The sequence below is a fragment of the Candidatus Kuenenia sp. genome, from assembly GCF_027493735.1.
In the GTDB taxonomy this organism is placed as follows: Bacteria; Planctomycetota; Brocadiia; order Brocadiales; family Brocadiaceae; genus Kuenenia; species Kuenenia stuttgartiensis_A.
The window spans coordinates 1-45,521 of the sequence record NZ_JAOSKF010000012.1 but is presented as its reverse complement, the minus strand read 5'-3'; the positions used below and the strand labels follow the sequence as shown (position 1 = coordinate 45,521).

At 42.1% G+C, this 45,521-nt stretch carries 44 protein-coding genes and 2 pseudogenes; 2 read left to right on the top strand and 44 right to left on the bottom strand.

Going from position 1 to position 45,521, the window contains the following annotated elements:
• Positions 1 to 256: 256 nt before the first annotated feature.
• Together M5U24_RS06820 and M5U24_RS06815 are read left to right on the top strand one after the other, a co-directional pair.
• Positions 257 to 1,210 carry a hypothetical protein gene (locus tag M5U24_RS06820; protein WP_099324222.1) on the top strand — a complete coding sequence of 318 codons (954 nt, stop codon included), beginning with the start codon at positions 257 to 259 and terminating at the stop codon, positions 1,208 to 1,210.
• Complete coding sequence (locus tag M5U24_RS06815) at positions 1,138 to 1,659, top strand: hypothetical protein (RefSeq protein ID WP_298201943.1); 522 nt, start codon at positions 1,138 to 1,140, stop codon at positions 1,657 to 1,659. The genes M5U24_RS06820 and M5U24_RS06815 overlap by 73 nt, the downstream gene beginning before the upstream one ends.
• A 224-nt stretch (positions 1,660 to 1,883) precedes the next feature.
• Here the strand turns inward: M5U24_RS06815 and M5U24_RS06810 are convergent, their stop codons facing one another.
• The 44 genes and pseudogenes from M5U24_RS06810 to M5U24_RS06595 all read right to left on the bottom strand — a co-directional run bounded on the left by M5U24_RS06810 (position 1,884) and on the right by M5U24_RS06595 (position 45,430).
• The gene (locus M5U24_RS06810; RefSeq protein WP_099324224.1) at positions 1,884 to 2,129 is read right to left on the bottom strand and encodes a YgiT-type zinc finger protein; all 246 of its coding nucleotides are present in this window, start codon (positions 2,127 to 2,129) and stop codon (positions 1,884 to 1,886) included.
• Positions 2,122 to 2,319 carry a DUF6516 family protein gene (locus M5U24_RS06805; RefSeq protein ID WP_298201941.1) on the bottom strand — a complete coding sequence of 66 codons (198 nt, stop codon included), beginning with the start codon at positions 2,317 to 2,319 and terminating at the stop codon, positions 2,122 to 2,124. The genes M5U24_RS06810 and M5U24_RS06805 overlap by 8 nt, the downstream gene beginning before the upstream one ends.
• Before the next feature lie 118 nt (positions 2,320 to 2,437).
• Positions 2,438 to 2,734 carry a hypothetical protein gene (locus M5U24_RS06800; RefSeq protein ID WP_099324225.1) on the bottom strand — a complete coding sequence of 99 codons (297 nt, stop codon included), beginning with the start codon at positions 2,732 to 2,734 and terminating at the stop codon, positions 2,438 to 2,440.
• Between the two features lie 1,286 nt (positions 2,735 to 4,020).
• A complete protein-coding gene (locus M5U24_RS06795) occupies positions 4,021 to 4,383 on the bottom strand; it encodes a hypothetical protein (protein WP_157820382.1) in 363 nt (120 codons plus the stop codon).
• Positions 4,384 to 4,515: 132 nt separating this feature from the next.
• Positions 4,516 to 5,106, bottom strand: coding sequence for a sugar transferase (locus M5U24_RS06790; protein ID WP_099324227.1), 591 nt, complete (start codon positions 5,104 to 5,106; stop codon positions 4,516 to 4,518).
• A 997-nt stretch (positions 5,107 to 6,103) separates the two neighbouring features.
• Positions 6,104 to 7,159 (bottom strand): annotated as a pseudogene (locus tag M5U24_RS06785) (DegT/DnrJ/EryC1/StrS family aminotransferase); the annotation flags it as partial.
• A 431-nt stretch (positions 7,160 to 7,590) separates the two neighbouring features.
• A complete protein-coding gene (locus M5U24_RS06780; RefSeq protein ID WP_099324230.1) occupies positions 7,591 to 8,160 on the bottom strand; it encodes a PIN domain-containing protein in 570 nt (189 codons plus the stop codon).
• The gene (locus M5U24_RS06775) at positions 8,157 to 8,372 is read right to left on the bottom strand and encodes a hypothetical protein (RefSeq protein WP_099324231.1); all 216 of its coding nucleotides are present in this window, start codon (positions 8,370 to 8,372) and stop codon (positions 8,157 to 8,159) included. The genes M5U24_RS06780 and M5U24_RS06775 overlap by 4 nt, the downstream gene beginning before the upstream one ends.
• A gap of 551 nt (positions 8,373 to 8,923) precedes the next feature.
• Entirely contained in the window at positions 8,924 to 9,130 is a 207-nt protein-coding gene (locus tag M5U24_RS06770) for a hypothetical protein (RefSeq protein WP_099324232.1), read from the bottom strand.
• Between the two features lie 26 nt (positions 9,131 to 9,156).
• Complete coding sequence (locus tag M5U24_RS06765) at positions 9,157 to 10,254, bottom strand: aminotransferase class I/II-fold pyridoxal phosphate-dependent enzyme (RefSeq protein WP_298202133.1); 1,098 nt, start codon at positions 10,252 to 10,254, stop codon at positions 9,157 to 9,159.
• Between the two features lie 568 nt (positions 10,255 to 10,822).
• A complete protein-coding gene (locus tag M5U24_RS06760; protein ID WP_099324235.1) occupies positions 10,823 to 11,116 on the bottom strand; it encodes a hypothetical protein in 294 nt (97 codons plus the stop codon).
• A 77-nt stretch (positions 11,117 to 11,193) separates the two neighbouring features.
• Positions 11,194 to 11,811, bottom strand: coding sequence for a sugar transferase (locus M5U24_RS06755; RefSeq protein WP_197705330.1), 618 nt, complete (start codon positions 11,809 to 11,811; stop codon positions 11,194 to 11,196).
• Positions 11,812 to 12,588: 777 nt separating this feature from the next.
• Positions 12,589 to 12,861: a DUF433 domain-containing protein gene (locus M5U24_RS06750; RefSeq protein WP_099324238.1), complete on the bottom strand. Its 273-nt coding sequence runs from the start codon at positions 12,859 to 12,861 to the stop codon at positions 12,589 to 12,591.
• Between the two features lie 437 nt (positions 12,862 to 13,298).
• The gene (locus tag M5U24_RS06745) at positions 13,299 to 13,718 is read right to left on the bottom strand and encodes a GNAT family N-acetyltransferase (protein ID WP_338140595.1); all 420 of its coding nucleotides are present in this window, start codon (positions 13,716 to 13,718) and stop codon (positions 13,299 to 13,301) included.
• Between the two features lie 748 nt (positions 13,719 to 14,466).
• Positions 14,467 to 14,910 (bottom strand): hypothetical protein, encoded by a 444-nt coding sequence (locus M5U24_RS06740; protein WP_298201935.1) that lies wholly within the window; start codon positions 14,908 to 14,910, stop codon positions 14,467 to 14,469.
• 103 nt (positions 14,911 to 15,013) lie between these two features.
• On the bottom strand, positions 15,014 to 16,147 hold the full coding sequence (locus M5U24_RS06735; RefSeq protein WP_099324241.1) for a glycosyltransferase family 4 protein: 1,134 nt from the start codon (positions 16,145 to 16,147) through the stop codon (positions 15,014 to 15,016).
• A gap of 15 nt (positions 16,148 to 16,162) precedes the next feature.
• Complete coding sequence (locus M5U24_RS06730; RefSeq protein ID WP_261341084.1) at positions 16,163 to 16,294, bottom strand: hypothetical protein; 132 nt, start codon at positions 16,292 to 16,294, stop codon at positions 16,163 to 16,165.
• Between the two features lie 99 nt (positions 16,295 to 16,393).
• Positions 16,394 to 17,764, bottom strand: coding sequence for an RNA-binding domain-containing protein (locus M5U24_RS06725; RefSeq protein WP_099324242.1), 1,371 nt, complete (start codon positions 17,762 to 17,764; stop codon positions 16,394 to 16,396).
• Positions 17,730 to 17,867 (bottom strand): hypothetical protein, encoded by a 138-nt coding sequence (locus tag M5U24_RS06720; protein ID WP_172953473.1) that lies wholly within the window; start codon positions 17,865 to 17,867, stop codon positions 17,730 to 17,732. Before M5U24_RS06720 ends, M5U24_RS06725 begins: the two co-directional genes overlap by 35 nt.
• Positions 17,867 to 19,831 carry an asparagine synthase (glutamine-hydrolyzing) gene (gene asnB / locus M5U24_RS06715; RefSeq protein ID WP_099324243.1) on the bottom strand — a complete coding sequence of 655 codons (1,965 nt, stop codon included), beginning with the start codon at positions 19,829 to 19,831 and terminating at the stop codon, positions 17,867 to 17,869. Before asnB ends, M5U24_RS06720 begins: the two co-directional genes overlap by 1 nt.
• Positions 19,832 to 20,192: 361 nt before the next feature.
• Positions 20,193 to 21,749, bottom strand: coding sequence for a hypothetical protein (locus tag M5U24_RS06710; protein ID WP_099323647.1), 1,557 nt, complete (start codon positions 21,747 to 21,749; stop codon positions 20,193 to 20,195).
• A gap of 710 nt (positions 21,750 to 22,459) precedes the next feature.
• Complete coding sequence (locus tag M5U24_RS06705; protein WP_099324244.1) at positions 22,460 to 22,837, bottom strand: GxxExxY protein; 378 nt, start codon at positions 22,835 to 22,837, stop codon at positions 22,460 to 22,462.
• A 79-nt stretch (positions 22,838 to 22,916) separates the two neighbouring features.
• Complete coding sequence (locus M5U24_RS06700; RefSeq protein ID WP_099324245.1) at positions 22,917 to 24,059, bottom strand: glycosyltransferase; 1,143 nt, start codon at positions 24,057 to 24,059, stop codon at positions 22,917 to 22,919.
• Between the two features lie 17 nt (positions 24,060 to 24,076).
• Complete coding sequence (locus M5U24_RS06695; protein ID WP_298201933.1) at positions 24,077 to 25,552, bottom strand: glycosyltransferase; 1,476 nt, start codon at positions 25,550 to 25,552, stop codon at positions 24,077 to 24,079.
• Positions 25,545 to 26,375, bottom strand: a complete 831-nt coding sequence (locus tag M5U24_RS06690; RefSeq protein WP_099324249.1) for a class I SAM-dependent methyltransferase — start codon at positions 26,373 to 26,375, stop codon at positions 25,545 to 25,547. Before M5U24_RS06690 ends, M5U24_RS06695 begins: the two co-directional genes overlap by 8 nt.
• Positions 26,376 to 27,001: 626 nt before the next feature.
• The gene (locus tag M5U24_RS06685) at positions 27,002 to 27,208 is read right to left on the bottom strand and encodes a hypothetical protein (RefSeq protein WP_298201931.1); all 207 of its coding nucleotides are present in this window, start codon (positions 27,206 to 27,208) and stop codon (positions 27,002 to 27,004) included.
• 693 nt (positions 27,209 to 27,901) lie between these two features.
• Positions 27,902 to 28,291 carry a glycosyltransferase gene (locus M5U24_RS06680; protein WP_298201929.1) on the bottom strand — a complete coding sequence of 130 codons (390 nt, stop codon included), beginning with the start codon at positions 28,289 to 28,291 and terminating at the stop codon, positions 27,902 to 27,904.
• A gap of 717 nt (positions 28,292 to 29,008) precedes the next feature.
• Positions 29,009 to 29,698, bottom strand: a complete 690-nt coding sequence (locus M5U24_RS06675; RefSeq protein ID WP_338140594.1) for a class I SAM-dependent methyltransferase — start codon at positions 29,696 to 29,698, stop codon at positions 29,009 to 29,011.
• A gap of 287 nt (positions 29,699 to 29,985) precedes the next feature.
• Entirely contained in the window at positions 29,986 to 30,147 is a 162-nt protein-coding gene (locus tag M5U24_RS06670) for a hypothetical protein (RefSeq protein ID WP_197705333.1), read from the bottom strand.
• A gap of 18 nt (positions 30,148 to 30,165) precedes the next feature.
• A complete protein-coding gene (locus M5U24_RS06665; protein ID WP_298201926.1) occupies positions 30,166 to 30,330 on the bottom strand; it encodes a hypothetical protein in 165 nt (54 codons plus the stop codon).
• Between the two features lie 99 nt (positions 30,331 to 30,429).
• The gene (locus tag M5U24_RS06660) at positions 30,430 to 31,353 is read right to left on the bottom strand and encodes a hypothetical protein (RefSeq protein ID WP_298201924.1); all 924 of its coding nucleotides are present in this window, start codon (positions 31,351 to 31,353) and stop codon (positions 30,430 to 30,432) included.
• Between the two features lie 73 nt (positions 31,354 to 31,426).
• Entirely contained in the window at positions 31,427 to 31,789 is a 363-nt protein-coding gene (locus M5U24_RS06655; protein WP_197705334.1) for a hypothetical protein, read from the bottom strand.
• Positions 31,783 to 32,289 (bottom strand): class I SAM-dependent methyltransferase, encoded by a 507-nt coding sequence (locus M5U24_RS06650; RefSeq protein WP_298201922.1) that lies wholly within the window; start codon positions 32,287 to 32,289, stop codon positions 31,783 to 31,785. The genes M5U24_RS06655 and M5U24_RS06650 overlap by 7 nt, the downstream gene beginning before the upstream one ends.
• Before the next feature lie 5 nt (positions 32,290 to 32,294).
• Positions 32,295 to 33,116, bottom strand: coding sequence for a glycosyltransferase family 4 protein (locus M5U24_RS06645; RefSeq protein WP_298201920.1), 822 nt, complete (start codon positions 33,114 to 33,116; stop codon positions 32,295 to 32,297).
• A 737-nt stretch (positions 33,117 to 33,853) separates the two neighbouring features.
• Complete coding sequence (locus M5U24_RS06640) at positions 33,854 to 35,191, bottom strand: IS1380-like element ISCku8 family transposase (protein ID WP_099323988.1); 1,338 nt, start codon at positions 35,189 to 35,191, stop codon at positions 33,854 to 33,856.
• Positions 35,192 to 35,270: 79 nt separating this feature from the next.
• Entirely contained in the window at positions 35,271 to 35,651 is a 381-nt protein-coding gene (locus M5U24_RS06635; protein WP_099324253.1) for a class I SAM-dependent methyltransferase, read from the bottom strand.
• A gap of 418 nt (positions 35,652 to 36,069) precedes the next feature.
• Complete coding sequence (locus M5U24_RS06630; protein WP_099324255.1) at positions 36,070 to 37,125, bottom strand: glycosyltransferase; 1,056 nt, start codon at positions 37,123 to 37,125, stop codon at positions 36,070 to 36,072.
• On the bottom strand, positions 37,122 to 38,078 hold the full coding sequence (locus M5U24_RS06625) for a class I SAM-dependent methyltransferase (RefSeq protein ID WP_099324256.1): 957 nt from the start codon (positions 38,076 to 38,078) through the stop codon (positions 37,122 to 37,124). The genes M5U24_RS06630 and M5U24_RS06625 overlap by 4 nt, the downstream gene beginning before the upstream one ends.
• The gene (locus tag M5U24_RS06620) at positions 38,075 to 38,794 is read right to left on the bottom strand and encodes a class I SAM-dependent methyltransferase (protein WP_099324257.1); all 720 of its coding nucleotides are present in this window, start codon (positions 38,792 to 38,794) and stop codon (positions 38,075 to 38,077) included. The genes M5U24_RS06625 and M5U24_RS06620 overlap by 4 nt, the downstream gene beginning before the upstream one ends.
• Before the next feature lie 146 nt (positions 38,795 to 38,940).
• Positions 38,941 to 39,492, bottom strand: a complete 552-nt coding sequence (locus tag M5U24_RS06615; protein ID WP_298201918.1) for a CatB-related O-acetyltransferase — start codon at positions 39,490 to 39,492, stop codon at positions 38,941 to 38,943.
• A gap of 79 nt (positions 39,493 to 39,571) precedes the next feature.
• The gene (locus M5U24_RS06610; protein WP_099324258.1) at positions 39,572 to 40,828 is read right to left on the bottom strand and encodes a lipid II flippase MurJ; all 1,257 of its coding nucleotides are present in this window, start codon (positions 40,826 to 40,828) and stop codon (positions 39,572 to 39,574) included.
• 432 nt (positions 40,829 to 41,260) lie between these two features.
• Positions 41,261 to 41,398 (bottom strand): annotated as a pseudogene (locus tag M5U24_RS06605) (type II toxin-antitoxin system HicB family antitoxin); the annotation flags it as partial.
• 1,266 nt (positions 41,399 to 42,664) lie between these two features.
• Positions 42,665 to 43,711 (bottom strand): NAD-dependent epimerase, encoded by a 1,047-nt coding sequence (locus M5U24_RS06600; RefSeq protein WP_099324260.1) that lies wholly within the window; start codon positions 43,709 to 43,711, stop codon positions 42,665 to 42,667.
• 453 nt (positions 43,712 to 44,164) lie between these two features.
• Positions 44,165 to 45,430 carry a nucleotide sugar dehydrogenase gene (locus M5U24_RS06595; protein ID WP_298202131.1) on the bottom strand — a complete coding sequence of 422 codons (1,266 nt, stop codon included), beginning with the start codon at positions 45,428 to 45,430 and terminating at the stop codon, positions 44,165 to 44,167.
• Positions 45,431 to 45,521 lie beyond the last annotated feature (91 nt).

Genomic DNA, 45,521 nt, shown 5'->3' with positions numbered 1-45,521 from the left:
CATGATGCCGAAATATTTGTTGAATTCAAAACCTTTCACATTTTATTAAATAACAACTGATTCTTAACAAAATCAACTGACAAAACCAATTCAACCAATTAAAACAGTTTCACGGCCTACGACCTACGACATACGACTTACTATATAAGGGTGTACTTTCAATTTTACGTAAAATTTAATAGAAAGACGTGTTCAATTGCTTATACTGTAAGTAAGTGTAAAAAGACCGGTTAGGTAAATTGAAAGGAGTCAGAAAGTGATTATACAGAAATCTATTAAACTTGCAATGGAAGTATTTGAACAAAAAATGGAAGATTTTGCTGATAAAGTAAATGTGAAGGAACTTACCGCTGATTTTGCTATGGACTTTTCTGCAGCCCTGAAAGATGCTTTTTCTGAGGCAGGCAGAAAAGCCTATCAGAGATTTATCGAATTCCATGATATTAATGAAACGACACTGGAGATCAACGGCGAGATACTCCGCCAGAAGATGGTCAGTCCCAAGATCTTTCTGACACCCTTTGGCTTGATACAAATAGCTCGCTCTCTGTATCAAGCTGATGCCGGAGGAAAGTCTTATTGTCCTCTGGATAATTTTTGGGGCATGAAGGATGAATTTGCCACCGAAGAGGTACGTCAGGCCGTTGCATTTTCCATGGCTCATCTGACCGCAGATGAGACACAGCAACTGTTTGAAAAATGCGCATGGTTTCACCCATCGGCGACGGCAATCAAGAATATTACCGACAACATCGGTGACATTGTGGAAACACATGCTGATACAATTATGCAGGCCGTTCTGGACGTTCAGCAGATTCCACAAAAGACGGATGTTTTTGTTGTTAGCATGGATGGTGTTAATGTTCTTTTGCGGGAACAAGGCATCCAGCAAGGCCGCCCGGCACAACGTCCCAGCCTTAAAGCATCTTCGAGTGAAAATACCGCATATAAAAACGCCATGGTAGGGGCGATACCTGTTATGCATTGCCCTCCGGAGAAGAAGAAAGGCCTCAAAGACTGCAATCGTGTTATATTGCACGAATGCCCCAGGATGGAGCGACAGCCTTTAAACAGCAGCTTGAACAAGAAGTACTTGCAGCCCAGAAAAAACTTCCAGATAACACAACGAAGATCTTTTTGTGCGACGGCCAACGTTCGCTCTGGTCGTATGCAGAAAAGACTTCGATATACGATGACTACGAAAAACTGATAGATTTTTATCATACAACCGAACATCTCTCGAAAGCCGGCGAAGCGTTGTTTGGCAAAAGTAACGATTCGAGCAACGTCTGGTACAATAAATATCGCAAGAAGCTTCTTGAGGACAGCGACGGAGCAGAATCTGTTCTGCGTTCGATGGCCTATTATTCTAGAAATCTGCCGAAAAGTCGTCAGGAAAAATTGGCGGTAGAGATAACTTATTTTATGCGTAATCAGGATAAAATGCACTACGCTGATTTCCTTGCCCGCGACCTGCCTATTGGTAGCGGCCCCGTTGAAGCAGCTTGCAAAAGTATTGTAAAAACACGTTTGGGTCGTAGCGGTATGCGGTGGAATCGAAATGGCGGGCAACGTATTCTGCATTTGCGCTGCTTTGTTAAATCGAACAGATGGGATGCATTCTGGAAGCAATATATTCAACTCAAGCGTTCCGCATAAACTCATTATCTTACGTAAAATGAAAACTACACCCCTATATAATGTGATAAACTGCATTATATTGGATTTTCCAGGGTCGTGCCATAGTAATGGACTAAAATAACGTATTTTTACAATCTCGCTAAACATATTCTATAATCAAGATTTAACCTCAATACCCTTCAAATATTGTTATACACGTGTCAGGCATATTCCATAATCAAGGTCTGACCACACACTTTTATTTATGCAGTTGTACTTTCTTCAAACGCTAAAATATCAACTGTCATCTTTCCCCTCAAGTGGCTTTTGCTCTGTGCCAAACATTCAAGGTCCTTATAAACACCACTTGTCAGGTATTTTTCCCCACACTGCTGGCAGACACCTGCCTGAACGTCTTTAATAACTACCAGATCATCACCCCAGCGATAGTCAATTGTGACCTGCTGCTGAATTACCTTCCCTTTACAAAAATAACAGGTATCAAGCATTTTTAAACCTCCTTCCTTCGTGTTTATGATGCGGATGTGTGGATAGGTTTAATTTTTTGTGGTGACCAGTGTTGTCATAACGAAAGACAATCCTATCGGAGGAATCCATGTATTGATAAACATACATTAAACGATCTGCTGTTATCTCTACATCAACAAATTCACGCCAATGTAAAATAGAACTATCCATAAATTGAAGCTTACCTTGAATAAAACCTTCATGTGTCCCGCGTTTATCATACGTAACATTTGATAATTGGATAACAGAACATGATTCAACAACTTTTTGTATCTGAATAAAATAGCCTTCAATTCGTAAATTGGATATCCCTTATTGCTCCTGCCTTCTCCCTTAAACATTTTAATAATCTCGACTCACCAATCCATTCCACAAAATCCATAGTCATAGTCTCTTCAAATTCATCATTTTCGTAGCGAGAGATAAAATCTTGCGTTAGCATCTGATATTTTTTCTCAAATTCCTGTAGCCTTTCTTCCGTTTGCCTTATCCCTGTTTCCAGTAGGCGCAACTCATTTGCCAACGCTGCTTCCACTAATGGTTTTATTTGACGATTCCGTTTGGAAATCAATCTAATGTCAGTCATTCTAAAACTCCTTTAAGCATTGTGCGATAAATTTAATGTATATTCTTTTCTTCACTTTCGTGCTTTAATTACTTGATAATTATACCAAATTTTATGTTATTTCAATATTTCATCCTTTTTAAACCTTTTACGAACTACGAAGAGGGGCACAATGTTTTGAATATCTCTCACTAAATTGAACAATTAAGTTCTATTCCCTATATTTCATTATAATTCATAAATTTTTCAGCCGCCGAGTAGGCAAGGAGGAGTTTCACCTCCAAGCCTCTCACAGAACCGTACGTGACAGTCTCCTGTCATACGGCTCGTGTTATTCTTGATATGCTTCAACAGTATCCCATTTTCCAGTGATAAAACAACGCTGGGTTAGCTTGTCTTATCGAATTGAGCTTTGCCACTGATTTCTTGCGGTATGCGTTTACCACCTGGCTGTACTCAATCGGCACTGTTTTGCATACGTGTGTATTCATTTGTTAATCTTCCCCAAGAGGGTCTTCTCCCCCATCATAAGGTTGTTGTAGTGAATACTGCACTGAATAAACTAAGCCCTTCGCTCCTTTCCACTTTCGCGGAATATCTTCACTCGTATGGCTTAGTCCGACTTCCGTTTCACGTCTTTTCCAGACGTTACCCCGAAACGGATATCCCGTGTTCCATAATAAAGCCCAACTTTAAGTCATGTCGCCTGTATAACGGTGGGCACATAGCCAGTAAACAGGTCTCCGCTATGCTTGTTTCTGCATCCTTAGCACAATGCGATTTTGCCCGACAACTTATGCGATTTCGTTACTTCTTCAGCGATTCATTTGCATTCATCTCTTAAAGTCACACCTGATGGATTTTCTTCCACCTTTTCTCTATCCGTTCACTACAGCAGCTTTGCAGCTTTTGCAGCGTAGAGCGGTTTGGCAACCCCACCTGTATGGCGTTGCCGATACTTCGCAATGGGTAGCACTTCCATTGTTGTATCATCTTTATTACAGCATGTTAAAGAACTTCGTTATTCCTTAACTTCACGGCACAAACTAAGACACCAAGGCAAAAAGGTTTTCAAAAACTTATTATTACAACTATTTTGTGTTTCTCTTCGTGGCTTTGTGGCTTCGTGGCAATAAGGTACAAAGTATCTTAAATCTTAAATAATTGATCAGAAATCGCTATATTAACGCAAGAGAAAATATCACTATTCATTATTTAAGAAACGTATTTCTACAATCTCGCCGAGCATATTCTATAATCAAGGTCTGACCCCCACCCCCTTGGGTATTGCCCACCTTTTTCACTGTTTACCTGAACCCCGATTTTCGCAAAAACCGCCTTTCGGGATCCATCTCATACCCCGCTGGCGGTTCTTTTTCTTTCTCCCTGTCCCAGAAGCCTGACACTATGGTTCCATCTTCGGTCATTGGGGTATGGGTTTGCCACTCATAGGCTTCCACAGCATGATTCAGGTTTGTGCCAATAATCTCAGGTAGTACATAATCTGCAATCGGCTTTAACCGCTCCCCTGTATCTGCTTTCTTATATGCATGAAATCCCAGTAAATCCGACACAGCCACAAAATCCTCGGTCCGAAATTCGTTCAGCTTAACCCGAAACAACTCCTTGATCTTGTGAGCCAATTCAGCCCATATTTCTTTATTTGTCATAACACAACCCCCCATATAGTATAAAATAAGGTGTACTCTCTTTTATCAAAGCATTCTATATTCAAGGTGACCCCAATTCCCCCACTTCTCCTTCTAAGAAGGTTTCAAAAGTCTTGCATTCACCAGAGACCTTTAACCTTTAACAATCTTCCATAATGTTAGAAAAATCAATTTCATATCTGTGGAAAGGCTTCTTTCATTAACATATCTATTATACAGTTTTATCTTTAACGGAAGGACTTCTTTTATATAACCGCCTTCAGGGTCTTTGAATTTTTTCAACACACACTCCTCGTCTCTGAACTCAATAGCAGCATAATCTGTTATACCTGGCTTTACTTTCAATATATTTTTGTAATCATCTTTAAACATCTCAACATATTTTAATACCTCAGGCCTGGGTCCTACAACGCTCATATCACCCTTGAGCACATTAATAATTTGCGGAAGTTCATCAAACTTTGTTTTTCTTAGAAACCTCCCAATCTTCGTGATACGAGAGTCACCCGCAGAGGTAATCTGCGGACCGCGTTGTGATGCGTCAACAACCATTGTCCTGAATTTGTATAAACTAAATAGCTTGAAATTCTTCCCTACCCTTTTTTGTATAAAAAAGACAGGCCCGGCGCTGTCAAGTTTAATAAGGATTGCAATCAGAAGAAAAAGCGGAAGAAGGATAAGCAGTGAGAAAAAGGAGGAAATAATGTCAAACAGACGCTTCATTTTTTTATAGGTTAAAGGTGGTAGGTTTTTGGTTTTGGGTAGTAGGTTATTGGTATTTGGTAATTATAGTTCATTTGGTATTGTTTTTTATCTTCCAGGAAATTAGGGATTTTTCCAGAGATTTTAACATCCTGCTGCATTCTTCATATCGATTAATCAAATCTTTAAACTTTAGCTCTTCAATATATCCTTTTCTAAATGTCATTTTAAGATGATATTTCGTTTCTCAGGAGCATTCCCGATTTTTTGTAACCGTTTGTGTGATTGGGGCAAAACAATGCTGCAAGGGATGTGGCAAGCCTGTCCCCCGCTGGCGGGGGATTAAGGGGGTGGAATTGTCTGCGGAGGAAATCTGGGAGGTTTATAACATGAATAGCCATAAGTTTTTCTTCTCATTCCTACGTTCTGCGGGAATGCATGTCACGAAACAGGATAAAATTGTCCATTTGACCAGTCTGCGGAGCGTGGGAAAGAGGGTCAAATTTGTTTTCATAATAAAGGGGTAGTTGAATCGATGGAGAAATCCAGTCCACCCCTGCACCCCCGCCAGCGGGGGACATAGTTTGAACAACAGGAACATTCCCGATTTTTGGTTAACTAATTGTACATTGTACATTGTAGCACAAGCATCCTGCTTGTGGCATTTTACCCTCAAGCTGGAAGCTTGAGTTACTATTCTTCCACTCCCCCTGCTAATTACATTTTTACAAAAATCGGGAATGTTCCCTGAAGCATCGTTTCTCTGGTTTCTCCCAAAGCCCTGTTTCTTCCTTCAAGATACATATTCACATGCTTATTATTCCAACCTTCTGCAACATTTGCAGGAGCAGAATTAGAAGCGCGTCTTACTTGTGACCAAGTTCATACAGCTCAAACTTTGGAAGTGTAAACGTGAGATCATTCACCTCTATATGCAAATCACACATTTTTTGATATACCTCCAAATCTTCATAACTTTCAATTTTCCACCTAACACCTTTAACCCAACACCCCTCACCTAACTTCCGCCGCCCAAAACTATCTCTCTCACTGCTTCCACAACCCTGACCTGGTCTTTCTCAGTCATTTTTGTATACAGAGGCAAACTAACTGCTCTTTCATACACAGCTAAGGCATTAGGAAAATCCTGCGGTTTAAGATTATACGTATCACGCCAATAAGGATGTAAATGGAGCGGTATAAAATGAACACTACAACCAATACCCTTTTCAGCCATCAGTTCAATAAAGCGGTCGCGGGAAATAGAGACCTCTGGTTTTAAACGCACTATATACAAATGCCATGCGTGCAGGTCATACTCCTGCGCCTTGGGAGGTAAGGTAACCGGCAAATCACTAAATGCTTCATCATAATACGCTGCCATCTCAGTGCGTCGTTTTTGAAACGCCCGTGCCTTTTTCAGTTGATGAATCCCAAGACTTGCGGCAACATCGGTCATATTATATTTAAAGCCAGGGGCAACCACCTCATAATGCCAGGAAGGTTTTGTTGCAGTGTATCTATTAAACACATCACGATTAATTCCGTGCAATCGCATTACACGACACCGTTTTGCAATCTCAGCATCACGAAGTACAATCATTCCCCCCTCACCAGTTGCAATAGTCTTAGTCACATAAAAACTATACACCGTAGCATCAGTTTCAAGCGTACCAACCAATTTCCCATGATACGTAGTCGGCAATGAATGCGCAGCGTCTTCAACTATCTTCAATCCGTATTTTTTGGCAATTGCCATAATCGGATCCATATCGCAAGCCAGTCCAGCAAAATGTACCGGAATAATCGCTTTAGTACGTGGCGTAATCGCGCTCTCTATTCTTAATGGATCAATGTTAAGAGTATTTTGGTCAATATCAACAAAGACTGGATGTGCGCCTAAATAGCGAATCACCTCTGCCGTTGCCGTAAAGGTGTGTGGGGTTGTAATTACTTCATCTCCGGCACCAATTCCCAATGCCTCTAATGCTAAGTGCAACCCTGCCGTAGCAGAATTTACGGCAATTGCCTCAACCCCATCACCAATAAAAGCAGCAAAATCCTCTTCAAAGCGTTTCGTTTTAGGTCAGGTCGTGAGCCATCCGGAGCGAAGTGAGTCGACCACTTCAGCGATCTCTTCTTCACCAATATCCGGCAGGGCAAATGGTAGGAAATCATTCATATATTTTTATTTAAACAAAACTACACCTCGTAGGTGCAGGTGCGCCTTCTTAAACCTTCCAAACAATAAACAAAGGTAGTATTCCCGATTTTTTGTAAAAAAATTCAAATGTAGGGTGGATTAAGCGATAGCGAATCCACCATTCCATATCATTATTGTTGGATTCAGCTTCGCAGTGACAAGGCACGCCTTGCCACTACAATTTACATAAAAAACCCTGACAGGGTTAAAATAAAAAAGAATGCTTGCGATACAATACCCCTCTTACAACAGGCAGGTGTGAAGATTTACAAAAAATCGGGAATGCACCTAGTAAACCTTCCTTATTTCTTCGAGGAAATCCTTTGTTGTTCTAACTTTAATAAGGGAGCATTCCCGATTTTTTGTAAGTGTTCATGGAGTTGGGGCAAAACAACCCTGACAGGGTTTGAAACCCTGTCAGGGTTAACACTACTGTACGTTTTATTAAACATGGCGGGAGTCACAAAAAATCGGGAATGCACCCCTTTAATAACAGCTTTAACTTTATCTGTAAAGAAGTGCGAATCACCCGTAAGCAGACAATCTACCCTTGCATAAAGCGCTGCGGCCAGTATCGGTATATCTTTTTCATGGGCTATCAACTCTTTTGCCTTTGCCAATTCTCCTGCATATTTCTTCCTCGCTAATATTTCTATATCACACAAAGCTCTGTCTATCTCCGATAGGGCAATCTCAAGGGTACGTTCTCCGAGGTATTTTAGCTTCTTTTTAGTAACCTTCTTGAGTTCGTCAACCACATCCTCACTGGTAATCAGGTACAGTTCCGGCATATTCAATATCTTAGACTCGCTGCCCTCAAAAAAGATACCGGAGATAAGAATATTAGTGTCCAGAAATATTTTGTACCTCATCTTCGAATATTCTCAATCTCTTTCAACATCGATGTCTCAGTGATACCCTCCTTCTTTACAAGCCATCTCAGATATGTCCTGCTTTTTTCGGCATACGCCTTTCTAAGCGCAGCATTTATAGCTTCAGACACATCAGAAAATGTACCAAGCCTTACCTCTTCTTCTATCTTTTTATACAAATCATCTGGTATATCCATAGCAACCTTTTGCATTCTTTATTACCTCCTTTAAACATCTTAATCAATTTCAATTTCGTGTTCAAGTAAACCCTGTTAAATAAGGTGTTGCTTGTGAGTGCGGATTAAATAGCCGACAGCGACTCATCATATTACCCCGGATTATATTATAGGCATTCTTTTTTAAACAGGGTAAATATTGTGGTGTATCCATTCTTGTTGCTATATACCTTTAAGGAAAAGGGCAATTTCTATTAAAGCCACACAAGCAGCTTATAACCTGCTATGCCTATCCATTCATGGATTGCAAAATAAGATACGGCAAAGCTTCCCACCGGGGGAAAAACTCAAAGGGTAAGGGGGAGAAAGTCGTCTTTCATTTTGTGCCTTGGCTATCTTTTTTTATTGTAACCAGATAATGTGTTCTCAAAAATGGCATCTTCTCCAGGAGATAGCACAATAGCTATGAATACGGGGCAAGGGTGATGCATTTGAGATCGATTTGGCAATGGGGAAAGAGTTCGTAAATTTCTTTCTTCTTTACGACTTTCACATCGGGGTTTTTGGGGTTGTACAATAAAGCAATTTTATAAACTCATCATAAAATCAACCTCTTTTTTCCCATCCTGGTCAAGGTCTTTATAGAATTTATTAAAATCGGTCTTTGCCTCTTCTTTATTAATTCTCAATATCTTTACGACTTCATTAAAATCATCGGTTGATAACTTTCCAAATTCCTTTTCAAATATCCCTTTGACTAATTGTGCTACCTTTTCATACCTGTCATTGCTCATAGTGTCTCCTTATTTCTCTTACAATTTCATTTTCTATGACAATCCTTTATCACCCTTATCACCCTATCAATATCACCGGTCGTCATCGCAGTCCCGGATGGTAAACAAAGCCCTCTTTTAAAAAGGTCTTCACACACTGCACCGCCGCGCATGGAACAGCCCTTAAAAACCGGCTGCATATGCATCGGTTTCCAGACAGGGCGGGATTCGATATTCTCTCTTTCCAATGCCTGACGGACTGCTTCCCGGTCAGCACCAAAGTCCTCAGGCGTAATCAGTATGACGGTCAGCCATCTGGTCGCTCGCCCGTATGAGGCCTCAGGCATGAATTCGATCCCAGGCATATCGGCCAGTACCTTACGGTAATAGTCACATATCCAGCGCTTCTTTTCGACACGCTCATGCAGAACGCGCAACTGGCCCCGGCCAATCGCCGCAACAATATTGCTCATCCGGTAGTTGTACCCTATCTGCGTATGTTCGTAGTGAGGCGCAGGGTCACGGGCCTGCTGTGAAAGGAATTTTGCCTTTTTTATCAGGTCCCCATCGTCTGAGGCCAGCATCCCGCCCCCGGACGTGGTGATGATCTTGTTTCCGTTAAAAGAATACACCACAAAGGCAGATCCCTTCCCGGCATGTCGTCCCTTATACGTTGCACCAAGGGCCTCAGCCGAGTCTGAGACAACTGGGATATGGTACTGATTACAGATATCGAGAATCCTGTCAAGGTCAGCAGCCTGTCCGAGTATGTCTGCACTGATGACCGCCTTCGGGAGATTGCCCTGCTTATTTCTGAATGACAGCTCTTCTGCCAACAGATCAGGGTCCATATTCCATGACTTTGCCTCAGAGTCGACAAATGACAGTTTTGCGCCCTGAAAAATAACCGGACTCACGCCACCAATAAAAGTGAAAGATGGAGCAATCACCTCATCGCCAGGGCCGACACCCAACAGACGCAGGGCAAGATGCATTGCGCTGGTGCCGCTCGACACGGCCGCCGCATGCGGAATACTTACCATCTCAGAGAATTCCCGCTCAAACGCATCAACATGTGGCCCAACCGGCGCAATGTAGTTGCTCTCAAAGGCCTGTTTGACAAATTCAAGCTCCTGCCCGCCCATGTGAGGCGGAGAGAGAAAAATACTTTTATTTAACTCAGCCATTTATTGAATATTTGTTCAAATAATTACTTATTATTTCGGGTGTATTCCCGATTTTTTGTGATTTCCGCCATGTTTTAATGAAACGTTGCAGTAGTGTTAACCCTGACAGGGTTCCAAACCCTGTCAGGGTTGTTTTGCCCCGACTCCATGAACGCTTACAAACAATCGGGAATGCACCCATTATTTCTTCTAAAACATCTCTCAATTTCGGAATCTCAGAATTGAGAATAGTTCCCTCAAAATGCTTGTGATTTTTAAAGCTTAACATTGGTTTATGCACAGCATTATCATATCGGAATATTATATTGTCTTTTTATCCTGGTAATGGAATGCATAAGAAAGTTTTTCAATCTTGTATCTCAGGTCAACATATTCAGTAACAAATAGCTTTGAATCATCAATGAATTGTATAATTGTTTTTATTAAACCAATCTTTTCTGTCCTGGAATCAATCTTTAGTTACGATGTTATAATAAAGCCGGATTTTGAATATTCATTAATTATCTTTGCAAATTCTTGCAAATATTCAGCTATTAACATATTCAATATCTTTAAGCTTTTTCAGTTCATCAAGAATTCTATCCCGTATTTTCAATTCACCTGCCCATGTAATGTATTCATCATCACCACCTTTTAAATCTTCTGTAGTAAATTCCTTTAAAAATATTTCTGATGAAACCTCATATTCCCCTTCAAATTCTTTTATTTCCCTGTTCGTCCTATTCAAACCAATTTCCAGTCTCTTTATTTCAGCAGAAATAGCAGATTTAACTATCTCTTCTGTCGCTTTTTCTTCAGCTATAATTTTCAATTTACTCATCAAAACACCCCCTCTTCATAACCTCCCAATTTCCCATCTTTTCAACCTCACACCTTCCCAACTTCTTAATTTCCCGTTTAACCAAAAATCGTCTGGAAAATATATTTAATATCATTAATAAAGCTATAATTCTCAACATATTCACGGTTTAGCTTTACTTTATCAGGGAAAAGCACCTCTCGATTATATTTTTCCGGATCACCTTGCGCTGCCAAAATCTCTTCCTCATTTTTGTATTTCAATGTTGCCGGGCTTGTAATACCAGGCCTTACAGACAAAATCACCCGATCATCACCCGTTAGCATATCTGCAAAACCAGGGACATCAGGCCGTGGTCCTACAAAGCTCATATGCCCAAAAAACACATTAATCAGTTGAGGTAGCTCATCAATCTTTGTCTTGCGGAATAATCGACCAAGCGGTGTAATCCGAGGATCATGTGTAGTAGTAACTGTTGTATCAATGGATGGGATATAACGCATTGTGCGAATTTTAATAACCGTGAAGGGTTTCCCATGTTTCCCAATACGTGTTTGAGTAAAAACCCCACTTTCCCTCGTATCAATTAAAGCCGCTATATAAGCCAGAATGATAATCCAGCCTGTCAGGATCAAGCCTATTGAAGAGACTACAAAATCGAAGCCTCTTTTTAAAAATCGGTTAAAGGGGGATAGTCCTTGTTTTGGCTTTCCCAATCCATTGACTTGTCTGTTATTCCCGGGTGTTTCTTTTTCCCGTTGTATTTTATATTCTGCAATTGTCATAGAGATTGTTTAATAATTAAGATGCGACCCTTTTCGTTCTCTTTTATGTCTTATGTCTTATATTTTTTGACTTACGACTTAAAACTTATGACGTACGATTTGTATTTATTCGACTTTCGACTTACGACGTATGACTTATTTTTTTTAAGTCAGCAATCCCCATATTGACCCAAGTCCGTAACTGAAATGAAGGATTGCAAAGACCATGGGAAGGCTAAAGAAATATCTGTTCCCATGTTTATATGAGAGCATGGCCGAAGAAAATACATTGGCCAATGCATAACAGCCTGAAATTACAGCCAGAAGCCCACAACCGAGGTCCAAAATTATGTATTAAAATACCGGCAATAGAGAGAAATAATCATCTCCAATTGCTTAAAAATTCCAATCTACTTCTCGTGTCTATATCATTGAGCGAGAACCAGAGTTTCATAAATCTTTTTAGAAGAATTCCGACCGGCAGTTGGTCAGATAATATTATTCCTGCATGCTCTTTTCCGTTTCTCAAATATTCATTATGCAGGATGGCAAAATCTCACTTATTATGGGTAAATATCGCTCTTCCTTCTTTCGTAGCATAAGCAAGTTGTTCCTCGTCAGACTTTCCATCATTTCTTACCTGCTGGGTGGTAACTGCATTAACCCCTCTGTTTATGAGTGCTTGTGCAAAAGCCAGCGGAACATCTTCGTCAAGATAGGGCTTTATCTTTATTTCTGAATAAGTTTCTTAATGTTTTCTTCACTATTTTCATCTGTCTCCTTATCTATATCTTCCTGATGCTCATAATAGTATGATAGAGCATCATGTATTTGCGAAAGTGTAAGATGGGGGAATTCTCGTGCAAGTTCTTCAGGCGAAAGGCCGAGTCTGTAATAGGCCACGATATTCGATACCCTCGTCCTTGTTCCAACGATTATTGACTTTCCTCCGCCTATATCTTCTTTTGAAGTTATATATGGATGAACAACCTTTGTAGACATGATCACCTCCTGTTTATATGTATAAGAATTTTAGCGTTATTTTAACTTACCATAAAAGATATGTCCATTTTTCGTAATCCATTTCCTTACGGTCAGCAATCCCCATATTGACCCAAGTCCGTAACTGAAATGAAGGGTTGCAAAGACTATGGGAAGCATAAAGAAATATCTGAACCCATGTTTATAGGAGAGCATGACCGAGGAAAATACATTGGCCAACGTATAACACAGCGAAGATTCTCCTCTTATCCCTCGTAAAACTGGGAATTATTAGAGCGAAAATCCTCGAATAAAAAAAGTTTTTACACAGTATCCTATAATAGTGTAAATATTACGCCTATTACGTCACTCATGTAAATTGGAATTATGACCTCTCGTTCATAAGATCCCATTTATATACCCTGGACTTTTCACCCTTATGAACTTCTGTTTCTGAATCATAAACTCCACCCATTTTTTTCATAAAATCGACAAGCAGCTATGAGATTTGATCCCACAACCACTTTAAATCGAAAAACCCCTCTGGTTTTGAATTCATCTACTAATTTAATAAAAAGCTTTCTCGCCACGCCTTTACCTTGATAATTTTCTTCAACAACGATGCTTAATAATTCTGCGTCTGGCAGGTCGTTTTCTTTTTTTGCCGGATAAAATAAAGTTTCTAAGGTCTTTCTCATAGTTACCGGCTTTAATAATTTTGGTAATAAATATACTGTTCCTTTTATAAAATTCTTTTTAAAAAATTCCTTATAAAACCCACGAATACTAATTACCCCTGATACAAACCCAACAATCTTCCCATCTTCCACTTCTATTAGATAAAAAGCATTATTTGAATTATTCATTAATTGGTATATAAGTTTTAAAAAGGGATTCCCAGGGTACTCAAAAATCCTGTATCTATGTATTTATTGTGAAGATTAGCGATTTGCTCTACCTCTATATTTTTAAGTCTTTTGGTACTCATATTCTTCTTTAAAGTATTTCTACAATCCTCTCTCCTACTGAGCATTATCGTGTTTTTTCATCCATATGAGATGTACCCTCTCTTTTGTAAGGCTAACCTCAAAACCTATTTCATTTTTACCCTGAAATGTTTTGAGGGGGATTTCATGGCCATTATCAAATAAAATAGCACTTTTAACATTTCTGCTCCTTTCATCTCATGATCTTTTTGTAATCTTATTTGAAAGAAAATCCTGCATATATAAAGCTTCTATTTTTGGTTCTATTTTTCCTAAAAATGATCTGACAGGATATAATATTCTCAATATAACATTGATATAAGGTTTATAAACTATATGAAGGTTTGTATAAGCTTTTTTGAAAAGGAACTTATTCTGTAAAAATCTTGTATTCCAGTTTCATGCAAAACACTTCTGAATCCAGCATTAACATACTTAAATTCTTTTTCTTGTAAATAATATTTATTCATTGTGTAAAACAAAGCACAAGATGGATTTAGTTTTAAATAAGAAGGATGAAAATATATTGCGAAATAATTAGCCTCAATGTTATCAAATATATAATTAGTAGAATATCCTATCATCTTGCCTTCATAAAAGATTCCCCAATAATGCACGATGTCATCAAAAGATCTTGTTTTCATAATATTATTACCGAATTCAAGTTCGGCAATTTTTGTTTTTTTACTCCTTTGTATCTGCTAAAGGCAGAAATAAACACTTCATACCCTTTTTTAGCGATAAACCCTGCATCAACCATTTCAATGTTACAATTCTTTAGACCTTTTCTAATCTCACTTCTATTTTTTGATGGCAGCTCCGATATATCTAAAAATTTATCACAAATAACAGCATACCACCCTTTGGTTTCATTTTCTACGAAGCCATCTGTCCATCTAATTAAAATTCCTCCTACTTGATTTAATATGTATTTGGCTTCTTCAAAAGATAACGAATAATCAAACATTACAGGGCCAATGGGTTGAACCATTTCATTATATATCCCCCAAAGTGTATTTTTATATACGGCAGATTTAACACCTGATTCTTCAAATAATTTGGTAAATCTTTCTATGTAGCACATATCATTAAAATATTCCTTACATTCTTATTTGATTTCTCAATAATCATACTCTATTTAAAAAAACTCTCCAAATAACCTTCATAATGGATTAAGAAGAGTAACATCAAACAATCTTTTCACTATGCAATCCCATTGTTTTCATAATTACAGCATTTACCTTATGAACATCATACTTTTCAACGGCAATCTCTCGGCTTCTCCTACCCATCTTTTCTATTAATTCTGGTCGTAAGATAAATCGTTCCATCGCGCAAGCCAGTGCTTTTACATCTTTCACAGGTACTAAGAAACCGTTCTCACCTTCTCTCACTGTTTCACGGCAGCCTGGCGCATCAGTCGTCACAACAGGCCGTCCCATAGCCATAGCCTCTAACACGGTACGTGGTGTGCCTTCCCCGTAGTAGGAGGGTAGCGCATATACCGAAGACGCAGTAATTGCAGGGCGAACATCGTCTAGCTTGCCAAGGTAGTCAATGATACCATCAGCAATCCATAAATTCAGGTCCTTTTTTTTAATGGAATCAGGGTTCTCATCAATCCACCCCACTAAGCGAAATACAACATCCGGATACTTAGCCTTAACTATGCGTGCCGCCTCTACATATTCATAAATCCCTTTATCCTTAAGTAAACGGGCAATTAGCAGGAATGAAACATCCGTAGGAACCGGCATCATCTTAAAGTCAGACACGTTTACTCCTGAACCGTTGATCAGTACTGCTTGCCCTGCTCTTCTTAAAAGCCCAAGCCGGTTAAAATAATTGCAGTCATCCGGATTCTGAAAATAAATTTTTTGATTGCAGTTTAAACTTATTTTATAAAGGAAGCGTGCTATAGCACCGATAAACCGTTGCCTTAAATTACGACGAGAGAAAGCGTATCCCAATCCTGTGATTATAGAAAATATACCTGAAACTCCGGTCAACCTGGCTGCCAGTGAGCCGTATAATACCGGTTTGATGGTATAGCCCAAAAATATATCCGGTTTAGTACGTCTCATAAGATTGTATAATGACAAAAACGTACGAACATCGCTTAAAGGATTCATCCCTGTTCTGGATAGATATACGTCCCGATACTCAACCCCCAGTTGGGAAAGTTTATCTCTGATTTCCTTTGAGGCATTGGGAGCACATGCGTACACCTCATGCCCCAGGGAGACAAAATCCTTTAATAAAGCCCCCCTAAAATTTACTAAAGATTCTGCAAAACTACCAAGAACTAAGACTCTTGCCAAAAAGCAACCTCCTTCTCAAGCCACGCCTGAAACATCAACACATCCCAAAAAGGTACTGCCAGTTTCGTTTGCCAGACAAGTGATCTGCCCACTTCTGTCTAATCGGTGCACAATGAAAGAAGCCTTCCCGCTTAAGCCGATTTTCATTCAACAACTCTTCTGCCCAGTCTCGCAAAGGGCCGCGCAGCCATGTATCAATAGGCACCCCAAATCCCATTTTAAAACGTTCAATAAGTTCTGCTGAAATCAACGAGGCACTTGACCATCATTGATCGCCTCTGCCGCAAAGTAGCCGCCTGTTTTCGGAGCTCCTTTGAAAATAACTTTTTTCTCGTCTTTGAGGCGCTTGAGCCATCGTTCAAGGGTTCTTTGGCGGATGTTAAAGGTTACTGCAATCTCGCCCCTCTTCACTCCGGGTTTCATCCTTATATAGTTCAGGATTTCGTCTACACCGCCACTTACACCGCCACTTACACCGCCACTTACACCGCCACCCAGCCTGAAGGTCACTAACACTCCGCCGCCAATCTCTTCCACAGTAAAGACAATCTCCGGGTATACTTCCAGTTCCTTGCGGATGCGGATAAAGCCGCTGCCGTATTTTTCGATGTTTTTCGTCAGATAGAAAGCCTCTGCAATCAGCTTGTTGCGCAATCGGGACTGGTAATGATCCGTGGACAGATCGGCAATACTCAAGCCTCCATACAGCTTGCCGGGACTGAAGATGGTAATCCTGTCATCGAATATCTTGATCTGAATGTCCGAGGAGTTGGCGTAATCCCGGTGAACAACGGCGTTGAGCAGAGCCTCGCGCAGCGCGGGCAAAGGATAGGCAAAGCGCTCCTTGCGTTGCAGGCTACCATCAAAGGTAAAGGCCACACTGATGTACGAAACAATAAATTTCATAGCCTGATCTACCGCCTCGAACAGGGTGTCAGTTATCTGGCGGTCATCTAGAATCATAGTCGGTGTTTTGAAACGACCGATATGAATATGGTGCCGCAGCGCCTCTCCGGCAAAGAGGAGCAGCGACGCCCAAGTGGGTCGGCCGTTGACAACATATTTCAGTTTTTCGAGAGCGAGCAGGGGGGAATTGTCGAGGCTGAAGCGGCCACCCTGATTTACCTGATCAATGAACTTTTCGATCTTGGTAACGGAGAGAGCATCAAGCGACTGGCGGGGCGCTTCGTAGGAATCCCATGAAAGCTGTAAGGACTGCATGTACAGGTCGGTGATTTCAGACAGAGTGAGCTGGTGGTTTGAGGTGGCAACCCGTTTGTAGTATTTGCCCTTGGTATTCACCGGCTTCACCGGATATTCATTGATGCAAATGGTGACGACGGTTTTCCCCCCCATCGTTACTGCGTCGATATCGGGGATAATCGAGGGACTGGTGGCTGATTTAATCTGGCTCAGCCAGTCGTTCAACGACTCCTTCCCGATGGTAACGCCCTTTACCAAACCATCATCCGCAACACCGACAAGGACTGTTCCTCCCTGGGCATTGGCAAAGGCAACGAGTGTTTCGATGGTTTCCCGGTAGAAGGACGTCTTGAACTCGACGGTCTGCGATTCGCCGGATTCAATCAGTCTGTTCATATCTATGACTGTTGCCATATAAACCTCTTAAATCATGGCCTTCTTTAACCATCTTTGCAAGCAAAGGCCCCCGAAGGTTTACCAAAGACGCAGCTAAACCGGCTACAACAACAACCTTCATTATGATTGATTCTCCAGCCATGCCTGAAACATAAGGATATCCCATAGATAATACTGCCAATTCCGCCTGCCTGAAAGATGCTCCAGCCACTTTTCCCTGATTGGAATCGGGTTAAAAAATCCCTCATTTAGAAGTCGTTTCTCAGCCAAAAGTTCTTCTGCCCAGTCTCGCAAAGGGCCGCGCAGCCACGTATCAATAGGTACCCCAAACCCCATCTTCGGCCGTTCGATTAAACGCTTTGGAACATATTTATACAACACTTGCCTCAGCAACCACTTCCCCTGGCCATTATGCACAAGCATAGAAAGCGGTAACCGCCAGGCAAATTCTATGAGGCGGTGGTCAAGAAATGGTATACGTGTCTCCAGACTTACCCCCATAGCAGCCCTGTCCACTTTTACCAGAATATCGTCCGGTAAATAGGTAATCATGTCCAAAAACATCATCTTTTTTGTAAAATTAATTAAATTTGCCCAACTTTTTTTATCTGAAAGAGGAGTTAGCGGTTCAGTTCCACCCAAAACAACCGAAGACGGTAACTTCCAGTGAGAAACTAATTGCCGATATAACTCTTCTTGTCCGCCAACATTTAGTATTTCAGCTAATTTATGTAATTTATCGCCAAACATTCGATGTTTCATGAAACCGGGTAATAGATGACTCGATTTCTTGTATACATCGTCCCATACCCTTGTTGATACAGTGGTCAATCCACGGGCAATAGCCCATCGAAGATGACGTGGCATCCAACCAAGCCTTTTCCAGATATTCCTTGTCCATGTATATCTAGGATATCCCCCGAACACTTCATCTCCAGCATCGCCAGACAAACTAACCGTAACATGATTTCTGGTTAATTGAGACACAAGGTAAGTCGGTATTTGAGAAGAATCGGAAAAAGGCTCATCATATAAAGCAGGGAGTTTAGGAATAACCTCCATCGCCTCTTTAGATGTTACATACAATTCGGTATGATCGGTACTCAAATGACGAGCTACCTCTTGCGCATGATTGGCTTCATTATAACCATCCTCATAAAAGCCGATGGTAAATGTCTTCACCTTTTGACTACTTTGCGCCTGCATTAACGCCACTACGGTTGACGAATCCACACCTCCGGAAAGAAATGCACCTAAGGGCACATCGGCTTCCATCCGCAGCTTAACTGCATCCCGCAGTATGTTATCCAATTGGGCAATAGCATCTTCTGTAGATCCCGTGAATGGCTCAAACTTCCCCTGTTCCGCAACTTCCCTGGCTGACCAGTACGGAATAGGATTTGAGGAGAAATCTTTAGATGGCGAAATTGTCAATATTGTGCCAGGCAGAAGTTTATAAACACCCTTATAAATTGAATAGGGCGCAGGAATATAATTATGACGTAAATAAAGCGTCAGTGCGTCGCGGTTAATCTCACACTTGAAATCAGGATGGGTTCTTAATGCCTTTAATTCCGAACCGAATAGAAGTGTTTTTTCCATCCATCCATAATATAGTGGTTTCTCCCCAACCCGATCACGCACAAGGCATAATACACGTTCCTTTCGATCCCATAGGGCAAAGGCAAACATACCATTAAAACGTTTTACAGCCGCAATAACTCCCCATTGTCGAAAGGCCTCCAGCATCACTTCGGTATCTGAGTGACCACGCCAGGTGGGTTTAATACCCTGAGAATTCTTTTCTAATTCTTCACGAATCTCCCGATAGTTGTAAATTTCACCATTAAAGGCAACCACATACCGTCCACACGCTGAATGCATGGGCTGATTACCTTCGGGAGAGAGATCCAAAATAGATAAACGGCGGTGGCCTAAGGCAACGCATACTTCAGCATCCACCCATACGCCACTATCGTCCGGGCCACGGTGCTGAAGTGTATCAGCCATTTTATTTACCATGAATCGAAGTTCATTATTCGCACGACCATTGTTTTTACTTAAAAAACCCGCTATTCCGCACATAATGTCCTATATTTTCTTTCTTGCAATAATTATCATATTTGATCATTTTTTAAATAAAAATCGTAACTGCTCAAGTCTGTATCACGCAAAGCCGCCGAGTAGGCAAGGAGGCGTTTCACCTCCAAGCCTCTCACAGAACCGTACGTGACAGTCTCCTGTCATACGGCTCGTGTTATTCTTGATATGCTTCAACGGTATCCCATTTTCCAGTGATAAAACAACGCTGGGTTAGCTTGTCTTATCGAATTGAGCTTTGCCACTGATTTCTTGCGGTATGCGTTTACCACCTGGCTGTACTCAATCGGCATTGTTTTGCATACGTACTACTATCCATCAATTTCTTGTTTTTTATGCGTGTTTTTCATGCCGCCATTTCCGTAAGTGCTTTAATATCAAGGGCTGAAGCGGTCATCAGTGAACAAGAGAACTTCTGGCCTTTCTCCGTCAAAACATAGCGGTTGGCCCTCGGAACTTTGCGGATTAGACCGTGTGCCCGCAGCATCTTTATCCGTCGGGTCGTTCGTCCGGAATATTTCTTTTGCTGATCCTTGCCGGATTGTTCGGATTCCCGGTAAAGCCACTTACGCAAATCATGGTTGCGGAATCCATTTATCGCGTTTTCGCCTTTGGACAGGAACATCAGCATCTGGTAATCATCCTGCTGCCAGGGATTCAAACCTCGATACCTCTTGCCCTCTTTGACAACCTTGTTACAAGCGCTGCTCACCACTTCTTTCAGTTTCTCCTCTACCTGAGCCGCCGCCAAAGCATCCCCATAACGATCATTGCATTGTTGGCTCACCTCACACCGTCGATGAAGATCGCTTACGCCCTTACGCATCTTCTGCCATGACGCCGGTTTGCCTTCATCATCATTGGGACTCCGAAAGACCTTAAAGTCCCGCGTATTATTGATCGTTGTCTCAATACGCAAGAGACTACCGCTCTTGTTATACATCTTCACTGAATTATAATTCACACTGTGCTTGACCCGTATACCTTCATAGCGTCTTCGATAGTCGCTGATAACCTCATCAGGGGCAGCGCCTGCAAGGTTACGCCTACCCAAATACTTCATCACCGAAGAACTGTCGCAAACCCGCATCGCATGATGAACAAACGATGGAAACAACTCCTCCAATGCCTCAACCGATTTAAACATGATGTCCGTCGCCCACTCCGTCTCATCCGCAGACCAGTAATACTCCGGTTCCAACGGACGAAGAATCTGCGACAATGCCGGGCAACTGCCCAACGCAAGCCCGTTCAGCAGCTTCGCCCAGTCAGTCTTAAGCTGCTCATGGAGCAGAACCTGCGCAGCCGCAATATCCTCTATACGCACAAAACAGTTGCCGTCCTTAACATAATCAATACCTTGCTTCTGAAGTTGCCGCTCCAGCCAATGACGACCATTGAGACAAATGAAAATATTAAACGGCGCCCAACTCTGGATACGAACATGACCAAAACCAAACACTGGATCGTTAAAATAATGATACACAAAGACACACTTGCGGGGCGCCATTACCAACTCGAGCTTCTTGCTGGCCTTGTTGCCCTTGACCATCGGCGCAATACAAGGCTCTACCACACTCAACAGGCAGATGGAACCTTCCGTAATCCTCTTATCCGCCGCGATCTGGCGAGCCAACTTCTCCTTATCAACACCGCTGCTCATCAAATACCGCACCTCGATACCCAAATCTTTCGCCCGCGATTCACAACTGTCTCGCACCTGTGCCGTAAGCCCATTGACCCAACCGGAAAAATCCTTAAGCAGAATTCTCGCTTGGTTCATGAATGTTCCCATCCCACGCTCACTGGCCAACCACCGCAATGTCCCGCGAAAACGAATCCTGTCCAGACCGCTTATTGCACCCACGATCCTGTCTCGATATAATTCCATCAACTTATTCATAAGTAGTGTCCTCCAAATTGTCTGATTACTATTTACGAGGATACTACTATACTTTATAATAAACTAAAAATCACCTTTTTGGTTGCGGCCAAAGGCCGCGCTAGGTGTATTCATTTGTTAATCTTCCCCAAGAGGGTCTTCTCCCCCATCATAAGGTTGTTGTAGTGAATACTGCACTGAATAACCTAAGCCCTTCGCTCCTTTCCACTTTCACGGAATATCTTCACTATTATGGCTTAGTCCGACTTCCGTTTCACAGCTTTTGCAGCCGTCACCCCGAAACGGATATCCCGTGTTCCGTATTAAAGCCCAACTTTAAGTCATGTCGCCTGTATAACGGTGGTCACATAGCCAGTAAACAGGTCTCCGCTATGCTTGTTTCTGCATCCTTAGCACAATGCGATTTTGCCCGACAACTTATGTGATTTCGTTACTTCTTCAGCGATTCATTTGCATTCATCTCTTAAAGTCACACCTGATGGATTTTCTTCCACCTTTTCTCTATCCGTTCACTACAGCAGCTTTACAGCTTTTGCAGCGTAGAGCGGTTTGGCAACCCCACCTGTATGGCGTTGCCGATACTTCGCAATGGGTAGCACTTCCATTGTTGTATCATCTTTATTACAGCTTGTTAAAGAACTTCGTTATTCCTTAACTTCACGGCACAAGCAAAGCACGCAAAGAAAAGCATAAACACTGAATGGTAAATCCTATAAGCCATTGACGACCCGTTCAATTCCATCCTTAATAAGATTAACATTAAAATTAACAAGCAGGCCTAGCTTCACTCCCGTTAATCTGAGATAAGTCAATAATTGTTTATTATGAACAGGCAAAACTTTTTCTACGGCTTTCAGTTCGACAATTACCAAATTTTCCACAATCAAATCCGCCCGAAATCCAAGATCAAGCTTGATATCTTCATAACGCACGGGTATTCCGACCTCTTTTTCACATTTCAACCCCAATTTCTTCAATTCATATATGAGAATTTCGAGATATACTGATTCCAATAACCCCGGCCCGATGTTTACATGAATTCTATAACAGCAATCCACGATGATCCTCGATATCTGATTTTCATCCATATTGGATTGTTCATCCTTTCTTTGCACACTTTGCGGCTTTGCGCGAAAATTGGTTTTGATTAAATTTCTCAGGAAAATATCAACTTCTCCCTAATACTTCTTTGTATAACATTTCGTATTTCTTTACCACGGCATCGAGTGAAAAGTTTTCTATGATACGCTGCCTTGCCATCATGCCTAATGCTAATCGTTTGTCCCGCCCTAATTCAATTAACTTTCGCCAGCCGTTTGCCAAAGCAACCGGATCGCGCGGCGGGACAACAAGACCTGTATCACCAACAATAGAGGAAGATTCTCCCACATCCGTCACCACACAAGGCACACCACAACCCATCGCTTCACCAATTACATTTGAAAATGCTTCAGCATAAGAAGAAGAGGATGCTATATCTAATGCCGCTGTTAAACGAGGTACATCAATGCGCTCACCAAGTAAATGTACATTTGTAGAAATATTTAAATTATTTATCACCTGGTTTAGTCGTTCATTACGCCCATCTACCTGAGTACCAGCAAGCAAGAAATGGACATTTGAATAATCTTTTAGCAATAATGATGCGGCTTGTAGAAAGTTAGTGTGATCCTTCATGGGATGATAACGCCCGATCAAACCTATAAGAAGTGTATCTGAAGAAACATCCAATTCGTGACGGACTGCCTTGCCAGATTCAATAGAGGGTGAGAAGAGATTGACGTCAAAGCCATTAGGAATGATAATACGTTTGTCGCCTCGATATCCAAGGTATTCATGCTGCTCTGCACTGGTTTTAGAATTATAAACGATACGCCTGGGAAATCCCGTAAGATACCTACATATCTTAATTACGATCGCGGTTCCTTTTTTTTCGTAAGCAAAAGAATAAAGAGAATGACGTATATTCCACAATACAGGCACCTGCCATTTTATAAAAAAACTGGCCAATTGTGCGGCGAGGTTGCCATGATACATCCAGCCTTGTAAGAGATCGGGTTTTAAATCGCGTAAAAGTTTTATCAAACGACAGAATCCAATAATTGAGAACCTTCCTCTTTTCATACAAAGAGCATATACCTTAACCCCCAGGGACTCTATCTTCTCTCCATACGTGCCGCGACCCGTGAGAGATACCACCTGCAGATCAAAAACCTCTTTATCCATTCGGGAAAGAAGTTTGTTGAGCATGGCCTCCGCTCCACCGCTATTCAGGCCGGTGATTATATGAACAATACCTATTTTACTCATGAGCACACACGTATTATTTATTTCCCGTTGAGCCGGATTTTGTTTTGTTTAACGACAGCATAATATTCCTTAATCGCAGGATCCATTGGTAATGCCTGATTCTTTTTCTCCCAAATCCAGCGCCCGTTAGCAGTATATTTCTTCACCTCTGCCTTTTTCATTTGCCACCATGGTGCTCCACATGCGTAAATCCAAACATATTTAGGAGATAAGGCTGTCGTTTGCAAAAATTGTTCTTTAAATTTTACGGGAGAATATCGCGCCGATTTGTCTGAATAGCTCTTGCCAAGCGGCCACATTCCAAGTGCAACTGAACATCTTTCTTTCCAAAATACGGGATCTTCTACATGTTGTTTCATTGTTTTATTAATCGTGTTATATAGCCAGGTTATGGAGTCCACTCTTGTATTACTGTATGTACACTCTCCCGCGACAACGATACCTTTGTTGTTCTTCACGCTGGCCATCCCATTGAAAAAGTCAATCCATAACTCATAAGCATACGGCATGGTTCCTTCACCTGGATTAAACCAGTAAAAGGCGCCCTCTGGCAGAATAATAACCTCGATGTCTGGGAAAACTCCGGTCAACGACTGCATTATCTCTTTGCCGCGTTGGTATATCTTGGCCTTCAAAATATCTCGATTCATTGACTTAAATCGTTCCGCCTTTGTGTCAAATAAAGAGGCTTTATACGGTTCTGTATCAAGTGCGATACCTTTCGTACCTGATTGTTTGATGAGATCCGCAATATTTCTAAAATTATTGAGAACAACTGCCCATGCCTTGTCATCTGTCCAATTTGGTAATTCGCGATATCCAATAGCCACTTTAATAAAATTACTGTCAATTCCGTAAGCAGCCCCTTCTTTATTGATTTTTGTTAACACCTCTATGTCTTTAAAAATCTGTTTCTTAGGTGTCCACCAATCCGCAACGTATGCCAGCATAAATCCATTTATGCCAATATTTTCTCCCCAATCGCTAAGGGTATCTGCAAGATAATCAGTATCTATAGCAGAAAACAATAATACTTTGGGACTATTTGTCTGAGATTGTTTAGGAGACCCTAACAAAAATTGCCGTGGAATAATGCATATAAAAAAACATAGTATAAATAAAGAAAATATCTTCAACCCAAACTCACGCACCCCCCATATCATCCTAACCCGAGGAAACATGGGTTTAAGCAGAATAGTTAAAAGATTTGCTTCAAATAAGTATCCATGTAAGATATCCGGTTTTTCGCGATATACTAAACATATCAAACGCCAAAGAAAAGGAAATACATCCCACCGTTTACGTTTACCCAGGCTGATTACGGGTACACCTGCCTCCTGTAAATCGCGTTCAAGTGGACCACCATGATAGAAGACTGCCACTTCTACCTTATGCCTGCGTTCATGCAAACCTTTTGCAAGGGCTACGAGTTGCCGCTCGGCGCCACCGTAATTAAGCGAGCGGGTAAGGAAGAGTATTTTTTTATTAGACATTTCCCTTTACAAATACAAATTCATTACAACCAAGCCTGCCACCACACGTCTTCAGTTTTTCCAAAACAAATCCTCTTTCTCTATAAAAGCTAAATATCTCTTCTGGCTTGGCTACTTCAAAGGGATAACCACCTAGCCAATCGTCCCAATCCCGAATAATTGACATGCCACGACGTTTTCTATATTTCATAAAATAGCCTAATGGGTTGCGATACTTTACAAAGCCAGCCAATACGGCTAAAGTGAAGAGCCACGGATAAAATATTGCCTTAACCAAACACTTGCCAATCATCCCTGAACAATAAAATTGCTTAATCCTTCGCCAGCGTTTAGACCGACCACCTTGATCGTTGTAGATAGCAATAAACAACTTTCCACTGCTTGCAACAGGTAAAATACTATTTTGTAGTGCCTTCCACATGTCCCCAGTGTGGTGAAGCACACCCCATGAATAAACGACGTCGAATGTTCCCAATGCACTTAAATAATTTGTGTCTAAAGCAGAACCTTCTCCAATTGTCCAGTTGCTATCATTAGGGAAATAACGCCGTTTCAGCTCATGAGTACAGGCTACAGATTGTGGATCATAATCAAAAGAATGAACGCGGGCACCCAGACGCCGTGCCGCCAGACTGAATAACCCACTACCTGAACCAATATCGAGGAATGATTTTCCCTCTAAATTTTCAATACTCAACATAGTTTTTAATGATCTTTCCGCTTCGAGAATTCTATCTTCATTTATGCAAGCAAAAAAATGCCGCCAGTTCTTGCCAAACTCAAAACGTTCCCCCTTTTTTATTTCCATCGAGTGATCATCCATACCTTCTATTCTCCTTTTACACAACCAGCTAACAAACTCTTCCCACATATCCATGTTCTTTGCCATTTTGAATCGTTCAAGAACTTCTGGCGCCCTCGATGCAGACGTTTATACAAATGCCTCATCCGTCATCAATTGACCCATGAGCTGCTGCCATTGCATTTACATCTTCCGGTGGTACTAACAAACCATCTATACCATCACGGATAATTTCCGAGACCCTGAAGGACAAGCAAAACTTACTACGGGTAGTCCACAGGCCATGGCCTCAAGTAAGGCATTAGGAAACCCCCTCGTAACGGGAAGATAAAACAAACATATTCGCTTGACGTAAAAGCTGCATAGGATTATTTACTCGTCCAGGCAAAGAAACAAGCCCTGCAATCCCCAACTCATTGGCAAGTTGTATCAAGGTATCCCGATCTTTCCCCGTCACCAAAAATAAAAAGATGCCAGTTGTGATGGGACTGTGCTATCCTGGCAAAGGCATGTAAAAGCAAGTCAAAACCCTTTTGCGCAGTTAACCTGCCCATTGCCACTATGATTTGCTTAGACTTCGCATTTCCCCCCCAAAAGCAGTATCTGATTGTTCGAGATTTGTTTTTTCATTTACGTTACTAATTGGGTTAGGTATTACAAACGTAGTCCCTTTTTTTAACAATTTCTTCTATCCATTGTCTTGCCTTGTTAGACTGAACAACAATTGCATCTGCCCATGGATAGGTTGCATTGCGTAGTAAAGACCAGGTACGCCCACAATCATGGTAAGCGGGGTCTATCCTCTCTGAAATAATAACCTTCAAACCCAGTCCACGGGTCGCCAACAAGGTCATTATATTCATCCTGCATCACAAAACTAATCACAATATCAAGGTTTGACGATTTTATTGCACGACGTAATTTTATAAGACGAATTATATTATTCCTATAGCTGCAAACGGATTGCTAAAGATTCACCCATCCGCCCCAGTGCAACACGTTTTACATCAAGGCGAAGTTGTAAAAACCCCAGAGGCAGTAGAATCAGCGTAACGAGTGAAATCTCCTAATTTTTTTGAGCCCAATAATTAGCCATTGTTGATATAACACGCTCTGCACCGCCGGAAGATAAAAAAGAAATAACAAGGGTTATACGGCATGGTTTGTTAGCTATAGATACTATATTTTCAACTCATACCAAGGAATGCCCATAAAACAAAGAAGTATCTTGAAAAGAACCTTGGCCTTGGCCTTCCTTTTCCAGTTTGCTGCTGACCAAGTAATAAAAGGCCGCTCAAACACCCTTCATTTTAAAATATTTGGCAAGAAGTGTTTGTACTTAAATCGAAACGATTTTCGTGCGAAAATCAGTATTTTCCACTACCAAGACACACTCTGGGAATCTACTTATATTTCACCAAACATCGCCGCTAATCATCCCTGAACAATAAAAATGCCGGAACTTCAATGCCTACTACGACGTCGGTCGGATATTTACATTATTCTACTGCTGGTTGTTAAAATTTGAATTTTCTTTGTACTAAAGATTACCCTAGACGAAAACATGAATAAACGACGTCGAATGTCCCAATAATAACCTTCAAACCCAGTCCACGGGTCGCCAACAAGGTCATTATATTCATCCTGTCCACAAAACTAATCACAATATCAGGCTTTGACGATTTTATTGCACGACGTAATTTTATAAGACGAATTATATTATTCCTTATAGCTGCAAACGGATTGCTAGATTCACCCATCCGCCCCAGTGCAACACGTTTTACATCAAGGCGAAGTTTGTAAAAATCAGAGGCAGTAGAATCAAGCGTAATGAGTGAAATCTCCCAATTTTTTTGGGCCCAATAATTAGCCATTGTTGATATAACACGCTCTGCACCGCCGGAAGATAAAGAAGAAATAACAAGGGTTATACGCATGGTTTGTTAGCTATAGATACTATATTTTCGTTGCTACCATGAATGCCCATAAAACAAAGAAGTATCTTGAAAAGAACCTGGGCCTGGGCCTTCCCCTTCCAGTTAAGCGTTGACCAAGTAATAAAAGGCCGCTCAAACACCTCTTCTACTTTAAACTTTTCAAAAACCCAACTCTGCCAAACTCAAAACGTTCCCCCTTTTTTATTTCCATCGAGTGATCATCCATACCTTCTATTCTCCTTTTACACAACCAGCTAACAAACTTTCCCACATATCCATGTTCTTTGCCATTTTGAATCGTTCAAGAACTTCTGGCACCCCTGGGAATTCACTTATATTTCCCTCTTACCATAAAATCCAACATAACTAAATCACGTGGAACTTCAATGCTTTACTACGAGACGCCTATTCGTGCTATTTACATTATTCCTACTATGGTTGTTAGCAAGGTAATCGAATTTTCTCTTTGTACTAAAAGATTATAGACGAAAAAACAGGAAGCAACACCCAATCCCAAGGGGATGACATAATGGACACGCCGGGCATTTCACGGAAAAACGATCATGTCGCCCATTAGGGGTTTATCGTCGGTTTTTTTTGCAATCGTCTATAATCATTTCATCCCTACGGGATTCATAGCGCTTTAATTGAATAGTAATAAATTCATCGTTAGGAATTTCAAAATAAAATCACAATTGATGAACCTTCTCAGTATATCTATATTGCCTTAATGCTGATAAAGACCATCCCAGCCAGTTTCCTCAAAACCCAACGACGAATCTGTCTTGGCAACCAACCAATTATCATCGCCCACCGACCGTATCGAATTTGCAGCCATTGTTCTTCGATATGTGTCAAGCGCACGAAACGTTTATCGAATACAGTGCAAATCTCACGGTAACTTCTGTACCAGGTCCACCGGTCTAACCATTGACAAAAATCCCGACTCCATTGCAGTATGGATTTATCACCTTTGAAATAACCCATTCCAAGCGCTCTCAGGAATGCCGCGTAGTAAATCCTGCCCTTTGAACTTTTGGGAAACCAATGCAGGAAAGGTATTCCGCAATGACCTTCTCTACAGCAACTCTTGTCAGGAAACATGCTCAGAACCTGGCCGCCAGGCTTTAGCACGCGATAAATTTCAGTAAGTACACTGTCAATATCCTCAACATGCTCCATAACCTGATTATTGACTACATAATCAAAACTCTCATCCGGAAATGGAATTACTCCATGCTCCATGTGCTTGATTACCCCCCAAGCAACTCGGGTTGAACGCGACTTGAATAATCCCCCCCGAATAAAAACATCGCACCCCCTGGCGTCAATCCCCTTATTTCTTAACGCCGTTACAATCTGGCCAGCCCCACAACCATAATCGAGTACAGTTATTGAGGCAGACATTCCGGCCGCCAATTTACAAATATAATATGCAAAAAACTCGTAGTTATTCATTACAACCTCGATTACATCCGGGTAAACACAAATTCATTACATGCTTTTCCACCTGCACAAGTCTTTAACTTTTCCAAAACAAACCCTCTTTCCCGGTAAAAGCTAAAAATCTCTTCTGGCTTTGCTACTTCAAACGGATAACCGCCTAACCAATCTGCGTATTAGACATACCCATTTTTTTACTCGTGGTATACCTTAACAGCGGATTTTTGCCATTTAAAATATTTACAGCTACACTACCGAAAACAAAATAAGGAATAAAGATGGCCGACTTCCCCAATATTGGTGAGCGAAATGACGTGGGGCGAGAACCCAGGCCCCAGCCGCTCAAGAACTTTCAGCAGCATTGTTTCTGCGCCACCAGTAGAAAGGCCGGTGATAATGAACGTAATCTTCATCGTTATCTCAGAATAAGGTTACCATCGACCAAACCATGTATCCGAACCAAAGCCACCTTTCCTGCCTTCGTTTATTAGGAGCGCGAACAACAATAGAAACCATACTATGGCAGTAATTTTCCCCCGCTCTCTTTTTAAGTTCAACCCAAGGAGAATCGCTACAAGAGCATTTGCAATGTACATCAGCCGCCCTGCTGCCGCATGAATGAGGGTCATACATATTGCAAATGTGCAAAAATCAAGGAAAACCGAAACCAAAACTCTTGTTGATCATCGGAACTTTTATTTTTTAAAAGAAAAAAAAATCAACCCATTCTGCAAAACAGTAGCTGCATAGAAAAAAACATTGACCTTTCCTTTTAATTCATAAGATTCCGATCTTCGCCCAAAATCAATGCTACCCATTATACGGTTAAGATAAAAAACATATAGCCCGACAGCAAGAAGGATAGCAATCAAGCGAATATTTGACCTCCTGGCAACAACGGCTGCAATAGCACACGGAATAACGAAAATAAAGGAGGTGTGAATTGTTGAAGCCACTACAGCCCCTAAAAAAGGACTTAAGCCTCCTGCAACCATCATTAAAAAAACCGACAAAGCAAATCCTTGCCTTATCTGGTTGTAATACATCTGCGTAGATAGCGTGGAATCTATGACAAAGGCAAAAAGAATGAATATCCATGCCCCTCGCGTCAATTTGTTGTTTGCGACAAGAAACATGAGCGAACTAAAAAAAATAGTGATCCTTAACGAGGTTTCAGCACCGAAAATCTCCCCCATAAACGAGGCATATGTTGACCACAAAGGCTCCTCCAGCACATAGGACCACCAGTCCGTCAAAATCGTAAAATTTGTTCCTTCAAAATATTTGATGTAACTTAGATCATCAGGGGCTGTATAAAGTGTACGCCTCGCCAGAATCAAAGATACGCCGACAAAAAAGACCATCGCCAGCCATGTTGTTTGCCTCAAACCAAATAAATCCAGACGTGATGGACCGGGGTTAGCACTTTGATGATAATTTGTAGGCTTTTTAAACATAGCTATTCCAAAAAGATGAATTGATATTGACACATGATTTTCTGAATTAAAAATGGAGTACCCCCACCCGTGGTTGTGGGTCTCCGATTTACCACTCCCCAAGTTACCGATCACTTTGGCCAATCGCACATCGATTTTTCGTGCAATGCGCTCGTTGTTCAACACCTCCAGAAACCGCGCCCAGTTTGCGCCAAATTCAAATCTCTTGCCATTCTAAACTTCTGAACCATGTACATCAACCATCAATCCATTCTCCCTTTCTCTGTACACGAGTGAACACAAACTGATTGCATCCCAATCCACCGGCGCCGGTTTGCAGTTGATCCAGACGAAACCCCCTATCTCGATAGAAATTAAAAATTTCTTCAGGCTTTGCCACCTCAAACGGGTACCCACCAATCCAATCGATCATATCGTGCCAGTAGCTCATGCCCCTTAAACTGCGTTCCGAGTAGCGAGTAACATTGTCAAAATAAACCCACGGCTTACATTTCAAGATGGCCAGGGTCAAGAACTTCAGTTCGCGCGGCCCCATGATCAGAATGGCATATGGCAATTTGAGGGGACGAGGCAGCGCATTGTATATTCGCTTCAGCATTCGCCACCGCCGACTCCATCCGCCCTGGTCGTTATAAATCGCAATGAACAATTCCCCCCAGTAACCAGCGATGCCACATTGCCCAGTGCTTCCCACATTGCGCCAGTATGGTGTAAAACACCCCATGAATAAACGACGTCGAATGTTCCCAATGAACTCAAATAATTTGTGTCTAAAGCAGAACCTTCTCCAATTGTCCAGTTGCTATCATTAGGGAAATAACGCCGTTTCAGCTCATGAGTACAGGCTACAGATTGCGGATCATAATCAAAAGAATGAACATGAGCACCCAAACGCCGTGCTGCCAGACTGAATAATCCACTACCTGAACCAATATCCAGGAATGATTTTCCTTCCAAATCTTCAACATTCAACATAATTTTTAATGATCTTTTCGCTTCGAGAATTCTATCTTCATTTATGCAAGCAAAAAAATGCCGCCAGTTCTTGCCAAACTCAAAACGTTCCCCCTTTTTTATTTCCATCGAGTGATCATCCATACCTTCTATTCTCCTTTTACACAACCAGCCAATAACTCTTCCCACATGCCCATGATCTTTTCCATTCCGAATCTCTCAAGAACTTCTGGCGCCCTCGATGCCAGACGTTTATACAATGCCTCATCCGTCATCAATTGACCCATGGCTGCTGCCATTGCATTTACATCTTCCGGTGGTACTAACAAACCATCTATACCATCACGGATAATTTCCCGAGGCCCGGAAGGACAAGCAAAACTTACTACGGGTAGTCCACAGGCCATGGCCTCAAGTAAGGCATTAGGAAACCCCTCGTAACGGGAAGATAAAACAAACATATTCGCTTGACGTAAAAGCTGCATAGGATTATTTACTCGTCCAGGCAAAGAAACAAGCCCTGCAATCCCCAACTCATTGGCAAGTTGTATCAAGGTATCCCGATCTTTCCCGTCACCAAAAATAAAAAGATGCCAATTGTGATGGGACTGTGCTATCCTGGCAAAGGCATGTAAAAGCAAGTCAAAACCCTTTTGCGCAGTTAACCTGCCCATTGCAACTATGATTTGCTTAGACTTCGCATTTCCCCCAAAAGCAGTATCTGATTGTTCGAGATTTGTTTTTTCATTTACGTTACTAATTGGGTTAGGTATTACAAACGTAGTCCCCTTTTTAACAATTTCTTCTATCCATTGTCTTGCCTTGTTAGACTGAACAACAATTGCATCTGCCCATGGATAGGTTGCATTGCGTAGCAAAGACCAGGTACGCCCACAATCATGGTAAGCGGGGTCTATCCTCTCTGAAATAATAACCTTCAAACCCAGTCCACGGGTCGCCAACAAGGTCATTATATTCATCCTGTCCACAAAACTAATCACAATATCAGGCTTTGACGATTTTATTGCACGACGTAATTTTTATAAGACGAATTATATTATTCCTTATAGCTGCAAACGGATTGCTAGATTCACCCATCCGCCCCAGTGCAACACGTTTTACATCAAGGCGAAGTTTGTAAAAATCAGAGGCAGTAGAATCAAGCGTAATGAGTGAAATCTCCCAATTTTTTTGGGCCAATAATTAGCCATTGTTGATATAACACGCTCTGCACCGCCGGAAGATAAAGAAGAAATAACAAGGGTTATACGCATGGTTTGTTAGCTATAGATACTATATTTTCGTTGCTACCATGAATGCCCATAAAACAAAGAAGTATCTTGAAAAGAACCTGGGCTGGGCCTTCCCCTTCCAGTTAAGCGTTGACCAAGTAATAAAAGGCCGCTCAAACACCTCTTCTACTTTAAAATATTTGGCAAGAAGTGTTTGTACCTAAATCCTGCAAACGATTTTCGCAATGCGAAAATCAGTATTTTCCACTACCAAGATTGGCAAAAAGCGATAACAGATATCCGTTTTTTAGCAATTGTGGTAGCGCTATTGTACTACTTTAAACAAAAAGACATGGGAAATTGTCGGAAACGTGCTCTCTGATGCAATGAAAATCAAGATAGGGATGTACTGTCTCCATCTGCGGTATACTTACCACTCTCAAAAGACTAAAAAAACGAAATACAACGTCGGTTTTCTACTGAAAAACTACATCCAGTGACATGCGTTCCCACTTTTCCCATTCCTCCTGATGGAGAAATTTCTCCGGCAATTTTAATGTCATCTGCCGGCTTCTCTCCACCAGTTTCCCTGCCACACGGATTAACCACAGTCTCATCGTCTTTACTTCCCACTTTTGTATCACTCCACCACTGAGCAATCCCATCCACTTCAAAAGATTATACGCTAACACCGCACACTGAAATAGCGCAGCATTGGCCAAAAATTCACCCGTACGTATGTGCCCCGCATTCATCTGTCCTTTACTCTCTTCTATCAAAGTCTCGCAGGTAGCCCTCTTTCCATAACAACGATGCGCTTCCATCGGACTTAACCGCTCCGTTGTAACGTAACAAAAATACTCATACACGGACACTTCTACTAATTTCTTTTCTCTTTTGACCAATTGCCGCACTGCCACAAAACGTCTCGCACGATCCCACCCTGCACATCGATACCAAAATTCAGCCTGTTCCCATCCTGGCTCCCCTTTCACCTCATTCCATTTCTGCCCTTCAAGCAATCCTTCCAGATTCTTCAGCTTTACCTTAATCAGATATCCCGCCAATATTGACTCAAGGTATTCAAGTAATTCTCCGGTAAAAAAACCGCTGTCTCCCCGAAATACCACCCTTACCCCCTTATTCATGTACGCCATACATTCCTTCATGAACTCTACTACTCCGTTACTCGTGTAGGCGCTTCCACAGCGGAACCAACTATGTAATACCTCCTTTGTTTCTGCAATAAATGCCATTAAGGGATGATACGCCTTCTGCCCCTTCTTGTGCGGATTATATCCTACCTCTGCACCCTCCTGTTTCCCATATACACCATCTACGGTAGAATCAACATCTATCCATACTTCGCAAAGAGCACTCCTGAGTTTATGGCCTGATCTCACCGCACGCTTCCATATCTTTCCCCTAAACCGGTGGATCACCCCCGTCAGTTCCACTATATCTCCCTGACTCGCCAGCTTCATAATACGTCCTATCGTAGTATCTACAGGTACCTCTTTCCACCCGGACATCTTCTTCAATACCTCATCTGTACACACCTTCATCACCTCTACCATCGATGTCGCCCCTGCTATCAACCCTATCACTACCATTTGTACCGCATCGACAAACTGATACCGGGCATTTGCTCCACGATCCTTATGGACCGCTTCATGGACTCTCTCCCGGAACATCAGCTTACCCATAAAATTCAATACCGGTAAAAGCCCTGCATGTACCGTTAAGCCTTTCCCGCTCATCTCTGCCTTGATTTTCGGTTGTCTTTTGCTGTATTTTTTTGCTATATTCTTCATCGAAATGGTGAATCTCCTTTCAGGTGTTTTTTGTTATCAATATACCGCCGAATACCTTGGAAATCCTACCATTTCAATCCTATTCCTGCAACAAGGCTTTGCCTTGTTTGCAGGATTTAGGTTGTATTCTATTTGAGTCAAAAGTTTGAATATGCCCCCACCGGTGGAAGTGCTTCGCGCAGTTAGGACAAACCGCCCGTTGTTCACTTATTTTTTCACGTGCAGGAACCGTTCCTATGATCTGACCACCAGGCATTAAAATGCGTGATATTTCACTTAAGGTGTTTTCAATTGCTTCATCAGTAAGATGCTCAATTACTTCAGATATTACCACAGCGTCAAAAAGCAGATTGTTGAAGGGAGTTTCCTGGCTATAGCCAACCTTGGCCTTTTCACCCATTCCAAAAACGTTGACGAAGAAGTACAACTGATTTTTCGCTTGGATCCAGGGAGTATACATCAAGCCCCAGACTTATCGCTGCCTGCTCAAAAATTCCAGCTCAAATACCAATGTTTAACACCCTTTTTTTAGGCTTCACTTTCTTTGCCAAAAAAGTTAGACACGCTATGCTACCAGAGAAACTTTCTGGCGCTTCATTTTGATAGTAATCCCAAATCACATCCTGGTTCATTGGTATCCTTTCATTACAAGCCCTTGTCCAATCGATAGGCAAACAACTTTTTCGGGTTTATCAGAGAAAAATGAATCCATAACTTTTTTTTGCACCAGGACAAGATGTAAAACCCGAAGTAGTAGAATTAAGCATAACCAGGGTAATTTGCCAACATCGCCCTGACCAATAGTTGGTCATAATAGACATTACCCGTTCGGCACCGTCGCTGCTTATAGAGTGGATGAATAATAGGAGTCTCCTTGTTTATCCAAAGACACTAAATACTTCAGAAAGTCTTTTTGCAACGACCTCTGTGCTAAAGTTATTTATCACAACATCGCGGCCCCGCATTCCCATTTCGCGCCCGGCCATTCGATTCTCGTGCAAATACACAAGGGAATCGAACCAGTCGTCCTGTGATGTGACGCCAAACCCCACATTACCTTTTCCGAGAACCTCGGCGTTCATGCCTACAGGGGAAACAACGACAGGAATTCCACACGCCATGTACTGAAGCATCTTGAAACTACACTTACCACGGGTCCATTCATTATCTGGCATAGGCATAATGCCGACATCCATCTTTTGGATAGCGTCAACTTCACCGGCTTCTGACCAAGGGATGTACCGAATGCGATTTTGTAGCACTTCCGTAAGTATCGGGTAACCGTCAGAAACAACAAGAAGCACCGCATTATCAACCCGCTTGAAAAAAGCGCTTAATACAAAAGAAATACCCTCAAGATAAGGCAGATTACCCCTGGTTCCAATCCATCCGATTACGAACTCGCCTTCATCTATCGATTCTATGGGAAAGAACCTTTCAACATCAACCGCTGTAGGCACTATGATCACATTCTTATTGAACGAGGAAAACCAATCGGCAATGTACTGGTTTCCTGCAAGCACCGCGCTTGCATGAGCAGCAATTCTTGAGGTGCTTCGGGCCGCAGCCCCTGCACGGGTCAACCATATGGCATCATCAACATCAAAGACCAACGGTGAGCCAAGCATTCGTTCCAGCGTTAAATACCCAGGCAGCAACTCCCTTTGCAGCCATGTAGCATGATGCCATCTAGTCTGATATACGGCGGGGGTTCTCATAGCAATCTTCATCCCTTGCCAGGTTGCAACTATCGGGAAGCGTGCGAATCTCGGCCATTGACCGATATCGAACGGCACTCCTTTATAGACATTGATTTCTGGAAAATATTCTGAAACATTTATCCCGAGCTTTTGCAATTTCTGGATATTTTGACGAACTCTAAATCTTGCCCCCGGGATAAAACGGCCTTGAGTTAGCGCGGCGACACGAATCATGGATTAACCCTCGCCCAGATAGTCATGCGTCCGGTCTGACCAAATACACTTAAAAACCAAGCCAGCGGATATAGCGCATATGACCACCTGCCAGCCCGTTCTGGAAAGCTGATAAGTTTTTGCCCCAGCCCGGCATAGCCCTTGCCTCGCAGCAGGTAACCGGTGCTGGCGATCAGGTTGCTCAACACTCGATGGTGGTGAATCTTCTCCATTGTCCAGCCGCCGGCCTGCAGAACCCGCCCCAGGGTTTCGGGTGTGAAATGATGAAGATGGTTGGGCAATTGCAGTGCATACCATTTCTCTTTGAACAGGCGAAACTCCAGCGATGCTGAGTTTGGCACGGATAGCACCAGCCATGCACCGGGCTTGGTCCATTCGCGTAGTTTCTTAAGGCCGCCGATGGGGTCGTGGAGGTGCTCCAGTACCATCCAGCCCACGACAAGGTCAAAAGGCTCATCAGGCTTCGGGGCAGTTTCCAGTGGCCCGGCATGAACGTGGTAGCCGTGCTGGGCTGCGGCCTGAGCAGCCTTCTCGGAAAACTCGATGCCCTCCACTTGCCAGCCTTGTCCCGCCATGTGGTGTAGGAACACGCCGGACGCACAGCCCACTTCCAGAAGTCGACCAGGGGCTAGTGGCGGCAAGGAGGCAACGTTGAAGTTGAAAAACCATTTGACCAAGGGCCTGAGCAACTTCTTGATGCTGGAAGCCTGCTTGGGCTTAGCCTGCTGCACCCGTGTGCCCAGGTAAGGGCCGTAGTCATCTGGGTAATAGAAGCCGATGCTGTCTGGACTTGGACGGGGGTTGGTGCGCATTAGGCCGCATTCAAAGCATTTGACGACGGCGAATTCACCGGGAAGGTCGTGAAGCAGGTCGCGCCCAATGAGAACGATATTGTCGTTCCTCGGACAGCCCAAGGGGCAGGAGACATTCTCTATACAAGTCGAATCAATCATTTTATAGCCTCACAAGCCCAGCCAAATGGTTCATCCTTCTTTTTATCGAACCTATCAAGCCACAAGAACATCACTTGCAGCAAGCGCATAATTCCTATCGCAACAATTTTGATAGGGAAAAGTGCAATTCCAATGACGTTTGGATTGTTGCTGCGAAGCCCTGTTGGCGGGAAAATTGTCAAACCCCGCGGTAACTCGTATGCCCAACGTACCCAAAGACCTCCAAAATTGGTGATCTTGATTTCCTGGAATCCAGCGTGCTTGCAGATGGATTCAAGCCCATAGGAAGTATATCTAAAAAAGTCATATGGGGTCTGATGTTCAGGATGAGCCATCGGTACCGTCATATATAGCTTTCCACTTGGCCTAAGGACGCGATACATTTCCTTGACGCTTTCCTGTGGCCATTCAAGATGTTCAAGCACTTGAGTACACAGCACCGCATCGAAGCTATCATCCTTGATAGGCATTTCATGTAAGGGAGCAACATAATCAAGATTGGCATAATTCCAACGGCTCTCCCCCACGGCTAAATCAATCGCTTTATAGTTGCAATGAGAAAAGAGTTTTTTGTAAACACCTTCACCTGCTCCAGCATCCAATATAGAAGCGCCCTTTGGCAGACTCTTTGCTACGCTCTCTACGAAACGAGTCACATACCATCTACCTATATCCTGTATTTTACTTCTCGTTGAGAAGTCTTCATTCACAAGCATCAGCATTATCCTAATAATACGAAGGCAAATTATTTAAAGGGGCACACCCAAGCACCCCAATTGATTGCATTGAGCACGATGTGGCTGTGGCATTGGTTATACATACGTCATTGTCATTACATGCTGGCGGTTTTTTCCGTAGGCTCCTATCGGGAGGGAGACTTGATACGGGTTTCCCGAATACGCCTATGATAATAATCAATCAGTGCATGGATATTCTCGGATAACAAGTAGGGTACAGCCTCACGGACGATTTCCTCAGGCCAGTCCCACCATGCCATCTCAATTAACTCGGCAATTATTTCTTCAGGGAAACGAAATCGAATATGTCTAGCTGGGTTGCCGCCAACAATTGAGTAAGGCGCAACATCTTTTGTTACCAGGGCCTTTGCCCCAATCACAACACCATTGCCAATAGTAACCCCTGATAAAATTAACGCTTCCCGTCCAATCCAAACATCATTTCCAATAATAACATCACCTTTAGTGATAGGATGAGCTTTAATGGCCAACCATTCTCTGTAATATAGATTTAGTGGTGATGTAGTAGCCAAATCAGACCTATGCTCACCCCCGAGCATAATAACAACGTCGTCAGCAATAGAGGTATATTTCCCTATACTTAGGGATGCGCCGCTCCCAGGAAATAGTATTCTTGGTTTTCCATAACTCTTGTCTCCGATATTGAACCCAGCCAAATCTGGGTTTTCTTTCATCAGAAAGCGGTAAGGTCCCGGGCGCGAAAACCATTTTGTGCGTATACGCCACACCAATCTCTTAAACATATTTTTTCTCAGAAATTTTCTTGGTCATCAAAGCCCACGATATTAAGAAATAAATACTTACACCCATGGCCAAGCCAAGAGCGCCCATAACATAAAACATTAGAATCTTTATTACCACGCCCAGCGAATAGGCAACCATACCTACTGCTGTTGGTGATTTAGTATCACCCAGTGAATAAAACATGGATGTCATTATCATACCCAGATTGCCAATTGCGAATTGCCCGGACATCAATAACATCATCAACCATAACAATTTCAAGTTCTGATTGGATAATTTGCCATATCCAGCTAATAGAGCGAGTAGGGGTTGACCGAACAGACCTAAAATCAATAGACCGGCGAGGCTGAACGCACCCACTTGCAGCAATTTCCGGTGATATATCCTCCGAAAGCCTGCCTTGTCCCCCGCCTTGTCGAGCCGACTGAGTGCTGGCACCAAGGGCGTCGAGATCGCCTTGTTGATAACTTGGCTGACAGCACCATAAATCTGTTGAGCGAGGTAATATAATGACAGGCTACCACTACCGGCAGAGGAAAGCAAAAAGCGGTCAACCAAGGGATCCGTCTTGTAGTAAGCCGTGCCCAGAAGTAGGGGTTTGATGCGCCGCCAGGCTTCTCTGATGGCCGGGCTTTTCAAGTCTGGACGAACCGGGCTACCCATACCGGGGGCGAGTAGCAAGGTTTGCAGTCCCATGCGCAGGGTGCTTATCCATGCAGCCGCAATCACACCGAAACGGGGAAGCGCCCAAACCAATAGCAGCAAGGCAAAGACACTTGCCAAAATCGGAGTAAATTCGGCCCACAAAAACTGCTGTCGTGCATGGTAAGCGGCCCATTGCACACCATTTATAGCAGTAAAGACCATGCCAACGAGTTGGATGCGGGTAAGCTCTACAGTCAATGCCTGCCCCGCTTCATCGAAGCCTGGCACGGTGAGCGGTACCCACCACGGGGCTGCCGCATAAAGCAGAAAGGCCAACAGCCCGAACAAACCTCCGATAAGAGCAAGAAATCCCCATGCGTCATGCCGAATACGATCTTCGCTTTCTCCCGAAAGAAGCGGCACCAGTACATGCATAAGTGAACCACTGATAACCGCAAGGACAAGCTGCGGCATCGCCATGCCGGCAAACAGGGCATCTGTGTAAGCACCAGGCCCCAGTTGCGTAAGCACATACCATTGAAAGAAAAACGAAAGACCAATGTTGGTGGCTGAAAGTATGCCGAGTTGAATAAATAGTTTCACGGTTTACATAACCTGAATTTGTTCATTAAAGATAGTCAGCACACTAATTGTTGATACAATAAGCACTAGAAGTATTTGTAGAAGTACGTGAGGGTCTCATCTTAAATGTTAAGCAAATGTCCACGGTGACAAATAATATCCAAAATATGAAATAACAAATCCCAAATAAATCACAAAATCCAATTTTCAAAATTCCAATTTAATAATTAATAATTACTCATCGCAAAAAAGTTTTGCCACGAAGGCGCAAATAGTTTTCTTACCACAGATGAACCCCGTACGATAACCTTCGGTTCCCCACAGGGCAGGCACGAATGGATACGAATAAGCGCAACTATCAGTGCTTGTGTCAGTGTTCAGTGTTAGACAATAAGTTTTGAGTTGCTGTTTTAGCATTAATAAGGTTCGTCTTTAAATTAACTGTGGGTATTTCTACGCATAAATAAGTCTTCCTTTTGGTTCTGGTATTTCTCTACCAAGGCTCTTTGCCGTTTCTATCCATTCTGAAATCGCAATCTTCACATTCCATATAGCATCTTCATATGATACACCATCTGACATACAACCAGGTAACTCAGGAACTTATACAATATATAAATTATCTACGTCACTCCAATATATTATCATTTCATATTTATACATCATCAACCTCCTTATTAAGTTTATATTTTAGTATCAGGTTTCTTATCTGTTTTACTTGATATGCTTTAGCTTTTCCATAAAGTCAGCTTTCTTAAATCTTCAAATCTTATATTTTTATCCGATAATCCAGAAAGAATTTTATCAAGTACCTTTTTTTTATTCATTTCATATTTTTATACAAAGATGAAAACCAATAAAACCAGCCGCACCGGTAACCAATATCTTTCTCATATATTAATATTCCCCTTTATAACCGCCACAGGCGTACAGGGAGCATTCCCGATTTTTTGTAAAAATGTCATTAGCAGGGGGAATAGTAACACAAGCATCCAGCTTGAGGGTAAAATACCACAAGCAGGGATGCTTGTGGTACAATGTACAATTAGTTAACCAAAAATCGGGAATGCTCCTGTTCAAACTATGTCCCCCGCTGGCGGGGGTGCAGGGGGTGGACTGGATTTCTCCACCGATTCAACTACTCCTTTATTATGAAAGCAAATTTGCCCCTCTTTCCCATGCTCCGCAGACAATTCCACCCCCTTAATCCCCCGCCAGCGGGGGACAGGCTTGCCACATCCCTTGCAGCTTTCATGCACTTGTGGTGTTGATCCGGGTGCATTCCCGGTTTTTTGTGACTTCTGCCATGTTTTTAATGAAACGTACAGTAGTATTAACCCCTGGCAGCGTTGTTTTGCCCCAATCACACAAACGGTTACAAAAAATCGGGAATGCTCCTGGCGTACACCATTTTTTCTTAGGGTTTCGGAATTGTGGGATTAATGGGGTCAAGTCTTGTCAGGTCGTCCGAGAATGCAATCGTAATCTTTAATGTATACTATATGTTGTCTAATATTAATATGATTGATCAATATGTAGTATAGTATTTGGTACTCAAGGCAATTCGCGGACAACCTGTTGTTTCTTGACATTCCCCTTTTTGGAAAACAGAGACTCTTCCCATCTTCCTAACCCCTTCCAGATGCCCTTACATAATATGCCTCAAGATCCTTAAACCTTCAAATTCCGTATTTACTAATTGGTGTAAGTCAATAAAGTTATACTTTGTACTACAATCCATCAACTTCTTGTTTTTTATGCTCGTTTTTCAAGCTGCACAAACGTAAGGCATTAATTAAATGATGCCTACGTAAAGTTTGGAGTATTGAGTTTTTGTCATTTGAAATTGTTTTGTATTTAGATATTCGTATTTCGAATTTGGTTGCGGCCAAAGGCCGCGCCAAGATATTCCCTGTACCACCCCACAAACCTCTTAATCCCTTCTTCTATTGGAGTAGACGGTTTAAAATCAACATCTCGTACTAAATCGTCAATATCGGCATATGTTGCAGGAACGTCGCCTTGTTGCAGAGGTAAAAGATTTTTTACCGCCTTTTTACCAAGATAATCTTCAAGAACTTCAATAAAATGCATAAGCTCAACGGGATTATTATTTCCTATGTTATAAAGCTTATATGGCGCATAGCTCGTAGCAGCATCTGGTTTATCGCCATTCCATTCAGGATTTGGTTCCGGAGTTTTATCCATCACCCTGACTACACCCTCAATAATGTCTTCTATATAGGTAAAATCCCTCTGCATCTTTCCATGATTAAACACATCTATTGGCCTTCCCTCTAATATTGCCTTTGTAAAGAGAAACAATGCCATGTCTGGCCTTCCCCATGGACCATATACAGTAAAGAATCTGAGCCCAGTACATGGAATCTTATACAGGCTTGAATAGGTATGAGCCATGAGTTCATTGGCTTTTTTAGTGGCGGCATAAAGGGAAACGGGATGGTCAACGTTGTGATGGACGGAAAAGGGCATTTTTGTATTGGCTCCGTAAACAGAACTTGAAGAGGCATAGACAAGATGTTTCACTTTATTATGCCTGCATCCTTCGAGGATATTCATAAATCCGTTGATATTGCTGTCTATGTAGGCATAAGGATTTGTCAAAGAATACCTCACCCCCGCCTGGGCAGCAAGATTTACAACGATGTCAAATTTCTGGTTTGAAAAGAGCTTTGTGATTGCTTCTCTCTGTGCAATGTCCCCTTTTATAAACTTAAAATTTGTATGTCCTTCAAGCTGTTTCAAACGGGCATATTTAAGATTTACGTCGTAGTAATCATTGAGGTTATCTAATCCAATTACATCCTCTCCAAGTGCAATTAATCTTTTGGATAAGTGAAAACCAATAAAACCAGCCGCCCCTGTAACCAATATTTTTCTCATGTATCAATATTCTCCTTTATAACCGCCATAGCCGTACACCATCTCCACTCAGAAAAGGGGGAAAGGAACATATTTGGGGGCCAGACCTCGAATATAGAAAACAAAATTCAGCCCGCAATATCCAAAATATGAAATACCAAAACTCAAATAACAAATTTCAAATAATATTCAAAATCCAATTTTAATAATACAAGTTTTATTATTTTCACCTGCCAAAGTTATTTTTACTCAATATCTTTTATCAGTGCTTATTCGTACTACAATCCATCAACTTCTTGTTTTTTATGCTCGTTTTTCAAGCTGCACAAACGTAAGGCATTAATTAAATGATGCCTACGTAAAGTTTGGAGTATTGAGTTTTTGTCATTTGAAATTGTTTTGTATTTAGATATTCGTATTTCGAATTTGGTTGCGGCCAAAGGCCGCGCCAAGTATATCCGTGGCTAAATTTTACTACCCTTTTACGCTCTTTTTTACCTTATCAGAATGATTCGTATGATTCTTAATTAAATTTCTCGTATCAACGATAAGTTTTGCATTTTTTAAGATAAATTCAGGGTCGTAATCCGAGTGCTCTGTTGCGATAAGAACGGCATCATATTTAGCAAGCGTCTCTGCATGTAAAGGAACGGAGCTATTATTAAATGTGTATTTCCTCATTTTCGGGAGAACCGGTATATACGGGTCGTTATAGTCAACATGTGCATTTTTCTCCACAAGAAGCTCCATGATCTTCAGCGAGGGTGATTCACGGGTATCGTCTATATCCTTTTTATATGAAAGCCCCAGTATTAAAATCTTTGCGCCCTTAATGCTTTTCCCTTTCTCATTAAGCGCCTCAACAGTCTTTTGAACCACATAATAGGGCATGTTGGTATTTATTTCCCCTGCAAGCTCTATAAACCGGGTGGAAAACTCATATTCCCTCGCCTTCCAGGTCAAATAAAAGGGATCGATAGGTATGCAATGTCCCCCAAGACCAGGGCCGGGATAAAATGCCTGAAATCCAAAGGGTTTTGTCTTTGCCGCCTCTATAACTTCCCAAACGTCAATCCCCATCCTATCAAAGAGCATCTTCAGTTCGTTCACCAGCGCTATGTTCACAGATCTATAGATATTCTCAAGTAGTTTTGTGGCCTCCGCAACTCTTGTTGAAGAAACCGGGACGGTCTTTACCACTACCGAATCATAAAGGGCTTGTGCAACGGTAAGACAATTATCCGTATAACCGCCAACCACTTTAGGGATTGTCCTTGTTGAAAAACCCTTATTATTCGGATCTTCCCGCTCCGGTGAAAACGCAAGATAAAAATCCTCACCAGCTTTTAACCCCGACTCCTCAAGTATGGGTCTCATGTCCTCATCCGTAGTCCCTGGATACGTAGTGGATTCAAGGACAATAAGCTGTCCCTTGCGAAGATTTCCGGCAATAGTCTTTGTTGTGTTAAAGACATATGACATATCAGGCTCACGGTATTTGTTCAGCGGCGTCGGAACACAGATGATGATACAGTCCATAGCTGATAACTTCGAGAAATCCGTGGTGGGGGTGAAACGCGATCCGGCGTCCGTGATACGTGAACTATCAATATGTTTGATATAGCTTTTGCCCTGACTCAGTAATTTTACCTTTTCAGGGTCAATGTCGAAGCCTGTCACCTGAAACCCTGCCTTGCAGAATTCAATGACCAGAGGCAATCCAACATAGCCGAGGCCGATAATGCCAATGTGTACTACTATCCATCAATTTCTTGTTTTTTATGCGTGTTTTTCATGCCGCCATTTCCGTAAGTGCTTTAATATCAAGGGC

Coding starts and splice junctions, on each gene's coding strand:
- M5U24_RS06810 (WP_099324224.1), bottom strand. CDS start 2,129: ATGCTTGATACCTGTTATTTTTGTAAAGGGAAGGTAATTCAGCAGCAG.
- M5U24_RS06805 (WP_298201941.1), bottom strand. CDS start 2,319: ATGGATAGTTCTATTTTACATTGGCGTGAATTTGTTGATGTAGAGATA.
- M5U24_RS06800 (WP_099324225.1), bottom strand. CDS start 2,734: ATGACTGACATTAGATTGATTTCCAAACGGAATCGTCAAATAAAACCA.
- M5U24_RS06795 (WP_157820382.1), bottom strand. CDS start 4,383: ATGACAAATAAAGAAATATGGGCTGAATTGGCTCACAAGATCAAGGAG.
- M5U24_RS06790 (WP_099324227.1), bottom strand. CDS start 5,106: ATGAAGCGTCTGTTTGACATTATTTCCTCCTTTTTCTCACTGCTTATC.
- M5U24_RS06780 (WP_099324230.1), bottom strand. CDS start 8,160: ATGAGGTACAAAATATTTCTGGACACTAATATTCTTATCTCCGGTATC.
- M5U24_RS06775 (WP_099324231.1), bottom strand. CDS start 8,372: ATGCAAAAGGTTGCTATGGATATACCAGATGATTTGTATAAAAAGATA.
- M5U24_RS06770 (WP_099324232.1), bottom strand. CDS start 9,130: ATGAGCAATGACAGGTATGAAAAGGTAGCACAATTAGTCAAAGGGATA.
- M5U24_RS06765 (WP_298202133.1), bottom strand. CDS start 10,254: ATGGGCGGGCAGGAGCTTGAATTTGTCAAACAGGCCTTTGAGAGCAAC.
- M5U24_RS06760 (WP_099324235.1), bottom strand. CDS start 11,116: ATGAGTAAATTGAAAATTATAGCTGAAGAAAAAGCGACAGAAGAGATA.
- M5U24_RS06750 (WP_099324238.1), bottom strand. CDS start 12,861: ATGTCTACAAAGGTTGTTCATCCATATATAACTTCAAAAGAAGATATA.
- M5U24_RS06740 (WP_298201935.1), bottom strand. CDS start 14,910: ATGTGCTACATAGAAAGATTTACCAAATTATTTGAAGAATCAGGTGTT.
- M5U24_RS06730 (WP_261341084.1), bottom strand. CDS start 16,294: ATGAAAATCGGCTTAAGCGGGAAGGCTTCTTTCATTGTGCACCGATTA.
- M5U24_RS06725 (WP_099324242.1), bottom strand. CDS start 17,764: ATGGCAACAGTCATAGATATGAACAGACTGATTGAATCCGGCGAATCG.
- M5U24_RS06720 (WP_172953473.1), bottom strand. CDS start 17,867: ATGAAGGTTGTTGTTGTAGCCGGTTTAGCTGCGTCTTTGGTAAACCTT.
- asnB (WP_099324243.1), bottom strand. CDS start 19,831: ATGTGCGGAATAGCGGGTTTTTTAAGTAAAAACAATGGTCGTGCGAAT.
- M5U24_RS06710 (WP_099323647.1), bottom strand. CDS start 21,749: ATGAATAAGTTGATGGAATTATATCGAGACAGGATCGTGGGTGCAATA.
- M5U24_RS06705 (WP_099324244.1), bottom strand. CDS start 22,837: ATGGATGAAAATCAGATATCGAGGATCATCGTGGATTGCTGTTATAGA.
- M5U24_RS06700 (WP_099324245.1), bottom strand. CDS start 24,059: ATGAGTAAAATAGGTATTGTTCATATAATCACCGGCCTGAATAGCGGT.
- M5U24_RS06695 (WP_298201933.1), bottom strand. CDS start 25,552: ATGTCTAATAAAAAAATACTCTTCCTTACCCGCTCGCTTAATTACGGT.
- M5U24_RS06690 (WP_099324249.1), bottom strand. CDS start 26,375: ATGGATGATCACTCGATGGAAATAAAAAAGGGGGAACGTTTTGAGTTT.
- M5U24_RS06685 (WP_298201931.1), bottom strand. CDS start 27,208: ATGACCTTGTTGGCGACCCGTGGACTGGGTTTGAAGGTTATTATTTCA.
- M5U24_RS06680 (WP_298201929.1), bottom strand. CDS start 28,291: ATGCGTATAACCCTTGTTATTTCTTCTTTATCTTCCGGCGGTGCAGAG.
- M5U24_RS06675 (WP_338140594.1), bottom strand. CDS start 29,698: ATGTCTGCCTCAATAACTGTACTCGATTATGGTTGTGGGGCTGGCCAG.
- M5U24_RS06670 (WP_197705333.1), bottom strand. CDS start 30,147: ATGAAGATTACGTTCATTATCACCGGCCTTTCTACTGGTGGCGCAGAA.
- M5U24_RS06665 (WP_298201926.1), bottom strand. CDS start 30,330: ATGTACATTGCAAATGCTCTTGTAGCGATTCTCCTTGGGTTGAACTTA.
- M5U24_RS06655 (WP_197705334.1), bottom strand. CDS start 31,789: ATGCTGAAGCGAATATACAATGCGCTGCCTCGTCCCCTCAAATTGCCA.
- M5U24_RS06650 (WP_298201922.1), bottom strand. CDS start 32,289: ATGGATGATCACTCGATGGAAATAAAAAAGGGGGAACGTTTTGAGTTT.
- M5U24_RS06645 (WP_298201920.1), bottom strand. CDS start 33,116: ATGACCTTGTTGGCGACCCGTGGACTGGGTTTGAAGGTTATTATTTCA.
- M5U24_RS06640 (WP_099323988.1), bottom strand. CDS start 35,191: ATGAAGAATATAGCAAAAAAATACAGCAAAAGACAACCGAAAATCAAG.
- M5U24_RS06635 (WP_099324253.1), bottom strand. CDS start 35,651: ATGTATACTCCCTGGATCCAAGCGAAAAATCAGTTGTACTTCTTCGTC.
- M5U24_RS06630 (WP_099324255.1), bottom strand. CDS start 37,125: ATGATTCGTGTCGCCGCGCTAACTCAAGGCCGTTTTATCCCGGGGGCA.
- M5U24_RS06625 (WP_099324256.1), bottom strand. CDS start 38,078: ATGATTGATTCGACTTGTATAGAGAATGTCTCCTGCCCCTTGGGCTGT.
- M5U24_RS06620 (WP_099324257.1), bottom strand. CDS start 38,794: ATGCTTGTGAATGAAGACTTCTCAACGAGAAGTAAAATACAGGATATA.
- M5U24_RS06600 (WP_099324260.1), bottom strand. CDS start 43,711: ATGAGAAAAATATTGGTTACAGGGGCGGCTGGTTTTATTGGTTTTCAC.